The 56,831-nt window shown below is 68.4% G+C and carries 50 protein-coding genes, 1 tRNA gene and 1 pseudogene (1 of these 52 running past the window's edge); 30 read left to right on the top strand and 22 right to left on the bottom strand.

Annotated elements, in window-relative coordinates:
- The 11 genes and pseudogenes from H512_RS23950 to serA all read left to right on the top strand — a co-directional run.
- Nucleotides 1-216 (top strand): annotated as a pseudogene (locus H512_RS23950) (erythrose-4-phosphate dehydrogenase); the annotation flags it as partial.
- A gap of 156 nt (nt 217-372) precedes the next feature.
- Nucleotides 373-1,566, top strand: a complete 1,194-nt coding sequence (locus tag H512_RS0113355) for a phosphoglycerate kinase (protein ID WP_026783886.1) — start codon at nt 373-375, stop codon at nt 1,564-1,566.
- Between the two features lie 150 nt (nt 1,567-1,716).
- Nucleotides 1,717-2,358: a thiamine phosphate synthase gene (locus H512_RS23955; protein WP_036791690.1), complete on the top strand. Its 642-nt coding sequence runs from the start codon at nt 1,717-1,719 to the stop codon at nt 2,356-2,358.
- A 155-nt stretch (nt 2,359-2,513) separates the two neighbouring features.
- Complete coding sequence (locus H512_RS23960; protein ID WP_053239851.1) at nt 2,514-3,506, top strand: tetratricopeptide repeat protein; 993 nt, start codon at nt 2,514-2,516, stop codon at nt 3,504-3,506.
- A gap of 83 nt (nt 3,507-3,589) precedes the next feature.
- The gene (locus H512_RS0113370) at nt 3,590-4,378 is read left to right on the top strand and encodes an inositol monophosphatase family protein (RefSeq protein WP_026783887.1); all 789 of its coding nucleotides are present in this window, start codon (nt 3,590-3,592) and stop codon (nt 4,376-4,378) included.
- 118 nt (nt 4,379-4,496) lie between these two features.
- Entirely contained in the window at nt 4,497-5,498 is a 1,002-nt protein-coding gene (locus tag H512_RS0113375; RefSeq protein WP_026783888.1) for a hypothetical protein, read from the top strand.
- Between the two features lie 26 nt (nt 5,499-5,524).
- Nucleotides 5,525-6,553: a peptidoglycan -binding protein gene (locus tag H512_RS0113380; RefSeq protein ID WP_026783889.1), complete on the top strand. Its 1,029-nt coding sequence runs from the start codon at nt 5,525-5,527 to the stop codon at nt 6,551-6,553.
- 122 nt (nt 6,554-6,675) lie between these two features.
- Nucleotides 6,676-8,022 (top strand): phosphoglucosamine mutase, encoded by a 1,347-nt coding sequence (gene glmM, locus H512_RS0113385; protein ID WP_026783890.1) that lies wholly within the window; start codon nt 6,676-6,678, stop codon nt 8,020-8,022.
- 221 nt (nt 8,023-8,243) lie between these two features.
- Entirely contained in the window at nt 8,244-9,053 is an 810-nt protein-coding gene (locus tag H512_RS23965; RefSeq protein WP_053239852.1) for an outer membrane protein, read from the top strand.
- A 177-nt stretch (nt 9,054-9,230) separates the two neighbouring features.
- On the top strand, nt 9,231-10,406 hold the full coding sequence (locus H512_RS0113395; RefSeq protein WP_026783891.1) for a phosphoserine transaminase: 1,176 nt from the start codon (nt 9,231-9,233) through the stop codon (nt 10,404-10,406).
- A 186-nt stretch (nt 10,407-10,592) separates the two neighbouring features.
- Complete coding sequence (serA, locus tag H512_RS0113400; protein WP_156899488.1) at nt 10,593-12,179, top strand: phosphoglycerate dehydrogenase; 1,587 nt, start codon at nt 10,593-10,595, stop codon at nt 12,177-12,179.
- 101 nt (nt 12,180-12,280) lie between these two features.
- Here serA and H512_RS0113405 read toward each other — a convergent pair whose 3' ends face one another.
- Nucleotides 12,281-12,772 carry an Lrp/AsnC family transcriptional regulator gene (locus H512_RS0113405; RefSeq protein WP_026783893.1) on the bottom strand — a complete coding sequence of 164 codons (492 nt, stop codon included), beginning with the start codon at nt 12,770-12,772 and terminating at the stop codon, nt 12,281-12,283.
- A gap of 129 nt (nt 12,773-12,901) precedes the next feature.
- Between H512_RS0113405 and H512_RS0113410 the strand changes: the two genes are divergently transcribed.
- Nucleotides 12,902-13,543: a LysE family translocator gene (locus H512_RS0113410; RefSeq protein ID WP_026783894.1), complete on the top strand. Its 642-nt coding sequence runs from the start codon at nt 12,902-12,904 to the stop codon at nt 13,541-13,543.
- A gap of 30 nt (nt 13,544-13,573) precedes the next feature.
- Here H512_RS0113410 and H512_RS0113415 read toward each other — a convergent pair whose 3' ends face one another.
- Nucleotides 13,574-14,212: a LysE family translocator gene (locus H512_RS0113415; protein WP_026783895.1), complete on the bottom strand. Its 639-nt coding sequence runs from the start codon at nt 14,210-14,212 to the stop codon at nt 13,574-13,576.
- 198 nt (nt 14,213-14,410) lie between these two features.
- A complete protein-coding gene (galU, locus tag H512_RS0113420; protein ID WP_026783896.1) occupies nt 14,411-15,286 on the bottom strand; it encodes a UTP--glucose-1-phosphate uridylyltransferase GalU in 876 nt (291 codons plus the stop codon).
- Between the two features lie 249 nt (nt 15,287-15,535).
- On the opposite strand from galU, the gene H512_RS0113425 reads away from it, so the two are divergent.
- Together H512_RS0113425 and H512_RS0113430 are read left to right on the top strand one after the other, a co-directional pair.
- On the top strand, nt 15,536-16,804 hold the full coding sequence (locus H512_RS0113425) for a lytic murein transglycosylase (protein ID WP_053239853.1): 1,269 nt from the start codon (nt 15,536-15,538) through the stop codon (nt 16,802-16,804).
- 36 nt (nt 16,805-16,840) lie between these two features.
- Nucleotides 16,841-17,953 carry an SGNH/GDSL hydrolase family protein gene (locus tag H512_RS0113430; protein ID WP_026783898.1) on the top strand — a complete coding sequence of 371 codons (1,113 nt, stop codon included), beginning with the start codon at nt 16,841-16,843 and terminating at the stop codon, nt 17,951-17,953.
- Between the two features lie 75 nt (nt 17,954-18,028).
- Here the strand turns inward: H512_RS0113430 and H512_RS0113435 are convergent, their stop codons facing one another.
- The 5 genes from H512_RS0113435 to H512_RS0113455 all read right to left on the bottom strand — a co-directional run bounded on the left by H512_RS0113435 (nt 18,029) and on the right by H512_RS0113455 (nt 23,930).
- On the bottom strand, nt 18,029-19,228 hold the full coding sequence (locus tag H512_RS0113435) for a cupin domain-containing protein (protein WP_210162695.1): 1,200 nt from the start codon (nt 19,226-19,228) through the stop codon (nt 18,029-18,031).
- 77 nt (nt 19,229-19,305) lie between these two features.
- Nucleotides 19,306-20,298, bottom strand: coding sequence for a LacI family DNA-binding transcriptional regulator (locus tag H512_RS23970; RefSeq protein ID WP_053239854.1), 993 nt, complete (start codon nt 20,296-20,298; stop codon nt 19,306-19,308).
- An 81-nt stretch (nt 20,299-20,379) separates the two neighbouring features.
- Nucleotides 20,380-21,291: an ABC transporter substrate binding protein gene (locus tag H512_RS0113445; protein WP_026783900.1), complete on the bottom strand. Its 912-nt coding sequence runs from the start codon at nt 21,289-21,291 to the stop codon at nt 20,380-20,382.
- A 54-nt stretch (nt 21,292-21,345) separates the two neighbouring features.
- Nucleotides 21,346-22,320, bottom strand: a complete 975-nt coding sequence (locus H512_RS0113450) for an ABC transporter permease (protein WP_053239855.1) — start codon at nt 22,318-22,320, stop codon at nt 21,346-21,348.
- 110 nt (nt 22,321-22,430) lie between these two features.
- The gene (locus H512_RS0113455) at nt 22,431-23,930 is read right to left on the bottom strand and encodes a sugar ABC transporter ATP-binding protein (protein ID WP_026783902.1); all 1,500 of its coding nucleotides are present in this window, start codon (nt 23,928-23,930) and stop codon (nt 22,431-22,433) included.
- Nucleotides 23,931-24,093: 163 nt separating this feature from the next.
- On the opposite strand from H512_RS0113455, the gene fucU reads away from it, so the two are divergent.
- From fucU to H512_RS0113470, 3 genes are all read left to right on the top strand, one after another.
- Nucleotides 24,094-24,678, top strand: coding sequence for an L-fucose mutarotase (gene fucU, locus H512_RS0113460; RefSeq protein WP_245585411.1), 585 nt, complete (start codon nt 24,094-24,096; stop codon nt 24,676-24,678).
- 131 nt (nt 24,679-24,809) lie between these two features.
- On the top strand, nt 24,810-26,294 hold the full coding sequence (locus tag H512_RS0113465; protein ID WP_026783904.1) for an FGGY-family carbohydrate kinase: 1,485 nt from the start codon (nt 24,810-24,812) through the stop codon (nt 26,292-26,294).
- A gap of 27 nt (nt 26,295-26,321) precedes the next feature.
- Complete coding sequence (locus tag H512_RS0113470) at nt 26,322-27,182, top strand: L-ribulose-5-phosphate 3-epimerase (RefSeq protein WP_026783905.1); 861 nt, start codon at nt 26,322-26,324, stop codon at nt 27,180-27,182.
- 84 nt (nt 27,183-27,266) lie between these two features.
- Here H512_RS0113470 and H512_RS0113475 read toward each other — a convergent pair whose 3' ends face one another.
- Together H512_RS0113475 and gltB are read right to left on the bottom strand one after the other, a co-directional pair.
- A complete protein-coding gene (locus H512_RS0113475) occupies nt 27,267-28,685 on the bottom strand; it encodes a glutamate synthase subunit beta (protein WP_026783906.1) in 1,419 nt (472 codons plus the stop codon).
- Between the two features lie 133 nt (nt 28,686-28,818).
- On the bottom strand, nt 28,819-33,525 hold the full coding sequence (gene gltB, locus H512_RS0113480; RefSeq protein ID WP_053239856.1) for a glutamate synthase large subunit: 4,707 nt from the start codon (nt 33,523-33,525) through the stop codon (nt 28,819-28,821).
- A 587-nt stretch (nt 33,526-34,112) separates the two neighbouring features.
- Between gltB and H512_RS0113485 the strand changes: the two genes are divergently transcribed.
- On the top strand, nt 34,113-35,165 hold the full coding sequence (locus H512_RS0113485) for a threonine aldolase family protein (RefSeq protein WP_026783908.1): 1,053 nt from the start codon (nt 34,113-34,115) through the stop codon (nt 35,163-35,165).
- A gap of 72 nt (nt 35,166-35,237) precedes the next feature.
- Here the strand turns inward: H512_RS0113485 and H512_RS0113490 are convergent, their stop codons facing one another.
- Nucleotides 35,238-35,702, bottom strand: coding sequence for an Hsp20 family protein (locus H512_RS0113490; RefSeq protein WP_026783909.1), 465 nt, complete (start codon nt 35,700-35,702; stop codon nt 35,238-35,240).
- Nucleotides 35,703-35,917: 215 nt separating this feature from the next.
- Between H512_RS0113490 and H512_RS0113495 the strand changes: the two genes are divergently transcribed.
- Nucleotides 35,918-36,865, top strand: coding sequence for an alpha/beta fold hydrolase (locus H512_RS0113495; protein ID WP_026783910.1), 948 nt, complete (start codon nt 35,918-35,920; stop codon nt 36,863-36,865).
- Here H512_RS0113495 and hisN read toward each other — a convergent pair.
- Together hisN and H512_RS0113505 are read right to left on the bottom strand one after the other, a co-directional pair.
- Complete coding sequence (hisN, locus tag H512_RS23975) at nt 36,843-37,676, bottom strand: histidinol-phosphatase (RefSeq protein WP_053239858.1); 834 nt, start codon at nt 37,674-37,676, stop codon at nt 36,843-36,845. The two genes, H512_RS0113495 and hisN, sit on opposite strands and share 23 nt — an antisense overlap.
- A 383-nt stretch (nt 37,677-38,059) precedes the next feature.
- A complete protein-coding gene (locus H512_RS0113505; protein WP_026783911.1) occupies nt 38,060-38,956 on the bottom strand; it encodes an N-formylglutamate amidohydrolase in 897 nt (298 codons plus the stop codon).
- A gap of 333 nt (nt 38,957-39,289) precedes the next feature.
- Here H512_RS0113505 and cpdR point away from each other — a divergent pair, with 333 nt between their 5' ends.
- From cpdR to H512_RS0113530, 5 genes are all read left to right on the top strand, one after another.
- Nucleotides 39,290-39,652, top strand: coding sequence for a cell cycle two-component system response regulator CpdR (gene cpdR / locus H512_RS0113510; RefSeq protein WP_026783912.1), 363 nt, complete (start codon nt 39,290-39,292; stop codon nt 39,650-39,652).
- 148 nt (nt 39,653-39,800) lie between these two features.
- Nucleotides 39,801-39,875: transfer RNA gene (locus tag H512_RS0113515), tRNA-Val, on the top strand.
- Nucleotides 39,876-40,495: 620 nt separating this feature from the next.
- Entirely contained in the window at nt 40,496-42,517 is a 2,022-nt protein-coding gene (locus tag H512_RS23980; protein WP_053239859.1) for a methyl-accepting chemotaxis protein, read from the top strand.
- Nucleotides 42,518-42,577: 60 nt separating this feature from the next.
- Complete coding sequence (locus tag H512_RS23985) at nt 42,578-42,838, top strand: type II toxin-antitoxin system ParD family antitoxin (protein WP_036791703.1); 261 nt, start codon at nt 42,578-42,580, stop codon at nt 42,836-42,838.
- Nucleotides 42,835-43,260, top strand: a complete 426-nt coding sequence (locus H512_RS0113530; protein ID WP_026783913.1) for a hypothetical protein — start codon at nt 42,835-42,837, stop codon at nt 43,258-43,260. The genes H512_RS23985 and H512_RS0113530 overlap by 4 nt, the downstream gene beginning before the upstream one ends.
- On the opposite strand, the gene H512_RS0113535 is transcribed toward H512_RS0113530, so the two are convergent.
- Entirely contained in the window at nt 43,149-43,754 is a 606-nt protein-coding gene (locus H512_RS0113535; RefSeq protein WP_026783914.1) for a trimeric intracellular cation channel family protein, read from the bottom strand. The genes H512_RS0113530 and H512_RS0113535 overlap by 112 nt on opposite strands.
- Nucleotides 43,755-43,927: 173 nt before the next feature.
- Here H512_RS0113535 and H512_RS0113540 point away from each other — a divergent pair, with 173 nt between their 5' ends.
- Nucleotides 43,928-45,190: a cellulase family glycosylhydrolase gene (locus tag H512_RS0113540; protein WP_026783915.1), complete on the top strand. Its 1,263-nt coding sequence runs from the start codon at nt 43,928-43,930 to the stop codon at nt 45,188-45,190.
- A gap of 4 nt (nt 45,191-45,194) precedes the next feature.
- Here the strand turns inward: H512_RS0113540 and H512_RS0113545 are convergent, their stop codons facing one another.
- The 3 genes from H512_RS0113545 to H512_RS23990 all read right to left on the bottom strand — a co-directional run bounded on the left by H512_RS0113545 (nt 45,195) and on the right by H512_RS23990 (nt 47,919).
- Nucleotides 45,195-46,382 (bottom strand): MFS transporter, encoded by a 1,188-nt coding sequence (locus H512_RS0113545; protein ID WP_026783916.1) that lies wholly within the window; start codon nt 46,380-46,382, stop codon nt 45,195-45,197.
- Between the two features lie 377 nt (nt 46,383-46,759).
- Nucleotides 46,760-47,014: a DUF2312 domain-containing protein gene (locus tag H512_RS0113550; protein ID WP_053239877.1), complete on the bottom strand. Its 255-nt coding sequence runs from the start codon at nt 47,012-47,014 to the stop codon at nt 46,760-46,762.
- A 95-nt stretch (nt 47,015-47,109) separates the two neighbouring features.
- A complete protein-coding gene (locus tag H512_RS23990; protein ID WP_036791708.1) occupies nt 47,110-47,919 on the bottom strand; it encodes an N-formylglutamate amidohydrolase in 810 nt (269 codons plus the stop codon).
- Nucleotides 47,920-48,042: 123 nt separating this feature from the next.
- Between H512_RS23990 and H512_RS23995 the strand changes: the two genes are divergently transcribed.
- The 3 genes from H512_RS23995 (at nt 48,043) to pyk (ending at nt 51,028) form a co-directional block, all read left to right on the top strand.
- Nucleotides 48,043-48,936: a DMT family transporter gene (locus H512_RS23995; protein ID WP_053239860.1), complete on the top strand. Its 894-nt coding sequence runs from the start codon at nt 48,043-48,045 to the stop codon at nt 48,934-48,936.
- A 197-nt stretch (nt 48,937-49,133) separates the two neighbouring features.
- Complete coding sequence (locus H512_RS0113565; protein WP_036791711.1) at nt 49,134-49,595, top strand: DUF1036 domain-containing protein; 462 nt, start codon at nt 49,134-49,136, stop codon at nt 49,593-49,595.
- Entirely contained in the window at nt 49,592-51,028 is a 1,437-nt protein-coding gene (gene pyk, locus H512_RS0113570; protein WP_026783919.1) for a pyruvate kinase, read from the top strand. Before H512_RS0113565 ends, pyk begins: the two co-directional genes overlap by 4 nt.
- Nucleotides 51,029-51,082: 54 nt before the next feature.
- On the opposite strand, the gene H512_RS0113575 is transcribed toward pyk, so the two are convergent.
- The 3 genes from H512_RS0113575 to H512_RS0113585 form a co-directional block, all read right to left on the bottom strand.
- A complete protein-coding gene (locus H512_RS0113575) occupies nt 51,083-51,682 on the bottom strand; it encodes a tetratricopeptide repeat protein (RefSeq protein WP_156899490.1) in 600 nt (199 codons plus the stop codon).
- A gap of 89 nt (nt 51,683-51,771) precedes the next feature.
- Complete coding sequence (ykgO, locus tag H512_RS0113580; RefSeq protein WP_026783921.1) at nt 51,772-51,897, bottom strand: type B 50S ribosomal protein L36; 126 nt, start codon at nt 51,895-51,897, stop codon at nt 51,772-51,774.
- A 235-nt stretch (nt 51,898-52,132) separates the two neighbouring features.
- A complete protein-coding gene (locus H512_RS0113585) occupies nt 52,133-52,534 on the bottom strand; it encodes a low affinity iron permease family protein (protein WP_026783922.1) in 402 nt (133 codons plus the stop codon).
- Nucleotides 52,535-52,771: 237 nt separating this feature from the next.
- Here H512_RS0113585 and H512_RS24000 point away from each other — a divergent pair, with 237 nt between their 5' ends.
- Nucleotides 52,772-53,701, top strand: a complete 930-nt coding sequence (locus H512_RS24000; protein WP_156899494.1) for an endonuclease/exonuclease/phosphatase family protein — start codon at nt 52,772-52,774, stop codon at nt 53,699-53,701.
- Here H512_RS24000 and lhpI read toward each other — a convergent pair.
- Both lhpI and H512_RS0113600 read right to left on the bottom strand, forming a co-directional pair.
- On the bottom strand, nt 53,606-54,544 hold the full coding sequence (gene lhpI / locus H512_RS0113595) for a bifunctional Delta(1)-pyrroline-2-carboxylate/Delta(1)-piperideine-2-carboxylate reductase (RefSeq protein WP_026783923.1): 939 nt from the start codon (nt 54,542-54,544) through the stop codon (nt 53,606-53,608). The genes H512_RS24000 and lhpI overlap by 96 nt on opposite strands.
- 105 nt (nt 54,545-54,649) lie before the next feature.
- Complete coding sequence (locus H512_RS0113600; protein ID WP_026783924.1) at nt 54,650-55,780, bottom strand: LysR family transcriptional regulator; 1,131 nt, start codon at nt 55,778-55,780, stop codon at nt 54,650-54,652.
- 167 nt (nt 55,781-55,947) lie between these two features.
- Between H512_RS0113600 and H512_RS0113605 the strand changes: the two genes are divergently transcribed.
- Nucleotides 55,948-56,831: the 5' portion of an aromatic amino acid lyase gene (locus H512_RS0113605; RefSeq protein WP_084798483.1), read on the top strand. 727 nt of this gene lie beyond the right edge of the window; 884 of the gene's 1,611 nt are visible here — the first part of the coding sequence; the start codon lies at nt 55,948-55,950; its stop codon lies off the right edge, out of view.

Here is a 56,831-nt window from a genome sequence, read left to right on the forward strand (position 1 = left end):
GCCACCAACGGCCCGCTGAAGGGCGTGCTCGGCTTCACCGACCAGCCGAACGTCTCCAGCGACTTCAACCACGACCCGCGTTCGTCGATCTTCCACCTCGACCAGACCAAGGTGATGAACGGCACCCTCGTCCGTATCCTCTCCTGGTACGACAACGAGTGGGGCTTCTCCAACCGCATGGCCGACACCGCCGTCGCCATCGGCAAGACCCTCTGAGCTAGACCGAACCGCTAAGAGCCCGCTCTCCGGCTGCCCCACGCGGGGCCGCCACCGGAGGGCGGGCTCGACCGCCTCTTACCGCGGCCGACCGCCCCTATGCCGCATGCGCGGACCAGCGCACCCGGCAGGCGGCGCACGAAGCGAGGACCCCCCATGAGCAGCTTCAAGACCATCGATGACGCCGACGTCGCCGGCAAGCGCGCCCTCGTCCGCGTCGACCTCAACGTTCCCATCGAGAACGGCGTCGTCACCGACACCACCCGCATCGACCGCATCGTCCCGACCATCCGCGACCTGTCGGAAAAGGGCGCCAAGGTCGTCCTGCTCGCCCACTTCGGCCGCCCGAAGGGCGAGCGCAAGGCCGAGGACAGCCTGAAGCCGATCGTCGCCCCGCTGGCCAAGGCCATCGGCAAGCCGGTCGCCTTCGCCGACGACTGCATCGGCGAGACGGCCGAGAAGGCCATCGCCGCCCTCTCCAACGGCGACATCCTGCTGCTCGAAAACACCCGCTACTACAAGGGTGAAGAGAAGAACGACCCGGCGCTGGTCGACGCTCTCGCCAAGCTCGGCGACCTCTACGTCAACGACGCCTTCTCGGCCGCCCACCGGGCCCACGCCTCGACCGAGGGCCTCGCCCACAAGCTTCCCGCCTATGCCGGCCGCACCATGCAGGCCGAGCTGACCGCCCTCGGCGCCGCCCTCGGCACGCCCAAGCGGCCGGTGCTGGCCGTGGTCGGCGGCGCCAAGGTGTCGACCAAGATCGACCTCCTCGAAAACCTCGTCGCCAAGGTCGACATCCTGGTGATCGGTGGCGGCATGGCCAACACCTTCCTGGCCGCGCAAGGGGTCAACGTCGGCAAGTCGCTCTGCGAGCACGACCTCGCCGACACCGCCCGCCGCATCCTGGCCAAGGCCAAGGAGACCGGCTGCGAGATCGTGCTGCCGGTCGATGCCGTCATCGCCCGCGAGTTCAAGGCCGGCGCCGCCAACGAGGTGGTCGACGTCAACGCCGTTCCGGCCGACGCCATGATCCTCGACGCCGGCCCGAAGTCGGTCGACGCCGTCAACGCCGCCATCGACAAGGCCAAGACGCTGGTCTGGAACGGCCCGCTCGGCGCCTTCGAGATCGAGCCCTTCGACAAGGCCACCGTTGCCGCCGCCAGGCACGCCGCCGCCGCCACCAAGGCCGGCAAGCTGCTGACGGTCGCCGGCGGCGGCGACACCGTCTCGGCCCTCAACCATGCCGGCGTCGCCGACGACTTCACCTACATCTCGACGGCCGGCGGCGCCTTCCTCGAATGGATGGAAGGCAAGGAACTGCCGGGCGTCAAGGCGCTCGAGGGCTGAGCCTCGGTCGCCAGGCTTCCGCGCTTTCCGCGCGGGCGTCGCTGACGCGGCGTCGCGGAGCCGGACGGGTTGGTTCCTCGTGAACATCTTTGTGCTATGAAGCGCCCCGTGCCCCTTTCGGGCACGGGGTTTCCTTTTCCGGAGGTCAAGTTGCGCGCCCGCCTGTTCCTGATCACGCCCCGCGCCGTCGACGCCGCGACCTTCGCGCCCCGGCTCGAAGCGGCGCTCGCCGCCGGCGACGTCGCCTCGCTGCTGATCGCCCCGGACGTTGCCGGCGGCGCCGAGTTGCAGGCCATCGCCGAGGCGCTGGTGCCGATCGCCCAGCGCCACGACGTCGCCGCGCTGGTCGTCGGCGACAGCCGCGTCATGGGCCGCGCCCACGCCGACGGTCTCCACATCGAGACGGGCAGCGCGGCGCTGAGAGAGGCCGTCGAGGCGTTGCAGCCGAAATCCATCGTCGGCGCCGGCAACCTCCGCGCCCGCCACGAGGCGATGGAGGCCGGCGAGGCCAATGCCGACTACGTCTTCTTCGGCCTTCTCGACCTCGACGAGAGCGACGAGCCGCACCGCAAGACGATCGACCTCGGCGCCTGGTGGGCCGAGCTGTTCGAGCCGCCCTGCGTGCTGCTGGCCGGCCGCTCCATGGCCTCGGTCGAGACCTGCGCCCGCACCGGCGCCGATTTCGTCGCCCTGCGCGCCGCCGTCTGGGAGCACCCGGACGGACCGGCCGTCGCCGTCACCGAGGCCAACGCCATCCTCGACCGCGTCGCCGCCGCCTTTCCGGACGACTAGCCGCACCCGCCCGAAAAGGTGCGGCCGTCTCCGATCGGGCGGATGCGCAAGACAGGTTGGAGCCAAGGCCGGACCAGCCGTTGCTCCGACCGCCGCAATCCCGGCCAACTTGGCCGCTAACCCTCTCCCACGACCCACCAGAGCCGAAGCCCGCGATGCTGATGCCGCCTGAAGTCCGCGCCACCCGTCTCGTTGCCGCGCTTGGCCTCGCCCTCCTCGCCGCGCCGGCCGCGGCGGTCGAATCCGCGCCGGTGCCGCCGGCGCCGCCGGCCGCAGCGCCGGCCGTTCCGGACCTTCTGGCCTCGCTGCCCGACAACGACAAGATCGACTACGCCTTCGGCGCCTTCCAGCGCGGCTTCTACCTCACCGCCTTCGAGATCGCCGTCGAGCGGGCCAAGCTCGGCGACGCCAAGGCGCAGAGCCTGATCGGCTATCTCTATGCCAACGGCCTCGGCCTGCCGCAGAAGCCCGAGGAAGCGGTGATCTGGTACAAGCTGGCCGCCCGCGACGGCGACCCGCAGGCGCTGGTCGAGCTGGCCAACCTTTCCGCCCTCGGCATCGGCGCGCCGGTCGACAAGAAGCAGGCGGCGAGCTACCTCGAAGAGGCGATCGGCAAGGGCGTGGTCGAGGCCAACTACTGGCTCGGCCTCCTCTGCATCGACCCTTCCTCCGGCATCACCGACTTCACCCGCGCCGCTGCCCTGTTCAAGGCGGCCGCCGCCGAGGGCAACGTCGACGCCGTCTACGCGCTCGCCGCCCTCAACCGCGAGGGCCAGGGCGTGCCGAAGAACGACACCGAGGCGGCCCGGCTGATGGGCGAGGCGGCGCGCGCCGGCCATGTTGCCGCCCAGGTCGAATATGCCATCATGATGTTCAACGGCACCGGCGTCGCCCGCGACCAGAAGACCGCCGCCGCCTGGTTCAAGCTGGCGGCCGGCGCCGGCAACCCGGTGGCCGAGAGCCGCCTTGCCCGCCTCTACGCCACCGGCGAGGGCGTGCCGCGCGACCTCGACGCCGCTCGCCGCTGGCACGGCCGCGCCGCCGCCGCCGGCCTCGCCGATCCCTGGCTCGACAAGCTGCTGGCCGACGAGGCGCCGAAGGCCGGCGACAAGCCCCCCAATCTGCCCGGCGTCGACGCCGGCAACTGAGCGGCATAAAAACCGCACTTGCGCTCCGCGGCCGTTTGTGATGGCTACGCGGGCAAGCGCTTTTCCCTGAAGGTATCCCGAAAATGGCTCGTTCCGCCCTCCTCAACGTCATGGTCCAGGCCGTCCGCAAGGCCGGACGCGGCCTCACCCGCGATTTCGGCGAGGTCGAGAACCTGCAGGTGTCGCTGAAGGGGCCGGGCGACTTCGTCTCGGCCGCCGACAAGCGCTCCGAGCAGGTGCTGTTCGACGAGTTGAAGCGCGTCCGCCCCGCCTACGGCTTCCTGATGGAGGAGCGGGGCGAGGTGGCCGGCGACGACGAGCAGCACCGCTGGGTGGTCGACCCGCTCGACGGCACCGCCAACTTCCTGCACGGCATCCCGATCTTCTCGATCTCGGTGTCGCTGGAGAGGAATGGCGTGCCGGTGGCCGCCGTCGTCTTCAACCCGGCCACCGACGAACTCTACACCGCCGAGCGCGGCGCCGGCGCCTTCGTCAACGATCGCCGCCTGCGCGTCTCGGCCCGCCGCGACATGCCCGAATGCGTCATCGGCACCGGCATCCCGCATCTCGGCCGCGGCAACCACCCGCGCTATCTGGCCGAACTGCGGCAGGTGATGGCCAACTGCGCCGGCGTCCGCCGGCTCGGCTCGGCCGCCCTCGACCTCTGCTACGTCGCCGCCGGCAAGTTCGACGGCTTCTGGGAGGACGACCTCAACCCCTGGGACACCTCGGCCGGCTGGCTGATGATCAAGGAGTCCGGCGGCTTCGTCACCGACAAGGCCGGCAAGGACGACATGCACGCCTCGCGCACGCTGGTGGCCGGCAACGAGGCGATCCACGCCCAGCTCCTCGCCGCGCTTCGGAAGGCCTGACCGCCGGTCGGTCCGGCTTCCCCCGAAAAATGCGCGGGATGGGGTCGGGCACCTTGCTCTTTTCGCCTTAAATCGCGTTTACTGTGCGCCGCGACCAGCGAGAGCAAGCGACAGAACCATGGCCAAAGACGCGTCCGGCATCAAGCTCACCAGCCCCCAGGTGTATCTCTGGCGGATGGCGGTGTTCCTGGTCATCGCCGCCTTCGTCGGCCTTCTCCTGTCGCGGCAGCTGAAGACCGCCTTCATGGCCAACCCCGGCCTCAACGGCCTGATCTTCTCGGTGGCGCTGGTCGGCATCCTCCTGATCTTCCGGCAGGTGATCCGCCTGTTCCCCGAGGTGCGCTGGGTCAACACCTATCGCTTCGGCGAACCCGGCCTCGAAGTGCGCAAGCAGCCGGTGCTGCTCGCCCCGATGGCGACGCTGCTCGGCGACCGCCTCGGGACGCGGGCGATCTCCGCCTCGGCCATGCGCTCGCTGCTCGAATCGATCGCCACCCGCCTCGACGAGGCGCGCGACATCTCGCGCTACATGACCGGCCTCCTGGTGTTCCTCGGCTTGCTCGGCACCTTCTACGGCCTGATCTCCACCGTCAATTCGGTGGGCGCCACCATCCAGGGCCTCGACGTCGGCTCGGGCACGGCCAGCGTCATCTTCGAGGACCTGAAAAGCGGCTTGCAGGCGCCGCTCGGCGGCATGGGCACCGCCTTCTCGTCGTCGCTGTTCGGCCTCGCCGGCTCGCTGATCGTCGGCTTCCTCGACCTCCAGGCCGGGCAGGCGCAGAACCGCTTCTACCTCGACCTCGAAGACTGGCTGTCCACCCAGGCCGAACTCGATTCGGCCGGCGACGTCGGCGATTCCATCCGCAACGCCCAGAACATCGACGATCTCCGCGGCGCGCTCGACCGGCTGTCCAAGCAGATCCAGGAGGGCGGCAGCGGCGGCCGCTCCAGCCAGGCGATGGCCAACCTCGCCGAGGGCATCCAGGGCCTCGTGCAGCACATGCGCGCCGAGCAGCAGCTGGTGCGCGCCTGGGCCGAGAGCCAGGGCGAGCAGCAGAAGGAAATCCGCCGGCTGCTCGAACTCCTCACCGGCGCCGTCGAGCGATCCGACCGCTCCTGAGCATCGAACGGAGAGGTTGACCGACCATGGCCCTCGGACGCCGCAGGTTCACCACCCAGCAGGATTACTGGCCGGCCTTCGTCGACATGCTGACCACGCTGGTGCTGTCGATCATCTTCCTGCTGTCGGTGTTCTCGCTGGCCCAGTTCTTCCTCAGCCAGCAGATCACCGACAAGGATACCGTGCTCGGGCGCCTCAACGCCCAGATCGCCGAGCTGACCGAGCTGCTGGCCATGGAGCGCGCCTCCAATCGCGACCTCCAGGACAACGTGGCGCTGCTGGAATCGAACCTCAAGGACGCCCAGGCCGCCCGCGACAATCTGCAGGGCCTGATCGCCAGCCAGTCGGGCGCCACCGACGCCGCCGACACCAAGGTGCAGGCGCTGACCACCCAGCTTTCCGACGAGAAGCGCGCCAGCCAGCGGGCGCTCGCCCAGGTGGAGCTGCTCAACCAGCAGATCGCCGCGCTGCGCCGCCAGATCGCCGCCCTCGAGGACGCCCTCAACGCCTCCGAATCGCGCGACCGCGAAAGCTCGGCCAAGATCGCCGACCTCGGCCGTCGCCTCAACGTGGCGCTGGCCCAGCGCGTGCAGGAACTGGCCCGCTACCGCTCCGACTTCTTCGGACGCCTGAGGGAAATCCTGTCGCAGCGTTCCGACATCCGCGTCGTCGGCGACCGCTTCGTCTTCCAGTCGGAGGTGCTGTTCGACAGCGGCGCCGCCGACGTCAACCCGGCCGGCCAGGGCGAACTCGACAAGCTGGCCGAGGCGCTGTTGCAGCTCGAAGGCCAGATCCCGCCGGAGATCGCCTGGGTGCTGCGCGTCGACGGCCACACCGATGCCCGGCCGCTCAGCGGCTCCGGCCGCTTCCGCGACAACTGGGAGCTTTCGGCCGCCCGCGCCATCTCCGTGGTGAAATACCTGATCGGCAAGGGCATCTCGCCCAACCATCTGGTGGCCGCCGGCTTCGGCGAGTTCCAGCCGCTGGAGCCGGGCGACAGCGACGAGGCCAACGCCAAGAACCGCCGCATCGAGCTGAAGCTGACCGAGCGCTGACCCGGCGTAACAGTCTTTCACAATATTTGACCGGACAGCGTTCACCGGCCGTTTATCATCCTGCCCGCAGAAATGGTCAGGCGCCGGGCGTGCGCCTTTTGAGGAAAGCGCGGACGGACGACATGGCACGCAGATTTTTCGGAACCGACGGCATCCGCGGCACGGCGAACAGCTGGCCGATCACCCCGGAGATCGCCCTCAAGGTCGGCATGGCGGCCGGCCTCGCCTTCCATCGCGGCGACCATCGCCACCGCGTCGTCATCGGCAAGGACACCCGCCTCTCCGGCTACATGATCGAGCCGGCGCTGACCGCCGGCTTCACCGCCGTCGGCGTCGACGTGTTCCTGACCGGCCCGGTGCCGACGCCGGCCGTCGCCATGCTGACGCGCAGCTTGCGCGCCGACCTCGGCGTGATGATCTCCGCCTCTCACAATCCCTTCGCCGACAACGGCATCAAGCTGTTCGGCCCCGACGGCTACAAGCTCTCCGACGAGGTGGAGCTGGCCATCGAGGAGATGCTGGACGGCGATTTCACCGGCCGCCTCGCCGCCCCCGCCGACCTCGGCCGCGCCAAGCGCGTCGACGGCGAGCGCGCCCGCTACGTCGAATCCGCCAAGCGCACCCTCTCCCGCCACATCTCCTTCGAGGGCCTGCGCGTGGTGGTCGACTGCGCCAACGGCGCCGCCTACAAGGTGGCGCCGGAAGTGCTGTGGGAGCTGGGCGCCGAGGTGGTGGCGCTCGGCGTCGAGCCCAACGGCCTCAACATCAACCGCGACTGCGGCTCGACCAGCCTCGCCGCCATCACCGACAAGGTGCGCGAGGTGAGGGCCGACATCGGCATCGCGCTCGACGGCGACGCCGACCGCGTCATCATCATCGACGAGAAGGGCCAGGTGGTGGACGGCGACCAGTTGATGGCCGTTGTCGCCGCCTCCTTCAAGGAGGACGGCCGCCTCGCCCGGCCCGGCCTCGTCGCCACCGTCATGTCCAACCTCGGCCTCGAACGCTATCTCCAGGGCATCGGCCTGGAACTCGTCCGCACCAAGGTCGGCGACCGCTACGTCGTCGAGGCGATGCGGGCCGGCGGCTACAACGTCGGCGGCGAGCAGTCGGGCCACATCGTGCTGTCCGACTACGCCACCACCGGCGACGGCCTGGTCGCCGCCTTGCAGGTGCTGGCCGTCGTCAAGCGCTCCGGCAAGCCGGTGAGCGAGGTCTGCCATCGATTCGAGCCGGTGCCGCAGCTTCTGAAGAACGTCCGCGTCAGGGGCGGCAAGCCGCTGGAGGACGAGGCGGTCAAGGCGTCGATCCTGGCGGCCGAGAGCCGGCTCGGCGCCGGCGGCCGCATCCTGGTCCGCGCGTCGGGCACCGAGCCGCTGATTCGCGTCATGGGCGAAGGCGACGACGCCGACCTCGTCGCCGCGGCGGTCGGCGACATCGTCGAGGCCATCGGCAAGGCCGCCGCCTGAGCAACCGATGCTCCCGCGATGGAAAACGCCCCGGCAGCCAGACGCGGCCGGGGCGTTTCTTTTGCGCCGCCGCGCCACCGATGGTCGTTTTCATCTTCCGTCAAGGTTAAGCAACGTAGTTAAGTCTGGATTAACCGACTTGCCCTAAAGATCGATCCGACAGTGATGAAGACCGGCGGCCCGCCGCCTCGCGATCATGCTTCTCGCGGAAGGATCGAACCATGCGCAGTCTCACAACGAACCTCTCCCTGGCCATGGCTGCGACTTTCGGCCTCGCGGCCCTCTCCGGCGCAGTCCGTGCCGCCGACATGCCGGTGGAATATCCGCCGATCATCGAGGCGCCCGAGCCGATGCCGCTGCCGGCCATTGGCGGCTGGTATCTCCGTGGCGATATCGGCTACAAGTATTATCAGGCACCCAAGGGGTCGGTGGGCAATGTGAACTTCGGTGGCGGCCAATACGCTACCGGCGGTCATGATCAGATGATCAAGGAAAAGATGCTGGGCGCAGCCGATTTCGGTGTCGGCGCCGGCTACAAGTTCAACGACTATCTCCGCACCGACCTAACGCTCGACTATGAGACACCCGCCAAGTTCAGGGGCTCGTTGTGGTGCCAGACATCTTGTGGCAGCGGTAACTATTACGATACCGAGCGTGTCAAGATCAGTGCCTGGAGCGCCCTCGCCAACGTCTACGCCGATCTCGGCAACTTCCACGGAATCGTCCCCTATGTCGGCGCCGGCGCCGGCGCGTCCTATCTCAGGACGAGCAGCGTCGAAACGAGCAACAAGGACGCAAGCGGCCCCAATCCCAAGGGCGACGGCAAGTGGAACTTTGCCTGGGCGCTGATGGCCGGTGTCGAATATCCGATCAACGACCAGCTCAGCCTCGACCTCGGCTACCGCTACCTCAACCTCGGCGACGCCAGGACGGGGTATGTGGACGACGGCGCTGGCAACAGCACCCACATGAATTACAAGGATATCACCGCCCACGAGGTGCGTGTCGGCCTGCGCTACTATCTCAACTGAGACATCTCCAGGCGATCATCCGGCGGCGGGAGGACCTTGTCCTTCCGCCGCTTGCTTTTCAGCAACACCTTCGCCTCGCCGCGCTCAACCCGGCTTGACGACGCACTACCTTTCCGATAGCTCAGGCGGCGGGACACTCCTCCCCACCGAGGAGCACCTATCTGAGAGGATAGTTACATGACTGACGCCCCCGCCGCGCCGGCTCTGAAGCCGGCTAATCCTCGTTTTTCCTCCGGCCCCTGCGCCAAGCGCCCTGGGTGGACCGTCGAGGCCTTGTCGGGAGCGCCAGTCGGCCGCTCCCATCGCGCCAAGATCGGCAAGACCAAGCTCGCGGAAGCCATCGACCTGACGCGCAAGGTGCTGCGCGTGCCGGCCGATTACCGCATCGGCATCGTGCCGGCCTCCGACACCGGCGCCGTCGAGATGGCGCTGTGGTCGCTCCTGGGCGCCCGTCCCGCCGACATGCTGGCCTGGGAATCCTTCGGCGCCGGCTGGGTGACCGACGTCGTCAAGCAGCTCAAGATCGACGCCCGCGTCCTTGAGGCGCCCTACGGCGACATCGTCGACTTCGCCAAGGTCGATTTCGACCGCGACGTGGTGTTCACCTGGAACGGCACCACCTCCGGCGTGCGCGTGCCGAACGGCGACCTGATCCCGGCGGACCGCCAGGGCCTCACCATCTGCGACGCCACCTCCGCCGCCTTCGCGCAGTCGCTCCCCTTCGACAAGCTCGACGTCGTCACCTTCTCCTGGCAGAAGGTGCTGGGCGGCGAGGGCGGCCACGGCATGCTGATCCTCTCCCCGCGCGCCGTCGCCCGCCTCGAAAGCTACAAGCCGGCCTGGCCGCTGCCGAAGATCTTCCGCCTGACCTCCGGCGGCAAGCTGATCGAGGGCATCTTCAAGGGCGACACCATCAACACGCCGTCGATGATCGCCGTCGAGGACTATATCGACGCGCTGAAGTGGGCCGACGCCATCGGCGGCCTCGACGCGCTGGTCGCCCGCGCCGACGCCAACACCAAGGTCATCGCCGACTGGGTGGCGAGGACGCCGTCGGTCGCCTTCCTGGCGAAGACCGAGGCGATCCGCTCCAACACCTCGGTCTGCCTGTCCTTCGTCCACCCGCAAGTCGCCGCGCTCGACGTCGAGGGCCAGCAGGCTTTCGTCAAGTCGCTGACCGGGCTTCTGGAGAAGGAAGGCGTCGCCTTCGACATCGCCTCCTACCGCGACGCCCCTCCCGGCCTGCGCATCTGGTGCGGCGCCACCGTCGAGACCGCCGACGTCGCCGCCCTGACGCCGTGGATCGACTGGGCGTTCGACAAGGCGCTGGCCGGCCTCGCCAAGGCCGCCTGACCCGACGCGTCCGGAGACGGGCGAGCCTCCGGCTCCGCCCGCTCCCTCTCCCTTCCCCGAAGCGGGAAGCCAACCTTCAGCCGCAGCGACATTCCATCCGGCGCCACCGGTCTCTTTCCGCATCTCCTCTCCTTGAGGGGCGGGAAACGGGCAAGGTTGAGGCGCCAGCCAACCAGGATGACTCCCATGGCTCCTCGCGTTCTCATTTCCGACAAGCTGTCCGCCACCGCCGTCCAGATCTTCAAGGACCACGGCGTCGAGGTCGACTACCAGCCCGATCTCGGCAAGGACAAGGACAAGCTGGCCGAGATCATCGGCAACTACGACGGCCTCGCCATCCGCTCGACCACCAAGGTCACCGAGAAGCTCTTGGCCAACGCCAGGAATCTCAAGGTGATCGGCCGCGCCGGCATCGGCGTCGACAACGTCGACGTGCCCGCCGCCACGGCGCGCGGCGTCATCGTCATGAACACGCCGTTCGGCAACTCGATCACTACCGCCGAGCACGCCATCGCCCTGATGTTCGCGCTGGCCCGCGACATTCCCGAGGCCAACGCCTCGACGCACGCCGGCAAGTGGGAGAAGAACCGCTTCATGGGCGTCGAGCTGACCAGCAAGACGCTCGGCATCATCGGCTGCGGCAACATCGGCTCGATCGTCGCCGACCGCGCCGTCGCCCTGAAGATGCGCGTCATCGTCTACGATCCGTTCCTGTCCAACGAGCGCGCCGTCGAACTGGGCGTCGAGAAGGTGGAGCTGGACGACCTGTTCCGCCGCGCCGACTTCATCACGCTGCACGTGCCGCTGATCGAGAAGACGCGCAACATCATCGACATCTCGGCCATCCTGAAGATGAAGAAGGGCGTCCGGATCATCAACTGCGCCCGCGGCGGCCTGATCGTCGAGGCCGACCTGAAGGCGGCCCTCGATTCCGGCCACGTCGCCGGCGCCGCCCTCGACGTGTTCGAGACCGAGCCGGCCAGCGCCCATCCGCTGTTCGGCCACCCGAAGGTGGTCTGCACGCCGCATCTCGGCGCCTCCACCACCGAGGCGCAGGAGAACGTGGCGCTCCAGGTGGCCGAGCAGATGTCGGACTATCTGATGAAGGGCGCCGTCTCCAACGCCCTCAACATGCCCTCGATCACCGCCGAGGAGGCGCCGCGCCTCACCCCGTTCGTCAAGCTCGCCGAACTGCTCGGCTCGTTCGCCGGCCAGCTCACCGAAACCGGCCTCAAGGCGATCCGCATCGAATACGAGGGCGAGGTGGCCGGCATGAACACCCGCGCCCTCTCCGCCGCGGCGATCACCGGCGTCCTGAAGCCGCTCCTGCAGTCGGTCAACATGGTGTCGGCGCCGGTGATGGCCAAGGAGCGCGGCATCGCCGTCGCCGAGGTGCGCAACAACGCGTCCGCCAACTTCGAGAGCCTGATCCGCCTGACGCTGACCACCGACCGCCAGGAGCGGTCGATCGCCGGCACCGTGTTCGCCGACGGCCATCCGCGCATTGTCGAGATCAAGGGCATCAAGATGGACGCCGAGTTCGCGCCGTCGATGATCTACGTCACCAACGAGGACAAGCCGGGCTTCATCGGCAAGTTCGCCGGCCTGCTCGGCGACGCCGGCATCAACATCGCCACCTTCGCCCTCGGCCGCCTCGAACAGGGCGCCGACGCCATCTGCCTCGTCGAGGTCGACGGCGACGTGCCGGCCGAGGTGCTGGACAAGGTGAAGGCCATCCCGGTGGTGCGCCAGGTGAAGGCGCTGAAGTTCTGATCGGCACCGCCAAGGCAGAACCGTGAGGAAGGGGCGCCCCGAAGCGCCCCTTTTTCGTTTCTGGCCTCCGCATCGCGTGAGGCCGTTCCGTGTTCGGGCCCCTAGGTGCCTTCCGCCGGCAAATGATCGAGCGGCAGCGGCGCCTGCGCCTTCACGGTCTGGATGGCGAAGTTGCTGCGTATATCGCTGACCCCCGGCAGCTTGAGAAGCGTGCCGAGCAGGAAGCGCTCGTAAGCGGCGAGATTGGGCAGGACGACCTGCAACAGGAAATCGGACTCTCCGGAGACCAGATGGCAGGAAACGACCTCGGGCAACGCGCGTACGGCTTCCGTGAAGGCCGCCGCCGAGTCGTCGTGATGGCGCTCGACCTTGACCCCGACGAAGACGGTCAGGTCGAGGCCGAGACCGCCGCGATCCAGGGCGGCGTGATAGCCGCCGATCACCCCGGCCTTCTCCAGAATCCGAACCCGGCGCAGGCACGGCGACGGCGACAGTCCGACCTCATCCGCCAGTTGCACGTTGGTAAGGCGGGCATCCCGTTGCAGCGCGCCCAGAATCCGGCGGTCGATGGCATCAAGCTTCACGATTGGCATATTTGGGAGATCTCAGAGCCTCTTTTTGGCATGACATGCTAATCCAGTGCCGGCTTGAAGCGCAACACGCAAGGACATGCCCCGGCTTCAAGCGCTAGCTTTCAGGCGAAAAGGCGCGAGGAGAAGCACATGGGGCTCGTCGATTTCTGGATGTTTGCCGGCGCGCTCGCCGTCGCCTATCTCGTCCCCGGACCGGACATGGTGCTGATCCTGCAAACCAGCCTGCTCAAGGGGCGGACGCAAGCCCTCGCCGTCGCGGCCGGGCTCGCCATTGCTCGCGCGACCCACGTGTTGCTCGCGGCCGCCGGACTGGCGGCACTCCTCAGGACGATGCCGGCCGCTTTCGATGTGGTGCGGGTTGTCGGGGCTGCCTATCTCATGTGGCTCGGCGTAGGCATCCTCCGCTCTTCGTCGCCCTCCTCGGGCCTCTCCGGACCGGAGGCCCGCGATGAGGGCCGATCCTGGCTGCGCGCCGCGCTGCGTGGCCTCCTGACCAATCTTCTCAATCCCAAGGCGCTGCTGTTCTGCTCGGTTCTCCTGCCGCAGTTCGTCCGGCCGGAAAACGGAAGCGTGTCGGGGCAGTTTGCGATGCTTGGGACGATCCTCGTCGCCATCGGCCTCCTGTTCGATATCGCTTACGCCGGCGCGGGCGCGACGCTCGACCGATGGACAGGCCGGCGTCCGCTCGCGCAGGGTCTCCAGCGATGGGCATTCGCAACGCTGCTGGTCGGCTTCGGCCTGCGCCTTGCCCTGTCGCAACGGCCGTTGTGAAGGCAACCGGCCGACTCCGGGCTGTCGGGATCAGGCCGCGGCGCGCTTCCAGCCGGCCGCGAGCAGGCCGGCGCCGATCATCAGCGAGCCGCCGGTCCGATTGACCAGCCTCTGGACCCGCGGCTTGCGGATCGTCTTGCGCGCCATCGCGGCCAGAAGGCCGTAGACGGTGGCGTTGGTGGCGGCCAGCCCGAGGAACGTCGCCTCGAACACCGCCATCTGAACCATGAGCGGCTCGGCGTGGTTCAGGAACTGCGGCAGGAAGGCCACGAAGAAGATGATGCTCTTGGGGTTCAGCGCCGTGACGACATAGGCATGCAGGAAGATGCGCAGCGGCCGCTCCCCGGCAGGCGAACCGGTCCCCTCGGCTGCCTCGTGGCGCGTCACCGGCGCGCGCCAGAGCCTGATGCCGAGATAGATGAGATAGGCGGCGCCAACCCACTTCAGCACGGCAAACAGCGCGGCGGAGGTGGCGAGCAGGGCTCCGAGACCAAGCATCGAAGCCGTCATCGCCGTGAAGTCGCCCAGGGCAACGCCCGCCACGGTCGCCATGCCGGCGCGCTTTCCGTGACTGAGCGCGTAGGAGATGACCAGAAGAACGGTCGGCCCGGGAATGGCCAACAAGATGGCGGATGCCGCGACGAAAGCCAGCCAGAGTTCGATGGACATGATCGCCTCCACGTTTGCGAGGAGAGAGCAATCCATGAGAACGGCCGCAAGGCAAGCGGAACCCTGAAGACCGGTCGGCGCCTGAGGTCAAAGGCAGAAGCCGCCCTCAGGCGGCTTCCGGCGCCGGGCGGCGCGGCATTCGAGGCAGGAACCGCCTCGAATGCGTCTGGCGAAACGGAGCCCCGTCGGCGACCGGGGTCAGCCCAGGGCCGCCCTCAGCTCGCCGGCGATATCCGGATGGATGTCCATCCGCTCGCGGCCGTAGGCGATGTTGGCCTTCAGGAAGCCGAGCTTGGTGCCGGTGTCGAAGGTGGTGCCGCGGAAGCGAACGCCGTAGAAGGCCTCTTCCTCGGCCAGCCGCAGCATGGAATCGGTGAGCTGGATCTCGCCGCCGGCGCCGGCGGCCTGCGTGCCCAGCAGTTCGAAGATGCGCGGTTGCAGGATGTAGCGGCCGGAGATGTAGAAGTTGGACGGCGCCTCGGCCGGCTTGGGCTTCTCCACCATGCCGGTGATCTCGTGCACGTCGGGGCCGAGCGTCTTGCCGAGGGCGACGATGCCGTAGGACGACGTCTGGGCCGGATCGCATTCCTCGAGGCTGACGATGTTGCCGCCGCTCGCCTCATAGGCGTCGACCATGCTCTTCAGGCAGGGCACCGTGTGCTTCATCAGCATGTCCGGCAGCAGCACGGCGAACGGCTCGTCGCCGACGATGTCGCGGGCGCACCAGACGGCGTGGCCGAGCCCGAGCGGCTCCTGCTGCCGGGTGAACGAGGTGGTGCCGGCGGCCGGCCGCTCGGCGCGCAGCTCTTCGAGCGCCGCCGTCTTGTGGCGGGCGGCCAGCGTCGCCTCCAGCTCGTAGGCGAGATCGAAGTGATTCTCGATCACCTCCTTGCCGCGGCCGGTGACGAAGATGAAATGCTCGATGCCGGCCGCCTTGGCCTCGTCGACGACATACTGGAGCGCCGGCCGGTCGACGACGGTCATCATCTCCTTCGGCACGGCCTTGGTGGCGGGAAGAAAGCGCGTGCCGAGGCCGGCGACGGGGAAGACGGCTTTGCGAATGCGTTTTGACATGGAGCACTCCTGGGCGGCAATCTCGATGACGATCCGGACCCTCGGACGTCGGCCGCGTGGGCGGCACCATCAATAGCGCAAAAATGTCTAATTTGGGATTGCGGAAACCGGTGACGGGCTCCGCCGCGTGCAATCGGCGGCGAAGCGATCGGGCCAGCGCGGAGGCCGACAAATCCATGCCCGAATTAACCGGTCGTTTACCAAGAGTCCCGTCTCTGAAGGAGACTGCCAGATGGAAAGGAGCGCGCCATGCGGACCCTGTCACGGATCGGCCGGAGCATCGCCCTCCTGACGCTCGCCGGGCTGATCGCCGGCTGCGCCATCCTCGGCGATTTCGGCCCATCGGGCGAACCCGGCCTGCCGCCGCTCGCCGACGGCCCGATCCCGCCGGAGTTCACCGCCTTCGTCGAGAGCCAGTGGCCGGCCGCCGAGGCGCGCGGCGTCTCTCGCGCCACCTTCGTGCGCGCCTTCCAGGGCGTCGGCCCCGACAACGACGTGCTGGTCAGGGCGACCAGCCAGCCGGAATTCTCGCGCGCCATCTGGGACTATCTCGACGACATGGCGGCCGAAAGCCGCATCGCCACCGGCCGCGACATGCTGGTCCGCCACCGTGACCTGCTCGACCGCATCGAGGCGACCTATGGCGTCGACCGCGCGGTGGTCGTCGCCATCTGGGGCATGGAGAGCAGCTACGGCGCGATCCTGCGCGATCCGACCAAGGTGAAGAACGTGGTGCGGGCACTGGCGACGCTCGGCTGGCGCGGCGGCTCGCGCGCCGCCTACGGCCGGCAGCAGCTCAACGCCGTCCTGCGCATCCTGGAGCACCACGACGTCGACGCCCGCCACATGACCGGCTCCTGGGCCGGCGCCATGGGCCAGACGCAGTTCATTCCCACCACCTATCTCGGCTATGCCGTCGATTTCGACGGCGACGGCCGCCGCGACATCTGGACCTCGGTGCCCGATGCGCTGGCCTCCACCGCCAATTATCTGAAGAAATCCGGCTGGCAGGCCGGCGCCACCTGGGGCTACGAAGTGATCCTGCCGCCCGGCTTCGACACCTCGCTGGAAGGCCGGTCGGCAACGCTCGCCGACTGGACGGCGCGCGGTTTCGCGCGCGCCGCCGGCGGCGCCTTCCCGCGCCCCGGCGATCAGGCGACGCTGCTGCTGCCGGCCGGCCCCGGCGGCCCGGCCTTCCTGACGCTCCGGAACTTCCAGGCGATCAAGCGCTACAACAACGCCAACGCCTACGCGCTGGGCGTCGGCCATCTCGCCGATCGCCTGAAGGGCGGCGGCCCCTTCGTCACGCCCTGGCCGCGCGGCTACACGCCGCTCGACGAAGACGGCCGTGCCGAGTTGCAGTCGCGCCTCCGGGCGATCGGTTTCCCTCTCGACAAGATCGATGGTAAGGTCGGCCCGCAAACCGTCGCCGCCATCCGCGCCTATCAGGCGCAGCGCGGCCTTGCCGTCACCGGCCACGCGTCGCTGGAGCTGTTGACGCTGCTCCGCGGCGGCTGAGGCCGGCGGCCGGTGCGTTCGGCTGGAGGTCCAGGCGTGTTCCGAAACTATGCGAGACTGCTGGCCATCGCCATCCTCGCCGCCGCCGTACCGTTGGCGACGCCAGCGCCGGCGCAGATCTTCAAGCCGCAGCAGCAAGGGCAACCCGACAACCGGCCGTTCCTGATGCGCCTGTTCGGCTTCGGCCAGCCCGAGGTAGTCCGACCGCCGCCGTCCGGCGGCCCACGCATCATCAAGGTACCACCGGACGGTACGCCACAGCGGCGCAAGCCGCCGCCGGCGGTCGCCGCCAAGCCGCCGCCGCCCGTCAAGAAGGACGACGCCCGCGTCGTGCTGGTGATCGGCGACCGGCTGGCCGCCGACCTCGGCCGCGGCCTCGACGTCGCCTTCGCCGACCGGCCGGACGTGGCGATCGAGACCAAGACCCTCGACGACGCCGGCCTCGCCGCCACCGCCGACATCGACTGGAAGGCCTTTCTCGAAACCCGCCTCGCCGCCAGGCCGCGGCCGGCGGCGGTGGTGGCGATGATCGGCCGCGCCGACGGCCGGCCGATCGAACTCAACGACCGCAGCGTGGACTTTCCATCGGCCGACTGGGAAACCATCTACAAGGCGCGCCTCAACGAGCTGATGCGCGTTGCCCGCGAGCACGCCGTGCCCTTTCAGTGGGTCGGCCTGGTGCCGGTCGCCGACCCCGGCGCCACCAACGACATCACTTACATCGACGGCGTCATCCGCGACGAGGCCAGCGAGAAGGGCGCCACCTACATCGACGTCTGGGACCCATTCTCCCAGAACGGCGCCTTCGCGGCGAGCGGTCCCGACCTCGACGGGCAGGTGCGGCAGCTGCGCCTGAAGGACGGCATCGGCTTCACCCGCTCCGGCTCCCGCAAGCTGGCCTTCTATGTCGAGCAGACCTTGCGGCCGGCTCTCGACGTCGCCGCCCCCACGGCCGAGCTGATGCAGAAGGTGTCCGGCGAGGGGCTGGTCATGCTGCTCAACGACCCCGGCGCCACCGGCGAGGACCGGCTGCTCGCCGCCGCCGACCTCAAGCCGCCCAAACCCGGCACCGCCCTCCACCGCCTCACCGTCGAGGGCCTGCCGCTGGAGCCGGTGGCCGGCCGCTACGATTCCGCCGCGCTGCGGTGACAGGAAAGCGGCCGGGCTCCCGAAGGAACCCGGCCGCCGCGTTTCCCGGCCGGCAGGGCCGGCCGCCATCCTGCTTCAGGCGATCTTGGGATCGCCGGCATTGGGGCCGAAGTGCTTGAGCATGACCAGCGGCTCGACCTTGCTGAGGTTGACGATGGTCAGGCCGGCCTTGGCCGCCGGCTCGCTGACGAAATACTCGTCGGCCGACAACTGGCCGTAGCGCAGCATGGTCGCCGTCTCGGCGTCGAAGACGCCGACCTTGCCATGTCCCTGGGTGAGCACGCAGCCATAGGCCGCCGCGTCGCGGATGGTGACGCTGGCGCCCGGATAGACCGTCAGCTCCTTGGCGGCGATGTAGCCGGTGGCATAGACGACCCACTTTTCGACGTGCTGCTCGCTTTCCGAGGCGATCAGCGGCGGCCGGAAATAGGTCTTGCGATAGGACGGATCGACGTTGGCCTCCCAGTCCATCAGGCTCATGACATAGTCGAGGTCTTCCTTGCTTTCCTCGGGGCAGTTCTCGACCAGGAACTCGTACGGATAGACCTCGTGGTTGACGATGTTCTCGTAGACGCTGTTGACGTCGCTGTTCCACTGCGGCTCGTAGGTGAGATAGGAGCCCGGCGCATGGACGACGCCCGGCGGCGTGTACCAGCCGGTGCCGAGCTGGATGCGATAGGCGCGCGACAGCTCGGTGACGCGATTGTCAGTCTGCCGGTAGAGCGCGAGGCGCGCCCGCACCTCGTCGCGGCTCATGTCCGGATCGAAGCCGAAATAGGTATGCGGGAACAGGCCCGGATGGTTGTTGAGCTGGGGCGGGAAGTAATAGGCTTCCGGCTTGCCCTTGCGGCCGACTCGGCGGGCGTCCTCCTCGCGGAGGTGCAGGTGCAGGAACAGCGGCGCGTTGTAGTCGAAGAACTTGGAATACATCGGCCAGGTGCCATACTTGGCCTTCAGTTCGGCGCCGATGATGTCGGCGCCCAGCTCGGCGATGGCGTCGCGGAACAGGAACTTGTCCTCGATCCGGCCGGTCGGGTCGACGTAGCTCATGCCCTCGTCGGCCGGCGCCAGCGGGCCGTTCATGGCGGCGATCACCGAGGAGAACCAGCGCTCCTTGATCGAGCCGCGCGCCGTGCCGAGCGCGTAATAGTCGTCGGGATGCAGGCGCAGGCGCTGGCCGGCCGACGAGAAGCGGCGCGGAACGAACACGGGCGCGAGACGCAGCACCCCCTCGCCTTCCTCGAAAGCGTCTCTGATTTTGGACAAAGCAGTCACGTCGACCTCCTTGGATCGTTGTTCAGTCGGTTCGATTCTGGATTGGGGTGGCCCCGGCGCGGGGTGTCAGCCTGTCGTCATCTGTGACAAACCGAGTCGCGCACGACGAGTTCGGGCCGCACGACGACGCGCGTCGGCCTGGCATGCCCGTGCTCGATACGCTCGATCAGCAGGCGCACGGCGTGCTGGCAGATCTCGCGGAACGGCTGGCGTATGGTGGTCAGCGTCGGCCGCACCATCTCGCCGAGCTGGATGCCGTCCATGCCCATGATCGACACGTCCTCGGGGATGCGCATGCCGAGCCGGGCCAGTTCCTGCATGGCGCCGATGGCCAGGAGATCGCTATGGGCCCAGATCGCCGTGAACTCGCAGCCCTGCCCGAGCAGCTTGCGCACCATGGCGATGCCGGTCTCGAATTCGAAGTCGGGGCCCGAGACGTGCTGCACCTCGATGCCCTTTTCGGTCAGGAAGCTGCGGAAGCCGTCGAGCCGCTCCCGCGACAGGCTGACCGTCTCCGGACCGCCGATGCAGGCGACCTTGCGGTGCCCCATCGAGTAGAGATAGCGGGCGGCGATCTCGCCGGCCTCGCGGTTGAACACCACCACCCGGTCGGCGTCCTCGTCGTCGGGCGCCCGGTCGATGCCGACCACCGGAATGCCGAGCCGGTTGAGGCTCTTGACCACGGCGCTCTCGTCGGAGACCTGCGACACGATGACGCCGTCGACGCTCATGCCGATGAAGTTCTTCAGCACCCGCTCCTCGGCCTCGGCGTCGGCCTGGGTGTTGCCGAGCAGCATGGTGAAGCCTTGGCTGACGCAGGCTTCCTCGACGAAGTAGATGAAGTTGGCGAAGGTCTCGTGCAGGATGCTCGGAACCATCAGGCCGATGCTCTTGCGGGACTTGTTCCGGAGGCCGCGCGCCAGAAGATTGGGCCGGTAGTCGAGCGTCCGGATCGCCTCCAGCACCCGCTCCCGCGTTTCCTCGTCGACCGGACGGCTGCCGGTGATGACCCGCGATACCGTCGATGGCGAAACGCCCGCAGCCTTGGAAACATCCTTGAGTGAAGCCAACCTTCAAATCTCCCGTTGCGCGGGGGTATCCCCCGCCGAGCGACCCGGCGGCCAGGCCGCCGGATCGCCGTCAGTTTTACCTTACTTCAAGCTGTCGACGTTTTCCTTGGTGATCAGCTTGAAGGGGATGTTCACAACCTTGGGGACTTCCTCGCCGTTCAGGATCTTGACGGCCATCTCCACCGCCGTCGCGCCCTGGCCGTGCGCATCCTGGAAGACGGTGGCGGCCATCTTGCCGTCCTTGACCGACTTCAGCGCGTCGGCGATGGCGTCGACGCCGATCACCGGGATGTCCTTGGCCTTGCCGGCCGCCTCGACCGCCTTGTAGGCGCCGAGCGCCATCTCGTCGTTCTGGGCGACGATGGCGTTGAGCGGACGGCCAGTCTGCAGCCAGTTCTCGGTGAGGCTCAGCGCCTGGGCGCGGTCCCAGTTGGCGGTCTGCTCGAACAGCACCTTGATGTCCGGGTAGTTCTCAAGGACCTGCTTGTTGCCCTCGGTGCGCTGCACCTCGGCCGAATGGCCGTTGGGGCCGTGGATGATGGCGATGTTGCCTCTGCCCCCGAGGAGATCGGCGATGTACTGCATCTCGATCCGGCCGGCCTCGATGTCGTCGGAGCCGACATAGGTGTTGGCGAGTTCGACGTTGGCGACCTGCGCGTTGAACACCACCAGCGGGATCTTGGCGGCCACCGCCTTCTGCACGGCCGGCGCGCAGCCTTCCTTGTCGAAGGGAATGAGCAGGATGGCGTCGACATGCTGGGCGATGAAATTCTCCACCTGGGAGATCTGCACCTCCGCCTTGCCCTGGCCGTCGCTCTCGATCAGGGTCACGTCGAGCTCCTTGGCCTTCTCCTCCACCGCCTTGGCGATGTTGACGATGAATTCGTTCTGAAGGTTCTGGTAGGTGACGCCGATCCGGTAGCCGGCCGACGCCGGCGACATCAGGCCGCCGACCATGGCGAACGCCGCGCAGAACATGAGAGATTTCTTCATTTACGTCTCCTCCTATACTCGGTCTGTTTGCTGATTGACCGATTCCCAAAGCCGTCAGCGCGAGTTCTTCGTGTACTGGTCAAGAAGAACCGCGGATATGATGATGATTCCCTTGACGATCTGCTGGAAGTACGAAGAGACATTCAGCAGATCGAGGCCGTTGTTCATGGTGCCGATGATCAGCGTGCCGATGACGGTGCCGAGGATGGCGCCGGTGCCGCCGGCAAGGCTGGTGCCGCCGATGACCACCGCCGCGATGGCGTCGAGTTCGTAGCCGGCGCCGGCGGCCGGTGAACCGGTCATGACGCGGGACGACAGGATGATGCCGGCAAAGCCGGCGAACAGCCCGGCCAGCGTGTAGACGCCGATCTTGACGCGGCCGACGTTGAGGCCGGACACGGTGGCCGCCAGCTCGTTGCCGCCGACCGCGTAGACGTGCCGGCCGAACTTGCAGAAATGCAGCAGGAAGGCGCCGATCAGCACCACGGCGATGAACAGGAACACCGGCAGGGGCACGCCCCACAGGTAGCCGCCGCCGATGGTGTTGTACTCGTCGCTGAGGTTGATCACCGGCCGGCCGTCCGACATGACCAGCGAGGCGCCGCGAACGATGGTCATCATGCCCAGGGTGACGATGAACGGCGCGATGCGCCCCTTGGCGATGATGAAGCCGTTGACGCCGCCGCACAGCGCGCCGACCGCCAGGCCGACCAGGATGGGCACGATCACCGGATAGCCGTCGGGATGGGCCATCGACGAGGCCGACACCGCCGCCAGCGCCACGATGGCGCCCACCGACAGGTCGATGCCGCCGGTGATGATCACCAGCGTCGCGCCGACGGCGATGATGCCGTTGATCGAGCACTGGCGCAGGATGTTGAGGATGTTGTCGAAGGTCAGGAACCAGGGCGACCACACCGACAGGAAGACGAACATCACCGCGAAGGCGATGTAGATGCCGTAGCGGGCGGCGACTTGCCTGACCTTGGTTCCGTAGCCGTCGGCGCCGGCCAGAGATGCCATGCTCATTGTTTTCCTCCTGAAGCATCGGCGGCGAAACGGACCGCCGGCAATGCTCTAACCCGTTGTTTTTAGGCAGCCCCCGGCGCAACGCCGCGACGGGCCCTGTCGGTCGCGCGTCAATGGTTGCCGGTGGCGGAGGCCATGACCGCTTCCTGGTTGAAATCGGCCCGCGCGTATTCGCCCGTCACCTCGCCGTCATGCATGACGAGGATGCGGTCGCTCATGCCGAGAACCTCGGGCAGCTCCGATGAGATCATGATGATCGCCTTGCCCTCCCTGGCGAGCGCCACCATGATCTTGTGGATCTCCGACTTGGCGCCGACGTCGATGCCGCGCGTCGGCTCGTCGAGGATGATGATCTCGGGATCGGTGAGGATCCACTTGGCGATCACCACCTTCTGCTGGTTGCCGCCCGACAGCGTGTCGACGATCTGCCGGTAGGACGACACCTTGATCTTGAAGCGATCGATCTGCCGGCGGACGACGTCGACCTCCTGACGGGCGCGGATGACGCCGCCGAGATTGCAGTAGCGGCCGAGATCGATCAGCGACACGTTGTCCTTCACCGAGGCGCGGAGGTTGAGGCCCATCAGCTTGCGGTCCTCGGACACCAGCGCGATGCGGTGGCGGATGGCGTCGCGCGGGCTGGCGATGGCAACCGGCCGGCCGTCGATGCGGACCTGTCCGGCCGACGCCTTGCGGATGCCGAAAATGGTCTCGACCAGTTCGGTCCGGCCGGCGCCCATCAGCCCGGCGATGCCCAGAATCTCGCCGCGCCTCAGCTCGAAGGAGACGTTCCGGACCCGGCCGGCCTGCGTGAGGCCGTCCACCGACAGCACCACCTCGCCGAGCGGCACGTCCTCCTTGGGGAACATCTCGTCGATGCGGCGGCCGACCATCATCGAGATGAGGCTCTGCGGCGTCAGCCTGTCGGTCGGCTGGGTGTCGATGTAGCGGCCGTCGCGCATCACCGTCATCTCGTCGGCGATCTGGAAAAGCTCGTTCATCTTGTGGGAGATGTAGATCACCGCCTTGTTGGCGGCCTTCAGCGTCCGGATGATCTCGAAGAGCTTCTCGACCTCGCGGTCGGTGATGGCCGACGTCGGCTCGTCCATGACGATGATTTCGGAATCGAAGGAGATGGCCTTGGCGATCTCCACCATCTGCATCTCGGCCACCGACAGGCTCGACAGCCTGGCCGACGGGTTCATGTCCAGCCCGAGCGTCTCGAACAGCCGGCGGGCGTCGGCATTCATCTTGCGGCGGTTGACGACGCCGGAGCGGCCGTAGACCGGCTCGCGGCCGATGAAGATGTTCTCGGCGACCGTCATGGCCGGAATGGGATTGAGTTCCTGGTAGATCATCGAGATGCCGAGATCGAGCGCGCCCTTGAGGCCGTTGATCTGCACCGGCTCGCCGCGCAGCCTTATTTCGCCGGCGTCCGGACGGTACATGCCGTTGAGCACCTTCATCAGCGTCGACTTGCCGGCGCCGTTCTCGCCGATCAGCGCGTGGACGCTGCCGGCGCGGACGCGCAGGCAAACGTCGTCCAATGCACGGACGCCAGGAAAGCTTTTTGAGATTCCAACCATCTCGAGAAGCCAGTCTGAAGCCATCTCTCTCCCCTCCCGCTGGCACGTCGTGCAATCGTTGTCCTAAACAGACCAGCAATCGACTTGAACCGGGTTATGATCCGAACTCAAAAGCCTGTCAATCCGCTTCCACGCGAATATGAGGGCACGACCGCAGCCGAAAGCGCCGGCAAAAATCGATTAAGCATTGCATTATTCGATGGTTAGCCAGTCGATTTCGAGCAACTCCAATCAGGCAAACGTTTTCCTCGAACTTGACAAGCCACAATGGCAAGCCGATAGAGGGACAATCAGTTCGCGGGAATTCCGCGCGAGTATGCCCAGGGAGCCCAGGATGCTTATCGGTATTTCTCCTTATATATCTCCGGAGCTGCTCACCGCCATTCACCGAATGGGCCATGGTGATGAAATCGTTCTTTCGGATGCTTTTTTCCCCGGCGACACGTTTTCCCAGCGCGTTATACGCGCCGACGGCATCGGCATCCCGGACTTGCTGGACGGCATCCTGCGGCTGATCAATATCGACGACTTCGTCGACGATCCGGTCATCATGATGGAAGCCGTGCCGGGCGACAGCCTCGACCCCGAGGTCGAGAAGTCCTACCGCGCCGAGATCGACAGGCATTGGCCGGCGACGCCGCCGATCCGCCGCATCGAGCGCTACGCCTTCTACGAGCGGGCCCGCCGGGCCTATGCCGTGGTGGTGACCGGCCAACGCGTCAAATACGGCAACATCATCCTGAAGAAGGGCGTCGTGCCGGTCGCCGGGTAACGCCGCCGCCGCACGGCGGTCGGACGGCGCCGCCCGCCCCGCCCGGCCGCCATCGGCGCCACGGATTTGCGAACCGGCGGCGGGCAGCGCCCGCCGGACAACAACCAGAGCTTTCCCGGAGGAACGCCAGCATGCCCCATTTTCTCGGAATCGACATCGGCGGCAGCGTCATCAAGAGCGGTCTCTACGACGAGACCGGCCATGAGGTGGGCGTGGCGTCGATGAACGACGCGGCCATCGTCGAGCACGTCGGCTGGAGCGAGCGCGACATGGACGCCATGTGGCGCTCGGTATGCGGCACCATCCGCCAGCTTCTCGACCGGACCGGCACGCCGCCGGCCGATATCTCCGGCATCAGCTTCTCCGCCCACGGCAAGGGCCTCTATCTGGTCGACCGCGACGGCAAGCCGTTCCGCAACGGCATCATCTCCTCCGACAACCGGGCCATGCCCGAGGTGCGCGCCCTCAGGGCGGCCGGCGTGCCGGCGAAGATCCATCCCATGAGCTACCAGCAGCTCTGGCCGAGCCATCCGGCCGCCATCCTGCGCTGGTTCAGGGACAACGACGCCGAGGCCTACGGCCGCATCGGCCACGTGCTGATGGCCCACGACTGGATCCGCTACCGGATGACCGGCCACCTCGGCTGCGAGATCACCAACATCTCCGGCAGCAACCTGCTCGACGTCAACACCGGCACCTACGATCCGGCATTGCTGGCGCTGTTCGGCATCGAGGACATCGGCGACCGCCTGCCGGCGCCGGTCGGCTCCACCGAAAGCCCGGCTGGCCTCACCGCCGCCGCGGCGGCCGAAACCGGCCTTCGCGCCGGCACGCCGGTGTTCGGCGGCTTCTTCGACGTCGTCTCGGCCGCCGTCTGCTCGGGGCTCGCCGACGACAGCCGCATCAACGTCACCATGGGCACCTGGACCATCGCCACCTGGACCGCCGACCACATTCCGGCCAGCGACTATCCCTACACCTGGGGCCGCTACTGCATCCCCGGCCGCTATTTCGTCCACGAGGGCAGCCCGACCAACGCCGCCAACCTCGAATGGTTCGTGCGCACCTTCATGTCCGGCCACGACAGGCCCTATGCCGAATGCGACCGGCTGCTCGGCACCGTCCCGCCGGCATCGACGTCCATCCAGTTCCTGCCCTATCTGTTCTCCTCCAACCTCGGCGATAACCTGCAAGGCGGCTTCCACGGCCTTGCCAACGCCTACGGCCTCGGCGAGGTGGTGCAGGCGGTCTACGAAGGCATCTGCTTCTCCCAGCAGGTGCATCTCGACCGCATCCTGGCGCTGTCGGGCCGCGACCGCCGGCTGCGTCTCACCGGCGGGCCGGCGAAATCGCGCCCCTGGATGCAGATGGTCGCCGATATCGCCGCGCTGCCCATCGAGGTCGTGCATGTCGAGCAGTCCGGCTGCCTCGGCGCCGCCGTGGCGGCTGCCGTCGGCTCCGGCGCCTATCCCTCCTTCATCGACGCGATGAACGCCATGTGCCCGGCCGCCAGCCCGATCGAGCCCAACCTCGCCCTCGCCGAGCCCTACCGGCGGAAATACGAGCGCTTCCTGGAGCTTGCCGCCGCCCTCGACCGCCTGCCGGCCGCTGTCTGACGGCCCCGTCATCGAGGAGGATTTTCAATGCGCAAGCATCCGCTCGGCATCTACGAGAAGGCGCTGCCGCCCGGCCTCTCCTGGCCGGAGCGGCTGGCGCTCGCCAAGGCCTGCGGCTTCGACTTCGTCGAGATGAGCGTCGACGAGACCGACGCCCGCCTCGCCCGCCTCGACTGGACCGTCGAGGAGCGGCTGGCGCTGACGCGCGCCACCGTCGAGACCGGCATTTCCGTGCCGTCGATGTGCCTCTCCGGCCACCGCCGCTTTCCCTTCGGCAGCCACGATCCGGCCGTCGCCGGGCAGGCCCGCGACATCATGGACAAGGCGATCCGCCTCGCCCGCGACTGCGGCATCCGCACGATCCAGCTCGCCGGCTACGACGTCTATTACGAGGAGCAGGACGAAGGCACCCGTGGCCGCTTCGAGGCCGGCCTGCAATGGGCCGTCGAGCGGGCGGCGGCGGCACAGGTGATGCTGGCCGTCGAGATCATGGACACGCCGTTCATCAACTCGATTACCAAGTGGAAGGCCTGGGAGGCGCGTATCCGCTCGCCCTGGTTCACCGTCTACCCCGACGTCGGCAACCTCAGCGCCTGGGGCAACGACGTCGCCGCCGAGCTTGCCATCGGTATCGACCGCATCGCCGCCATCCATCTGAAAGACACCAGGGCGGTGACCGCCGACTTTCCCGGCGCCTTCCGCGACGTGCCGTTCGGCGACGGCTGCGTCGACTTCACCGGCATCTTCGGCCGGCTGAAGGCGCTCGGCTATCGCGGCGCCTTCCTCCTGGAGATGTGGACGGAGAAGGCCGAGGAGCCGGTGGCCGAGCTGATCACCGCCCGACGCTTCATCGAGGCACGCATGCGCGACGCCGGCTTCGACGCCTGACTCCGCCAAACGCGACAACGGCCGGATTCCCTCAAGGAATCCGGCCGCCTGCCTGAAAAATCCGCCGCTCCCGGCGGGTGCCGCTCAGCGCGGCAGCACGGAAGCGCCCATCAGGAACTCGTCGATGGCGCGGGCGGCCTGCCGGCCCTCGCGGATCGCCCAGACGACGAGGCTCTGGCCGCGCCGCATGTCGCCGGCCGCGAACACCTTGTCGACCGAGGTGCGGTAGTCCTTCTCGGTGGCCTTGACGTTGCCGCGGCCGTCCTTGTCGACGCCCAGTTCGTCGATCATGCCCTCGTGCACCGGATGCACGAAGCCCATGGCGAACAGCACCAGCTCCGCGTCGATGGTGAATTCCGTGCCGGGGACCGGCTGGAAGCGCGGGTCAACCTTGACGCAATGCACCTTGGAGACGACGCCGTTCTGCCCCTCGAAGGCGGTGGCGGTGACGCCGAACAGCCGCTCCGCCCCTTCCTCGTGGCTCGACGAGGTGCGGAGCTTCAGCGGCCAGTTCGGCCAGGTGGTCAGCTTGTCTTCCTTCTCCGGCGGCTTCGGCATGATCTCCAGCTGGACGACGCCGGCGGCGCCCTGTCGCACCGAGGTGCCGATGCAGTCCGAGCCGGTGTCGCCGCCGCCGATGACCACGACGCGCTTGCCCTCGGCGGTGATCGGCGCCACTTCGCCAAGCGGCTCGCCGCCGACCCGGCGGTTCTGCTGCGGCAGGAACTCCATGGCGAAATGGACGCCCCTCAGCTCGCGGCCGGGCACCGGCAGATCGCGCGACTTCTCCGAGCCGCCGGCCAACAGCACCGCGTCGTGATCCTCCCGGAGATCCTCGACCTTGATGTCGACGCCGACGTTGACGTTGAAGTGGAAGACAACGCCTTCGGCGACCATCTGCTGCACCCGCCGCTCGACGATGTGCTTGTCGAGCTTGAAGTCGGGGATGCCGTAGCGCAGCAGGCCGCCGGCCTTGGCGTTCTTCTCGAAGACGTGCACCTCGTGGCCGACGCGGGCGAGCTGCTGGGCGGCGGCGAGGCCGGCCGGTCCGGAGCCGATGACGGCCACCTTCTTGCCGGTCCTGACCTTGGCGATCTCCGGCTGCACCCGGCCGTCCTTCCAGGCCCGCTCGGCGATGGTGTATTCGATCTGCTTGATCGTCACCGGCGCCTCGAACAGGTTCAGCGTGCAGGCCGCCTCGCAGGGCGCGGGGCAGACGCGGCCGGTGAATTCGGGGAAGTTGTTGGTCGAGTGGAGGTTGCGCGCCGCCCCCTCCCAGTCGCCGTTGTAGACGAGGTCGTTCCAGTCGGGGATCTGGTTGTTGACCGGGCAGCCGCGATGGCAGTAGGGCACGCCGCATTCCATGCAGCGGGCGCCCTGGGTCTGCATGTCGCTTTCCTTGGGCGGCACGGTGAATTCGTTGTAGTGGCGGACGCGGTCCTCCACCTTCTGGTACTTGAGTTCCTGACGCTCGAATTCGAGAAAGCCGGTGGCCTTGCCCATCTTTCACTCCGTCTCGTCTTGTCTGCGGGTCCGCCTCGCCGGCCGCGGGCGCCTTGGCGCCGCGCACGGGGGTTTGCGGGACCCTTCCTTGTGTCGGTCGGGGCGGGACGGCCCTGAGGCCGTCCCCTGAGGATCACTCGGCGGCGATGCGGCTCGCCTCGATGGCTTCCAGCGCCTTGCGGTACTCGGTCGGCATCACCTTGACGAACTTGCCGCGCCAGGCCGCCCAGTCGTCGAGGATGGCTCTCGCGCGCGGCGAGCCGGTCCAGGCGTGGTGCCGCTCGATCAGCGCCTTGAGGCGTTCGCAGTCGTGGCGCGTCATGTCGCCACGGATGTCGACCACGCCGCCCTCGCCGAGCGGCAGCGCCAGCTCGTCCTCGATCATCTCCTCGAACTCGACCATCGCCATGTTGCAGCGCCGGTTGAAGCTGCCGTCCTCGTCGAGCACGTAGGCGATGCCGCCGGACATGCCGGCCGCGAAGTTGCGCCCCGTGCTGCCGAGCACCACGACGATGCCGCCGGTCATGTATTCGCAGCCGTGGTCGCCGACGCCCTCGACCACCGCGATGGCGCCGGAGTTGCGCACCGCGAAGCGCTCGCCGGCCACGCCGCGGAAGTAGCACTCGCCGTCGATGGCGCCGTAGAGCACGGTGTTGCCGACGATGATCGACTTCTCCGGCACGATCCGCGACTTGGGGTTCGGCCGCACCACGAGGCGGGCGCCGCTGAGGCCCTTGCCGACATAGTCGTTGCCGTCGCCGACGAGATCGAGCGTCAGGCCGCGGGCGCCCCAGGCGCCGAACGACTGGCCGGCGGTGCCGGTGAGCCGGACGCGGATGGTGTCGTCCGGCAGGCCGGCGTGGCCGTAGCGCTTGGCGATCTCGCCGGACAGCATGGCGCCCACCGAGCGGTTGACGTTGATCACCTCGCTGTCGATCCGGACCGGCTCGCCCCGTTCGAGGGCCGGCGCCGCCGCGGCGATCAGCTTCCGGTCGAGGATGTCGTCGATCGGATGCTTCTGCACCTGGGTGTGGCGCATCTCGGCCGGGTCCGCCTTCGGCAGGTAGAACAGGCGCGAGAAATCGAGGCCCTTGGCCTTCCAGTGGTCGATGCCGGCCTGCTTGTCGAGGATGTCGGTGCGGCCGGTGATCTCTTCGAGCTTGCGGAAGCCGAGCGCCGCCAGAAGGCGCCGGACTTCCTCGGCGACGAAGAAGAAGTAGTTGATGACGTGCTCCGGCTGGCCGACGAAGCGCTTCCTCAGCACCGGGTCCTGGGTGGCGATGCCAACCGGGCAGGTGTTGAGATGGCACTTGCGCATCATCAGGCATCCGCTCGCGATCAGCGGCGCCGTGGCGAAGCCGAAGCCGTCGGCGCCGAGCAGCGCGCCGACGATGACGTCGCGGCCGGTGCGGACGCCGCCGTCCACCTGCAACTCGACGCGCGAGCGCAGACCGTTGATCACCAGCGTCTGCTGCGTCTCGGCGAGGCCGATCTCCCACGGCGAGCCCGCGTGCTTGATGGAGGTCAGCGGCGAGGCGCCGGTGCCGCCCTCGAAGCCGGAGATGGTGATGTGGTCGGCGCGCGCCTTGGCGACGCCGGCCGCCACCGTGCCGACGCCGACCTCGGACACCAGCTTCACCGACACTTCGCCGGTCGGGTTGACGTTCTTCAGGTCGAAGATGAGCTGCGCCAGATCCTCGATCGAGTAGATGTCGTGGTGCGGCGGCGGCGAGATGAGCTGCACGCCGGGCGTGGCGTGACGCACCTTGCCGATCACCTTGTCGACCTTGTGGCCGGGCAACTGGCCGCCCTCGCCGGGCTTGGCACCCTGCGCCATCTTGATCTGCATCTGGTCGGAGTTGACCAGATATTCGGTGGTGACGCCGAACCGGCCCGAGGCGACCTGCTTGATCGCCGACCGCAGGCTGTCGCCCGACGGCAGCGGCACGAAGCGGTCGGCCTCCTCGCCGCCCTCGCCGGTGTTGGAACGGCCGCCGATGCGGTTCATGGCGATGGCGAGGTTGGTGTGCGCCTCGCGGCTGATCGAGCCGTAGCTCATGGCGCCGGTGGCGAAGCGCCGGACGATGTCCTTGGCCGGCTCCACCTCGTCGAGCGGCACCGGCGCCCGGCCGATCTCCTCGGCGGACTTGATGCGGAACAGGCCGCGGATGGTCATCGCCTGCTCGCTCTGGGCGTTGATCGCCTCCGAGAATTCCTTCTGGAACTGCTCGAAGGAGTTGGTGCGCACCGCGTGCTGCAGGCCGGCGATGACGCCCGCCGTCCAGACGTGCGCCTCGCCGCGCATCCGCTGGGCATACTCGCCGCCGACGTCCAGCATGGAGGCGAGCGTCGGGTCGGCGCCGAAGGCGCGGGCGTGGCGGGCCACCGTCTCCTTGGCGACCTGATCAAGACCGACGCCTTCGATGCGGGTGGCCGTGCCGAAGAAATACTTCTGCACGAAGCGCGACGACAGGCCGACGGCGTCGAAGATCTGGGCGCCGCAGTAGGACTGATAGGTCGAGATGCCCATCTTCGACATGATCTTCAGTAGACCCTTGCCGATCGACTTGATGTAGCTGTAGACGATCTTGTGCTCGTCGAGCCCCTGCGGCAGCTTGTCCTTCATGGCGATCAGCGTGTCGAAGGCGAGATAGGGGTTGATCGCCTCGGCGCCGTAGCCGGCGAGGCAGGCGAAATGATGCACCTCGCGCGGCTCGCCCGATTCCACCACCAGGCCGGCCCGGGTCCTGAGGCCCTTGCGGATCAGGTGATGGTGCACGGCGGCGGTGGCGAGCAGCGCCGGGATGCCGATGCGCTCGCCGCCGACCATGCGGTCGGAGAGGATGATGATGTTGTAGACCTGCCCGGCCGCCGACATGCGCACCGCCGCCTCGGCCTGGATGCAGATCGCTTCCAGCGCCGGCCGCATGCCGGAGGCGCCGTTGGCCGCCGGATAGGTGATGTCGATGGTGATGGTCTTGAAGCCGGAATCTTCCACCGCCTCGATCGAGCGGATCTTTTCCAGGTCCTCGTTGGTGAGGATCGGCTGCCGCACTTCCAGGCGCTTGTGGGCGTCGTCGCCGCGGTCGAACAGGTTCGGGCGCGGGCCGATGAACGAGACGAGGCTCATCACCAGCTCCTCGCGGATCGGGTCGATCGGCGGGTTGGTCACCTGGGCGAAGTTCTGCTTGAAATAGGTGTAGAGCAGCTTCGACTTCGACGACAGCACGGAGATCGGCGTGTCGGTGCCCATCGAGCCGATCGCCTCCTGGCCGGTGACGGCCATCGGCGCCATCAGCACCTTCAGGTCTTCCTGGCTGTAGCCGAAGGCCTGCTGCAGGTCGAGGAGGTTCTCGCCCGTCTTCGGCACGCGGGCGCGCACCGCCGGCAGGTCTTCCAGCACCATCTGGGTGTCTTCGATCCACTTGGCATAGGGCTGCGCCGTCGAGATCGTCTTCTTGATCTCGTCGTCGGAGATGATGCGGCCCTCGACGAGGTCGATCAGCAGCATCTTGCCGGGTTGCAGGCGCCACTTCTGGACGATCTTCTCCTCGGGGATCGGCAGCGTGCCGCTCTCGGAGGCGAGAATCACCCGGTCGTCGTCGGTGACGACATAGCGGGCCGGCCTCAGGCCGTTGCGGTCGAGCGTCGCGCCGATCTGCCGGCCGTCGGTGAAGGCGACGGCGGCCGGCCCGTCCCACGGCTCCATGATGGCGGCGTGATACTCGTAGAAGGCCTTGCGCTCGGCATCCATGCTCTCGTTGCCGGCCCAGGCCTCGGGGATCAGCGTCATCACCGCGTGCGGCAGCGAGTAGCCGCCGCGCAAGAGGAACTCCAGCGCGTTGTCGAAGCAGGCGGTGTCCGACTGGCCCTCGTAGGAGATCGGCCAGATCTTGTCGATGTCCTCGCCGAACGCCGTGGAGGTGGTGGTCGCCTGGCGGGCGTACATCCAGTTGACGTTGCCGCGCAGGGTGTTGATCTCGCCGTTGTGGGCGACCATGCGGTAGGGGTGGGCCAGCTTCCAGGACGGGAAGGTGTTGGTCGAGAAGCGCTGGTGGACGAGCGCCAGCGCCGATTCAAAGCGCGGGTCGGAAAGGTCCGGATAGTAGCGCTTGACCTGATAGCTGAGGAACATGCCCTTGTAGACGATGGTGCGCGAGGAGAAGGACACCACGTAAAAGGCGTCCTGGCTGCGCTTGGTGGCGCCGTTCCAGTCGGCTTCGTAGACCTCGCCGGACACCACCTTGCGGGCGGTGTAAAGGCGGCGTTCCAGCACCTCCTGGTCGGAGATGCCCGGCAGCATGACGAACAGCTGGCGGTGCACCGGCTCGGTGGCCTTGACGCCCTCGGAGAGGCCGGAGTTGTCGACCGGCACCTTGCGCCAGCCGAGGATGGCAAGACCCTCGGCCCTCACCGCCCGCTCGACGATCTCAATGGCGCGGCGGCACTCGGCCTCGTCCTGCGGCAGGAAGAACTGGGCGACGCCGTAGCGGCCGGCGTCCGGCAGCTCGAAGCCGAGCGCCCGACACTCCTCGAAAAAGAAGCGGTGGGGGATCTGCACCAGGATGCCGGCGCCGTCGCCCATCAGCGGGTCGGCGCCGACGGCGCCGCGATGCTCGAGGTTTTCGAGCACGTAGAGCGCGTCGGTGACGGTCTGGTGGCTCTTGCGGCCCTTGATGTCGGCGACGAAGCCGACGCCGCAGGCGTCGTGCTCGTGGGCGGCGCTGTAGAGGCCCTCCGCCCCGGCTTTCGCCCGGACGTCGGCAATCGTATCGGCCGTCGTGCGCGGGGTAGCGTTCGGCGCGGCGGGCACGAGGATCGGTTGGTCGAGCGTCTTCATGGCGAAGTCCTCATCATGGGCGGCGGACGGATGGCCCGCCGTGTGGTCTTTCTCCGGACGGCCACGCTTCGGGGAACGCCTTAGTATACCCGCAAGCAGCGCCGCTATTCATCACTTGTCCGCTTCGGCGGCGCGATCCGGCGGGCGGCCGGACGGCGCGACAGCGACAGCCATCGTCCTCGTGCCGCGCGAAGGCGGAACAAGGCGACAGCTTCGATTGCCGTTTCGCCAAGAGATTCCGGAGCCTGCCCTTCCGCCGCTCTCCTCGGTCCGGCCTCCCCGCCCCTGCCCGAAAGGGCAAGCGGACAGCCGCGGACGATAGAATCGGCAAGATGTGCGGCCGTCCTTTCCTCCGAAAAGCCGACCCGAACCTCCGAAACCGCCCACTCGGAGCCAAACTATCGCGGTCCCGAATGTGCGATGCGTTATTTGCATAACCTTGCGGTCCCGTCAACCATCCTGACCCATTATTTTGGATCGTCATTTCGGATGGAATTCCCCCGTTGACGGCGGCATGAGCGGCCTGCATGGGTGGTGCGCAAACTCGGCGGCTGTCGCGCGGGTTCGACGAGGCTAAACTGCGCTCCATGTATTTTGCCAGCGACAACTGGGCCGGCGCCTCGGCGCAAGTGGCCAACGCCCTTATGAATGCCGGAAACGGCGTTGCCCCGGCCTATGGCGCCGACGACCAGACGCGCGTCGCCGTCGACTGGTTCTCGGAGGTCTTCGAGCACGACGTCTCCGTGTTCTTCGTCGCCACCGGCACGGCCGCCAACTCGCTGTCGCTCGCCTCGGTGATGAAGCCGTCCGGCATCGTGCTCTGCCACGAGGGCGCGCATATCGCCTGCGACGAGGCCGGCGCGCCGGAGTTCCTGTCGGGCGGCCGTCTGGTCACCGTGCCGGGCGCCCGTGGCAAACTGACGCCCGACGCGCTGGAGGCGGCGATCTCCCGCTATTTCCCGGCCGCCGTCCACCACGGCCGGCCAGTCGCCGTGTCGCTCAGCCAGTCGACCGAATGGGGCACCGTCTATACGGTGGAGGAAGTGTCGGCGCTGGCCGCCGTCGCCCACGCCTACGGCCTCAAGGTGCACATGGACGGCGCCCGCCTCGCCAACGCCCTTGCCTCGCTTGGCTGCCAGCCGGCCGACATCACCTGGAAGGCCGGCGTCGACGTGCTGTCCTTCGGCGGCACCAAGAACGGCTGCTGGTGCGCCGAGGCCGTGGTGTTCTTCAACGGCAAGAAAGCCGACGACTTCGGCTATATCAGGAAGCGCGCCGGCCAGCTGTTTTCCAAGAGCCGCTTCGTCGCCGCCCAGTTCCAGGGCTATTTCGACCACGGCCACTGGCTCGACAACGCCTGCCACGCCAACACCATGGCGCGGCGCCTTGCCACCGGCATCAGCCAGCTGTCGACGGCCCGCGTCCTCTGGGAGCCGGAGGCCAACGAGGTGTTCGCCGTCTGGCCGAAGCCGGTCAGCGCCCGCCTCAGGGCAGCCGGCGCCCAGTTCCACGAGTGGGTTCCCGACGGCCTGTCCGATGCCGAGAAGCCGGCCGACGGCGAGGATCTCGTCCGCCTCGTCACGTCGTTTGCCACGGCGGCGCACGAGGTCGACCATTTCCTCAAGGCGCTCGGCAAGTAAGCCCGGCACCAACGACACGCGAAAAGGGCGTCCCTTTCGGGACGCCCTTCGTCATTTGATGGCCTCAGCCGATCAGTTGAGCGTCGCCTCGATCTGCGGCGCGGCCTCGCCCTTGCCGATCGGGATGGTGCGCGACCGCTTGCTCTCGGGGATGTCGCGCACGAGATCGACGTGCAGGAGGCCGTGCTCCAGCGAGGCGCCCTTCACCTCGACATGGTCGGCAAGCTGGAAGCGCCGCTCGAAGGCGCGGGCGGCAATGCCGCGATAGAGCACCTCGCGGCCGCTATCCTCGGCTTCGGGCTTCTTCTCGCCCTTCACCGTCAGCGTCGCCTCGCGGGCCTCGATCGTCAGCTCGTCTTCGGAGAAGCCGGCGACGGCGATGGTGATGCGGTAGGCGTTCTCGCCGGTGCGCTCGATGTTGTAGGGCGGATAGGACTGGGCCGACGCGTCGCTGGTCGACACCTGGTCGAGCAGCGAGAACAGGCGATCGAAGCCGATGGTCGAGCGATAGAGCGGGGAAAGGTCGAAATTACGCATGATGTCCTCCGGTTGAGCGACAGTCTTGGGTTGGCCGGCCGGTCTTCTGTTCCCCTTGGCAAGGCGGAACACCCGGCGGCCACGGACCCCGTCGGGGCGTCCGTGACCATGGATTTAGGGCGGGCGGACGGCTTTTCAAGAGGCCGGCAAGTCGCGTCTTTCTCCGCCTTGCGGCGATGGCGCCGCCGGCGGCCGGCGTGCTAGAGAAGACGCCCATGGACCTCGTCGACCTCGCCAACAACCCGATCCCGGCCGGCTGCCGGCTGGAGATGATCTCCACATCCGACGGCATCCGCCTGCGCACCGCCCGCTGGCCGGCGCCGCCCGGCGCGGCGCGCGGCACCGTCTGCCTGTTCCCCGGCTGGTCGGAGACCATCGAGAAGTATTTCCACGTCGTCGAGCGTCTGAGGCAGCGCGGCTTCGCCGTGGCCATCCTCGAATGGCGCGGCCAGGGCGGATCGAGCCGCCTCGCGGATGACCCGCTGAAGGGCCACGTCCGCTCCTTCCGCCACTATCTGCGCGACATCGAAGCCTTTCGCCGCAAGGTGGTGCTGCCCGACTGCCCTCCCCCCTATTTCGCGCTGGGGCACTCGATGGGCGGCGGCATCCTGCTGTCGGCCGGCCGTTTCCTTGCCCCGACCTTCGAGCGGCTGGTGCTGACGGCGCCGATGCTCGGCCTGCCGCAGCCGGCCGCCGCGCCGGGCTTCCGCCGGTTCTGCCTGCGCCTTGCCGTCTATTGCGGCGCCGGCGGCCGCTATATCCCCGGCCAGCGCCGGCGGACGGCCTCGGCGAGAACCTTCGAGCGCAACCCGCTGACCTCGGACCCCGAGCGCTACCGGATCAACGAGGCGATTTCCGCCGCCCGCCCGGTCTGCCGGCTGGCCGCGCCGACGCTCGGCTGGGTGGCGGCGGCCACGCGCATGTTCGATCGCCTCGCCGCGCCCGGCCTCGCCGAGGCCGTGCCGGCGCCGGTGATGCTGGTCAACTCGGGCGCCGACACGGTGGTGAGCCGCCTTGCCATCGAGACCATGGCCCGACGCCTGCGCAACCCGGCCTACGTGCTGATCCACGGCGCCCGCCACGAGGTGATGATGGAGCGCGAGGTCTACGCCGCCCAGTTCTGGGCGGCCTTCGACGCCTTCATCCCCGGCTCGTCGGAATGAAGCCGGACATCTCCGGGGTTTCCGACGCCCCGAGCGCTAGCTGCTTCAGCACCTCGTCGTGAAGGCGAGGGTCGCCGCTCGCCACCACCTGGCCGCCGTTGGCGGCGCTGCCGCCGGTCCAGCTGGTGACCACGCCGCCGGCACCCTCGATCACCGGGATCAACGCCGTGATGTCGTAGGGTTGCAGGCCGGCCTCGACGACCACGTCGGCCTGTCCCGCCGCCACCATGCAGTAGGCGTAGCAATCGGCGCTGTAGCGGACGAGCCGCGCCCGCTGCTCGACCGACAGGTAGGCCGCCCGCTCGGAATCGGAGAATGGCCTGAGCGAGGTGGTGAACAGCGTCGCCGCCGACAGGTCGGCGCAGCGGCGCGTCCTGAGCGGCCGCTCGCCGCCCGGCCCGCTGTAGACCGCCGCGGCGCCGTCGCCGTAGAAGCGTTCGCCGGTAAACGGTTGCGCCATCATGCCCTGCACCGGCCGGCCGTCCCGGCGGAGGCCGATCAGCGTGCCCCAGAGGGGAATGCCGGCGATGAACGAGCGCGTGCCGTCGACCGGATCGAGCACCCAGACATGCTGGCGGTTAAGCCCGGTCGTGCCCAGCTCCTCGCCGAGGATGCCGTGGTCGGGATAGGTCGCCTCGATCAGCGCCCGCATCGCCGCCTCGCCGGCCCGGTCGGCCACCGTCACCGGATCGAAGGCGTCCTGCAGCTTGTTTTCCACAGCCAGTTCGGTGCGGAAATGCGGCATGACCGCCGCCGCCGCGGCATCGGCCAGCCGGTCGAAAAACGATTTTGAGATGGCTGTGATCTGCATGGCTGATATGTTCCCGACAGGCCGCGGGGCAGGACGCAACGTTACGATCCCACCGTGAGCGGCAGTTCATCCCATTGTTTTTATTTTTGGATTCAAAGAAAAGCAAATCTTCTTTCCGCGACGGCCACTTGCATCGGCGCCGTCATCTCCCATCATGACGCGAAATTGGGCGAATCTGCTACCGCGCAGGGTTGACCAATACGACGAAAGTAGGCATTTTAGAGAGGTACAGCGCGGCTTCCGCGCTGTCCGCCCTCCTTGGGCGTTTCCTCCCTAAGACTTGGGCCGCCGCATTCGCGACGGCCCCTTTTCTTTTCGGAGACGACCGATGGCCGGACGGCACCGGCGGCAGCTATTTCTGAAAACGTTTCAAGTCCTGCCGCTCACTCCGCCGCGAAGCGGCCGGGCGACGGGCAGACCAGCTCGATCGGCAGCCGCGTCAGGCCGTCGATGAAGCCGCCCAACTCGGCGGCGAGGCGGACGAAGCCGGAATGCGGCTCCAGCGTCCGCTCGTCCATGTAGAGCGCCCGGTTGACCTCGATCTGCATGGCGTGCAGCCCCTTGGCCGGCCGGCCGTAATGCTCGGTGATGAAGCCGCCGGCATAGGGCCGGTTGATCGCCACCTTGTAGCCGAGCGCCGTCAGCGCATTGGCGGCGTGGTCGATCAGCGCCCGCGCCGCCGAGGTGCCGTGGCGGTCGCCAAGCACGAAGTCCGCCCGTCCGCGGCCGTCCTGCCCCCGCGCCGACGACGGCATCGAGTGGCAGTCGATCAGCACGGCGCGGCCAAAGCGCACGTGTGTCTGGGCGAGCAGGCGGGTCAGCGCCGCGTGATAGGGCTTGTAGAGCGTCTCGATGCGGTCGAGCGCCACCTCCACCGACAGCGGCCCGGCGTAAATCTCCTCGCTGTCGGAGATGATGCGCGGCACCGTGCCGAGTCCGCCGGCCACCCGGATGGAGCGGACATTGGCAAACGGCGGCAGCCGCCCCTCGAACATGCGCGGATCCAGCTCGTAAGGCTCGCGGTTGACGTCGAGAAAGGCGCGCGGGAAATTCGCCCTGAGGAGCGGCGCCCCGACCGTCACCGCGTGCATGAACAACTTGTCCACATGCGCGTCCTCGGAGAGGCGGATGCGGCGGCTGTCGAGGCGGCTGGCGGCGAGGAAGTCCTCGGGATAGGCGGCGCCGGAATGCGGCGAGTTGAACACCAGGGGATGCGTCTGCTCCGGCGGCGCAATGATCTCGAAGGGCGGTTCCGAGCGGAAATCGGTGACGACGCGCATCCTTCTCCAGTCCGTCAGGGGCCCAATCGGGGCCGCGACCGGCCCGCCGGCGGGCCAAAAACAGGGCTTCGGCACTCCTGATTCTGCAGCCTGCCCTGTTTTGCCGCCCCTGTCCATTGTCAAGGTGGCCTAGAAACCTCCGCTGGCGGACCGGCCGGCCCGATGTCAAATTCGCTCGACTACGGGGTTTGAACGCCCCGGCAAAAAGTTCTAAACAGGGGAAAAGGGCCCGGAACGCCGTCGCGCTTACGGCAAATTTACCGTGATGGGCCTCTTATCGAGATCAATGGACATCCGCGCGGCCGTTGCCGCCCCTTCTGACCGGAACAGCAAATGAACCGTATTCTCCTGGCCGAAGACGACAACGACATGCGCCGCTTCCTCGCCAAGGCGCTCGCCAACGCCGGTTACGATGTCGTCTCCTACGACAACGGCCGGAGCGCCTACGAGCGGCTGCGCGAGGAGCCGTTCACGCTGCTGCTCACCGACATCGTCATGCCGGAGATGGACGGCATCGAACTGGCCCGCCGGGCGACCGAACTCGACCCCGACCTGAAGATCATGTTCATCACCGGCTTCGCCGCCGTCGCCCTCAATCCCGACAGCCAGGCGCCCAAGGACGCCAAGGTGCTGTCCAAGCCCTTCCACCTCAAGGACCTCGTGCGCGAGGTGGAGAAGATGCTGGCCGCCGCCTGAACGACCGGCGGCTTCGGCATGGAAACAGGTTTCCAGCCAAGGACTTGAAGGGGAATTCGGAAAAGCGCTCCGAACCCCTTGCACGGGGCGGGAAAGGACGCTATATCCCCGCCCACGCCGCCGATGAGGCGGCCCCGCAAGGAAAACCGGGCGTGTAGCTCAGCGGGAGAGCACTACGTTGACATCGTAGGGGTCACAGGTTCGATCCCTGTCACGCCCACCATTCCTGAAAAGGGCCTGGCGAGCAATCGCCGGGCCCTTTGCCTTTCCGGCGATGCCGGATCTCCGGCGGTATCGGCAAACCACGGATCGGCCACAACGCCCTTCCTGCCCTCGATCCCGACCGGCGGAGCGCCCCTCGGCGGGCACCGACCCTACCCTCGACGACCGCCGAAGCAATCTCTCCAGACCCGCCCCGCCGCGGCAACGCCTCCTGTGGCAAGGGCGTGAACGTATATAAAAATGACAATCTGATGCAGACTATTACCAATAGAAGAACTTACCATGATAGTTTCAGCGAATCCCGGATGAAAATCCAGTTAACATTTAACTATGAAAATATTCCGGCGGGATCTCGGATGAATGGGCCGCAAGCAGACGGATATCTTCTCAGTATAAAGTATTTCCATATTCTAAACTCATAAATATCGGTTAATATCAAGAAATACTTCGTTTACGGAAATGATTAATTCATAAAGATATCGGAATGTTATTTTGAGTTAACATGTTATTAACTATCATCAAGCAAATTTGAATGAGACCCAGGCAAGACGAATCAGAAGAACCTTACATTTTCTGTATGGCGAAAGACTTGGGCAGGGCCGATCTTAGGAAGCAACGAACATGACAACGCAACTCCAGGCCGCCGGCCTCCGGCGTTCCATGAACATCTCTGTCCGCATCGGGCTGGGCTTTGCCGCCATCCTGCTCATCCTCGCCATCACCGCCGGCCTGTCGCTCAGCAGCCTGTCGAGCACCGGCGGCACCGTGCGGGCGCTCTTCACGCAGATCGACACCATGGACAAGGCCAACGCAGTCGAGGCCGCCTTCCTCGAATACCGGCGGGCGGCGCGCGAGGTCATCTACACCACGCTGGCCGACACCGAGGCCGCCGCCGCCGAACGGGCCGCCACCATGCGCGCCGCCCTCGCCGACGGCCTGAAGGCGACCAGCGACGCCGAGGAACTCGAACATCTGAAGGCCATGCAGGCGGCGTTCGAGACCTATGACGGCCTGCTTGCCGACCTCATCAAGACTCGCGCCGAGGTGAAACGCCTCAACGACGAGCAGCTCGAACCGCTCGGCGCCGCGCTCGGCGGTGATCTCGAGGCGGTGCTGGCCGAAGCCGGACAGGGAACGGCGGCGGCAACCGCCACCGACAAGGCGCTGCGCCTGATTCTCTCCGGCCGCATCTTCGCCGCCAGGGCGACCGCCGGAACCATGGCCGACGCCGAGAAGAACGCGCTCGCCGCCTTCCACGACGCCGACGCGGCGCTGGGCGAGGCCATCGCCACCTCCCCGTCCCTCAGCGCCAGGCTCGGCGCGATCCGCGACAACGCCCGGCACTATGTCCAGGTCTTCACGGACAGCCTCGCCCTCATCCGCGGCATCGAGGAGCAGGCGGTGAGGATGCGCGTCTCCGTCGGCAAGATCGCCGACGAGTTCGCCGCCTTCCAGTCGGCCGCCCATGCCGCCGAGAAGACGCTACGCGAAGGCGCCGAAGCGTCGCAGGCCGCCACCACGACCCGGCTCTGGGGCTTCGCCGGCGGCGGCCTGCTGCTCGGCCTCGTGCTGGCCGCACTGATCGGCCGCGGCCTCTCCCGGCCGATCGTCTCGATCACCCGCGCCATGCAGCGGATTTCCGAGGGCGACCTGACGGTTGCCGTGCCCGGCCTCGGCCGCAGCGACGAGGTCGGCACCATGGCGGCGACGCTCAACGTGTTCAAGGAGAGCCTCGGGGAGAACCTCCGCATGCGCGCCGAGCAGGAGCGCGCCAAGGCCGAAGCCGAGGCGCGCCGCCATGCCGAGATGCAGGGCATGGCCGACGCCTTCGAGACGGCAGTCGGCGGCGTGGTCGAAACCGTGGTCGGCGCCTCGACGCAGCTGCAGTCGGCGGCCCAGTCGATGTCGGCCGCCGCCGAGGAGGTGTCCAACCAGTCGATCACCGTGGCCAGCGCCGCCGAGGAAGCCTCCACCAACGTCGAGACGGTGGCCGCCGCCGCCGAGGAGCTTGCCACCTCGATCGCCGAGATCAAGCGGCAGGCCGACGAGAGCACCGAGGTCGCCTCCCGCGCCACCACGGACGCCCAGACCACGGCGGCGCGGGTGCGCGAGTTGGCCGACAGCGCCAACCGCATCGGCGAGGTGGTCGACCTCATCGACAGCATCGCCGCCCAGACCAACCTCCTCGCCCTCAACGCCACCATCGAGGCGGCGCGGGCCGGCGAGGCCGGCAAGGGCTTCGCGGTGGTCGCGGCGGAAGTGAAGCAGCTCGCCGACCAGACGTCGCGCGCCACGTCGCAGATCTCCAGCCAGATCGGCGAGATCCAGTCGTCGACGCGCTCGTCGGCCGAGGCGATCGTCGGCATCACCGGCGTGATCGAGCATCTGAACCGCATCGCCACCTCGATCGCCTCGGCCGTCGACCAGCAGGGCGCCGCGACCGGCGAGATTGCCCGCAACGTCAACCAGGCGTCGATCGGCACCCACCAGGTATCGCAGAACATCGTCGGCATCACCCAGGCCGCCTCCGAATCGTCGAGCGCCGCCTCGCAGGTGCTCGCCTCGGCCAACGATCTCGCCCGCCAGTCCGACACGCTGCGGCGCGAACTCGACACCTTCCTCTCCGGCTTCCGGGCCGGCTGAGGACAGGCGGCGCGCGCCCCCGCGCCGGGCCTGACAACGACATATCCGTGGGAGAACGTCATGGCGCACAGCGTCGAACTGGGAAATCTCGAGAAGGTGGTCGATCGGCTGGTCAAGAGCGGCCGCTACAACTCCAAGAGCGAGATCCTACGCGAGGGCATCCGCCTCATCGACGAGCGCGAGAAGCGTCTGGCGATGCTCGACGCGGCGCTCTCCCGCAGCCTGGATGAAAAGGCGCGCGGCCGCCTGCGCAGCGCCGATGAGGTGCTCGGCGCCGCCCGGACGCACTACGCGAGGATGCTGCGGGACCCGAAGGAATGAGGCTGCTGGTTACCGAGGAAGGATGCGGCGACATCTGGCGGATCGCCGGGCGGCTGGCCGGAGCCTCGCCGGCCGCCGCGCTCGCCTTCATCGACGAGTTGGAGGCCGGGTTCGCCCTGATCATCCGGCGGCTCAAGGGCGCAGCCGCCAAGCCTCCCTGCGACCTCGACGAGGTCCGCCACGCTGCCCAGGGCCGTTACCTTCTTTTCTACTGCGCCTCGGCGGCCGAACTCGTCCTGCTGCACGTCTCGGAGGAGGCGGCGGAGATCGACCCGCTGCTTGCCGAGGACGGCTGGGGACGGCGGCCGCCTCACTTCGGCGCGACGGGCGGCAAGTTCCAGTCCCAGCGCATGGCGGCAAGGCGCAGCAGGATGGCCACAGCGCTGCCGGCGATCGCCACCAGCACGCTCGGCAGCAGGTAATAGTCGCCATACGCCACTACCAGCGCGCCGAGCAGCGCCGCCAGCGCGTAGATCTCCTTGTGCAGCACCATCGGCGTCTGCGCCGCCAGGATGTCGCGGCCGATGCCGCCGCCGATGGCGTTGACCATGCCGAGCACCGCCGCCATCAGCGGCGACAGGCCGGCGTCCATCGCCTTGCGCGTGCCGACCACCACGTAGAGCCCGAGCCCCAGCGCGTCGAACACCGCCACCGGTGCCGCCACCTTGGCGATCAGGCCGTTGGCGAAGATGCAGGCGAGGCCGGCGGCGCAGGAAATGGCGAAATAGTGCCAGGTATCGAAGGCCACCGGCGGCACGGAGCCGATGATCACGTCGCGGATGATGCCGCCGAAGGTGGCGGCGATGAAGGCCAGGAACATGACGCCGAACGGATCGAGCCGCCGCTCCACGGCGCGCGTGCCGCCGCTCAGGGCAAAGGCGAAGCAGCCGAAGAAATCAACCAGGGTGAGGAACATGGTGCGTCCACCGGTCTGCCGGACGGAGCTAACCTGTCCGGGGGATGATGAGGTTGGCCGACTTCTCGCACGATGGAGCGCCGGACGGAAGAGCAACACGGCAGACCACCCATGCCGTTGCGCCGGCGGCGGCGCCCCGGCATGATCGGCCGCCGCCCCGGAGGAAACCGTCCATGCTTCGCCTTCATCGCATCCTTGGCCTTGCCATGCTCTGCCTTGTCGCCGTCGCCGGCGCTGCCGCTGCCGCTGCGGCGCCGGTGCTGAAGCGCGGCATCAACTTCGAGGTCTGGCAGACCTGGATCGGCCGCGACGCTTTCCTCGCCCCGGATTTCGACCGGGCGAACTTTCCCGACTGGCGCTCCCGCGTCGACGACCGGCAGCTTGCACGCCTGAAGGCCGAGGGCTTCGACTTCGTCCGCCTGAACCTCGACGCCGCCGCCATGCTGTGGGCCGGCGACGACGGCGCCGGGCCGCTGATCGACGGCGCCGTCTCGGCGACGCGGCGCCTGCAAACGGCCGGTTTCGCGGTGATCGTCGACCTGCACCTGCTGCCGGCCGACGAGGAGCGGCCCGGCGGCCTCGAAGACGTCATCGGCACCGGCGGCCACGCGCCGGCGCTCTGGGAGCGCTATCTCGCGCTGGTGACCCGCGTCGCCGGCCGCCTCGCCGGCCTGCCGCTCGACCTGACGCTGCTCGAACCGATCAACGAACCCGACCAGGACTGGAACTCCTATCTCGCCCTGACCGACCGCTGGCCGGACCAGCTTGCCGCACTCCGGGCCGCCGCCCGCGCCGCGGCGCCTGATCTGACGCTGGTGCTGACCGGCAGCCGCTCGGGCGGCATCGCCGGCCTCGAACGCCTGGATCCTGCACCCTTCGCCGACGACCCCAACATCGTCTGGACCTTCCACTATTACGAGCCGATGGCGGTCAGCCACGCCGGCCGGCCGTGGATCGACGATCCCTCGCGCTACCTCACCGGCCTCCCCTACCCGGCCGCCCGCCTCGACGACGCCAAGGGACAGCGGCTGCTGCGCGACGCCCGGCAGCGCATCGCCGGGGATGTCACGGACAACAAGCGGCGCAAGGCGCTGGACGCCGGCGTCGGCAAGGCGCTCGACGCCTATCGCGCCTCGGGCGCCGGCCCGGAGACCGTCGCCGCCGACTTCCGGCGGGTCGGCGACTGGGCGGCGAGGAACGGCATTCCGGCCGGACGGATCCTGCTCGGCGAATTCGGCGTCTACCGCGAGGGCGCCGATCCGGCCGCCCGCCTCGCGCTGATCGACACGACGCGGACCGCCGCCGAGGCGGCCGGCTTTGCCTGGGCGGTTTTCACCGCCGGTCTGACCGCACCCGGCCAGGCCTTCGCGGTGGTCGGCGACGCGTCGACGCTCGCCCTCGACCCCGAGATGAAGGCGGCGCTCGGTCTCCGTTGAGCGATCAGGAACGGACCAGCCGCTCGCCGACAAACAGGCAGCCGACGGCAACGACGATCAGGATCGGCAGCGCCGCCATGGCGGCGGCGAGGCCGGTCTGGTCGGCGAGCGCACCGATCGCCCAGGGGACGATCAGGATGGCGAGGCCGCTGGCCAGCGAGCCGCGCGCCGTCGCCAGTTCGCCGAACGGGCCGGCGGTGACGATCGCCTTGGTCAGCGTCAGCGGATATTGCAGCGCGCAGCCGAGGCCGAGGGCGAACAGCCCGATCACCGCGATCGTCAGGCCGGGAGCGCTCCAGAACAGGAAGAAGGCCGGCACCGTCAGGAGCGCCGACAGGTAGAGCGCCCGCGCCGCCGTCACCCGTTGCAGCACCATCGCCGACGACAGGCGGCCGACCAGCATGCCGACCGAGAAGGCGCCGGCGGCGATCGCCGCCGAGGCCACCGGCACGCCCTTGACGCGGGCCAGGAACTCCGTCGCCCACACCAGCACCGACTGCTCGACGCCGACGAAGGCCATGATGGTCAGCCAGTAAAGCCAGTAGGCGGCCGGCAAGCGGCCGCCGCGTTGACCTTCCTGAGCCACCGGCGCCGGCCTGGGTGCCGCCGGCAGCGGCGTGCCGCGCAGGAAGACGAGCAGCAGGCCGGCGAGGATCACCCCGAGGAGCAGCGCCGACCGCCAGCCGAGGCCGACGGCGACGAACAGCCCGACGGCCATGGCCGCCATCAGCGAGGCGACGTAGGAGATGCCGTTGGCCTCGCCGATCGCCACCGAGCGGTTGGCGCCATGCCATTCGGCGAGCAGATTGGGCACGACGATCAGCACCAGACAACCGACCGCGCCCATCAGGAAACAGCCGAAGATGCTGACCGCCGGGTGCGGCGCCACGACGATCAGCAGCGCTCCGGCGATCAGGCCGACGAGGCCGGCCGCCACCGACCAGCGGCGGCCATACCGGCGGGTCAGCCGCTCACCGAACAGACCGCAGACGATCAGCCCGGCCGCCACCGCCGCCGGATGCAGCGTCACCAGCCGGTAGCTGAGGTCGAACTCGTCCTTGAGGAAGGGAATGATGTTGCCCTGAATATTCAGGAAGAAGGTGAACTGGGCGAGCGCCAGATAGGCGACCCAGGTCACCCGGTCGCGGCTGAGCGGCGTCGGGGCGGACGCGGAACGGGAAGGGGCGGTCATGGGATCCACATGAAGAAGGCGCCCACCGCCACCGGTCATCGACCGACGGCGCGACGCCTTCTTTGAAACGATACAGAAGACTAGGTCCGGCCCACCACGCTGTCAAGCGCAGAGAAGAGGCAGAGCACGGTCAGGCCGCCTTGCGGCAGGGCGTCCGAGGCTGCGCATCCCCTCGGCCGACCGTCACCGGTATCCGGCCAGCGCCGCCTTTGGTGCGGCATGACCGGCCGTCGCGGGTCGCTCGCGAGATTTATGGGGTCGAGAGACTTACCACCCCCGCGGCAGATGGAGGATATCGGGCCGAAGGGGGAGCGCGGCGGACGTCAAGCGTCCGCCACAGGCAAGGCGCCGGTTGCCGCCTTCGGCCGGGGCGCTTGTCACACCATGCCCAGGGCGTTCATGTAGAGTTCGAGGATGGCTTCCGCCTCCTGCCGCTCGTCGGGGTCCTGCTTCCTGAGCTTGAGGATCGCCCTGACCGCCTTGACGTCGTAGCCGCGGCCCTTCAGCTCGGCCATCACGTCCTTGATGTCGTCTTGCAGCGCCGCCTTCTCCTCCTCGAGCCGCTCGACGCGCTCGATGAACTGCCGGAGTTCGCCCGCCGCGACGCCGCCCTGCGATTCCGCCGTTTCCATGCTCATGGGATACCTGTCCTGCCAGTGCTTACGATGCGGTCCGGGCGGGGTCGCCGCCCGTGAGGCCGGCATGAAGTCCGAAGTTGGCGGGGCCGTCAACCGTTTTTAGCACGATCCAGCCCGCCGGCCCGCGAGCCGAAGAAGGCGGCCTGCCGCATCTCCGGCCGCGTCAGAAGCGGCATCACCACCTCGGCGATCGTCTCGGCCCAGCGCTCGGCGCCGGCCGCCTCGGCGATATGGTCCTGCCGCACCTCGATGAGCAGATGCGGCAGGCCGCGCGCCGTGGCGTGACGATAGAGCGTGTCGTTGCGGAGCGCCCCGTCATAGGGCTCGTTGTCGCCGACCGTCAGGCCGCGCGCCCGGAAGGCGGCGAGCGCCGGCCTGACCAGCCGGTCGTCGCTGTCCCAGAGGATCGCCATGTCCCAAGGGCGGGACACGCCCTTCCAGGCCGGCGTGAAGGAGTGGACGGAGAGGATGGCCGGCAGCGTGCCGGTCGCGATCATCCTGTCGATGAGGCCGGCGATCGCCGCGTGATAGGGGCGGTGGAAGCGCTCGATGCGCCGCTGCCGCTCGGCCGCGTCGACACCGGCGTTGCCCGGCACGATCGCCCCGTCGGAGAGGCGCATCACCAGCGTCGGGTCATCCTCGCCGCGATTGGCATCGATGAGGAGGCGCGAGAAACGCGTCACCAACGCCGGCGCGCCGGTCAGCGCGGCGAGGCGCCGCACCAGCGTCTCCACGCCGATGTCGTAGGCGATGTGCCGTTCCAGCTCGGCGGCCGGCAGGCCGAGGTCGCCATAGGGCGGCGGCACCCGGTTGGAGGCGTGGTCGCCGAGGATCAGCAGGCCGCCGGCCTCGTTGCCGGCAAGAAAAGCGAAGGGGGCGTCGTTGGTGGGGTCCTGCATGGCGGACGATCCTAAATGCTGCTATCGGTCGGATAAAGTCGAGATCCGTCCATTGACGACGCCGGCCGGCCGACCGTTGCACATCCGCCGCGGTCGGCAAGCCGCCTCCCTTCAGGTCCGTTCATGTCGCTTGCCAAATCGCCGCCGCTCGCCGCCCGCCCCGCCGAGGTCGTAGCCTTCCTCGCCCTCTGCCTCGGCGCCGTTGCCATGGGCGTGTCGCCGGTGTTCGTCCGCCTCGCCGACGTCGGTCCGTTCGCCAGCGCCTTCTGGCGCGTCGCGCTGGCCGTGCCGGTGCTGGCGCTGTGGGCGATGAGCGAGGGCGGCGGCCGGGCGCTTGCCTCCGCCTTCCGCTCCAGGGCCATCTGGCTGGCCGGCGTCTTCTTCTCGATCGACCTGTTCTTCTGGCACCTGTCGATCCTGCATACGTCGATCGCCAACGCCACCTTCCTGTCGTCGATGGCGCCGATCTGGGTGCTGCTGTTCTCCGGCTTGTTCATCGGCGAGAAGGTCGGCCGCCGCGAGGCGGCGGGCGTCGTGGTCTGCATCCTCGGTGGCGCCGTGCTGCTCGGCGGCTCCTACACGCTCGATGAAAGCAAGCTGATCGGCGACCTCTACGGCATCGGCACCTCCTTCGGCTTCGGCACCTATTTCCTCGCCGTGCGCGCCGCCCGCCGCGAGCACACCACCGGCACCGTCACCTTCGGCGCCACCACGGTGACCGCCCTCTGCCTGTTCGTCGTCGCCCTCGCCTTCGAGCCGAAGCTCTTGCCCTCCTCGCTGGCCGGCGCGGCGACGCTCGCCGCCCTCGCCTATGTCAGCCACATCGGCGGCCAGGGCCTGCTCGCCTTCGCCCTCGGCTATCTTTCCGCCGCCTTCTCCTCGCTGGTCATCTTCATGGAGGTGATCGCCGCCGCCCTGCTCGCCTTCCTGGTGTTCGGCGAGGCGATCGGCTGGAGCCAGGGGCTGGGCGGCCTGATGATCCTCGGAGGCATCTGGATCGCCCGGCCGAGATCATGAATGCTGTCTCAGGACACGACCAAAGACTGGAGCGTAAGCCCTTGACGATGCGTGCTAATGTTTGGACGGCGGTGGACACGGCGGATCGGCGCGGGCCTTTCCGTAATTATACGTTGACATTTTGCCGTAGGTCACGCGATAAGGCGGGGCATTCTCCGATGAGCACCGGACCAGGATCGTTGGCTGACGGTACACCGATGGCGGCACGGAAGGGACCGGCACGACGGACACGTCCGGCGGTTACGGCCGCGGCCCTGTCGCTTCTCCTCCTCGCTGCCGCGACGCCGGCGAAGGCCGATCTCAGGCTCTGCAACAAGACCGACGGCACCATCTCCGTGGCGATCGGCTACAAGGCCGAGGACGGCTGGCGTTCCGAGGGCTGGTGGAACATCGGCGGATCGAAATGCGGAACGCTGCTCTCCGGCGCGCTCGGCTCCCGCTATTACTACCTCTACGCCGTCGACAGTCAGCACGGCGGCGAATGGGGCGGCAAGGCGTACATGTGCACGAGACGCAAGATGTTCACCATCAGCGGCGTCGAGAACTGTGTCGCCCGCGGCTACGAGCGGACGGGCTTCTTCGAGGTCGACACCGCCGAGCAACGCAGCTGGACCGTACACCTCTACCAGCCGACCCAAAAAGGAAACGGGGCGAAATGAGACGAAACCGCAAGGTCAAGATACTTGCAACCCTAGGCCCCTCCTCCTCCGACAAGGACATGATCGCTCGGCTCCACCAGGCGGGTGCGGACTGCTTCCGCATCAACATGAGCCACACCAATCACGAGAAGCTGCGCTACTACGTGTCGACCATCCGCGAGGTCGAGGCCGAGGCCGGCCGGCCGATCGGCATCCTCGCCGACCTGCAAGGCCCCAAGCTGCGCGTCGGCACCTTCGCCAATGGTCCGGTGTTCCTGGAGATCGGCTCCAAGTTCGCCTTCCATCGCGACAAGGTCGACGGCGACGTCACCGGCGTCACGCTGCCGCATCCGGAAATCATCGACGCGCTGGAACCCGGCCACCGCCTGCTGATCGACGACGGCCGCCTCAGGCTGCGCATCGTCGAGAACGACCGCAAGGTGGCGGTCGCCGAGGTGGAGGTCGGCGGCAAGATCTCCGACCGCAAGGGCGTCAGCCTGCCCGACACCATCCTCACCTCCGGGGCGCTGACCGAGAAGGACCGCGCCGACCTCACCGCCGCCCTCGACGCCGACGTCGACTGGATCGCCCTCTCCTTCGTGCAGCAGCCGGAGGACCTGATGGAGGTGCACGAGATCGTCGACGGCAAGTGCGGCGTCATGGCCAAGATCGAGAAGCCGCAGGCCGTCAAGCGCTTCAACGAGATCCTCGAACTCTCCGACGCCATCATGGTGGCGCGCGGCGATCTCGGCGTCGAGCTGCCGCTCGAGCAGGTGCCGAGCGTGCAGAAGAGCATCACCCGCACCACGCGCAAGGCCGGCAAGCCGGTGGTGGTCGCCACCCAGATGCTGGAATCGATGATCCAGTCGCCGGTGCCGACCCGCGCCGAGGTGTCCGACATCGCCAACGCCGTGTTCGAGGGCGCCGACGCCGTCATGCTGTCGGCCGAGTCGGCGGCCGGCGCCTATCCGGTCGAGGCGGTGCAGACCATGAGCCACGTCGCCGAGGAAGTGGAAAGCTCCGAGCACTTCCACTCGATCCTGGCCGGCCAGCGCGGCGAGCCGGACGCGACGCCGGCCGACGCCATCTCCGCCTCGGCCCGCCAGATCGCCGAGACGCTGGGCATCGCCGCCCTGGTCTGCTTCACCGCCTCCGGCGCCACCGGCCTCCGCGCCGCCCGCGAGCGGCCGTCGACGCCGATTCTCGCGCTGTCGCCCAACCGCTCGATGGCCCGCCGCCTGGCGCTGGTCTGGGGCATCCACTCGGTGGTGACCGACGACGCCCGCTCGCTCAACGACCTGGTGCAGCGGGCGAGCCGCATCTCGGCCGAAGAAGGCTTTGCCGCCCCCGGCGACCGCATCATCATTACCGCCGGCGTGCCCTTCGGCTCGGCCGGCGTCACCAACCTCCTGCGCATCGCCACCATCGGCGCCGACGGCAAGTCGGGAATCTGAACGCGCAATCAGCCTGGGAAGAAAGGGCCGGAGCGATCCGGCCCTTTTCTTTTGTCAGATGTCCCGGCCATGGCTGCCGGCGACGATCGCCTCGATGGCGTCGTCGAGGCCGTCGAAATGCGGGTCGACCGCCTGAAGACGCCGAAGCACCGCCAGCGCCCGTTCGTGCTGGTCGAGATCCTCCAGCACCGAGGCAAGCTCCTTCATCGCCAGGAAATGGCGCGGCTCGATGCGCAGCACGGTCTGGAAATCGCCGATGGCCGGCGACAGACGGCCGGCCAGCAGATGCAGCGTGCCGCGCCGATAGTAGGCTTCGGCAAAGGCCGGCAGTCGCACCGTCAGCTCGTCGAGGATGTCGAGCGCGCCGGCGGCGTTGCCGGCCGCCACCGCCTTTGCCGTCCAGGACAGCAGGAGATCGGCCGTGGCGCTGCCGCTCGCCGCCCAGCGGCGACGGATGTCGGCCTCGATGCCGGCCGCCTCGGCGCGGCTGCGGGCGGCGGCAAGGGTGGCGAACAGACGGTCGAGATCGGCGGCGGCATCCGCCGGCACCACAGACACCAGCCGCTCCCGCCCGTCGGCGGGAGGCGGCGGCAGGTCGGGGCCAGCCGCGGCGACCGGGCCGGCGGCGATCAGCAACAGAACAACCAAGGGCACAAAAACACGCATACCCGGGAAGGTACCTTCCCGGGCAGCGATCGTCGAGTGCATCCTGGCGCCGGGGCGGGCCGAAGACCCGCCGGCCGTCAGCCCTGGCGGGCCTTGTAGCGCGGATTCTTCTTGTTGATGATGTAGATGCGGCCCTTGCGGCGGACCATGCGATTGTTGCGATCGCGGGTCATCAGGGCCCGGAGAGAATTCTTGATCTTCATTTGGTCCATCCTTGCCGGCAGGCCGCCGCGGCGTCGGCGCCTTGACGACGCGCCGCCGACGGGACGATGCCCGACGTGGTCAATCCCGATGCCAGAGAAGCTGCCGCCCCCTTGCCCGAATTCGGCGGGACCATACGGACCGACCTCGCCGATGTCAATTGCGCGATGACCGACTTTTCGGGGAAAGCCGGCCGGCCGCGCACGGGAAAGACGCTGTCGCCCGCTCGGTGGCGCCTCAGCGGGATTCGCTCTTCTCCTCGGCCACTTCCTCAAGTTCCTCGGCCTTCTCGGCGAGCGCCTCGCTGACCTGCCGAATCTCCTCCTCGTCGAGCTTTTCGATGCCGATGAACTTGTTCTGCGCCTCTGATGTCAGGATCAGTTCGTCGATCTTGGCCTGCAGCGCCCGGCCGTCGCGATTCTGGGAATTCTGCAGCACGAACACCATCAGGAAGGTGACGATGGTGGTCGCCGTGTTGATGACCAGTTGCCAGGTTTCGGAAAAGCCGAAGATCGGTCCGGTGACCGCCCAGAGAAAGACCAGGCTGACGGCGAGAGCGAAGGTGACGGGCCGCCCGGCCAGTTCGGACATCGTCGAGGCAAAGCGGGAAAACAGATGCGACGCCGAGGACCCCTTCATGATCACCTCATTTCCCCTGCAAGGCGTCGGATGCCGCCCCGATGACAACGGTTTCGGCGGCGGGCGGTTCCGCGTCGGCCAAGGGATCGGGCGCCGAAAAAAGCCAACCCGGCGGCGGCCAGAACGCCCTGATCGTCGGCCTTGCCCTTTTCTTGCCGCCATTCCACTGTTATCGCGAGGGACGCCGAGCCGCGGGGGGTGTCCCCCCGCGTCGCCGGACGATGGGACGCCATGATCATGCCGGGACAGTTCGCCAGCCTTTCCCGCCTTCTTGACGGCGTCGGCCGCCTCGTCCGGCTCGGCCGGGCGCCGGATGCCGTCGCCGCCTCGGCGGCATGCGACGGCTGCGATCTCATCCGCGTCGCCAGCTACAATATCCACAAGGCCATCGGCAACGACGGCACCTACGACCCGGCGCGCACCATCGCGGTGATCGCCGAGATCGACGCCGACATCATCGCGCTGCAGGAGGCCGACCGCCGGCTCGGCGACCGCAAGGGCCGGCTCGACCTCGCCACGCTGGAGCGGGAGACCGGCCTTTCGCTGGTGCCGGTGGCCGCCCGGCCGACCAGCCACGGCTGGCACGGCAACGCCCTGCTCTACCGGCGCGGCAAGGTGATCCGCGCCGAGCGCGTCCACCTGCCGCATGCCGAGCCGCGCGGCGCCGTGCTGGCCGAGTTCGACATCGACGGCCGCCCCTTGCGCGTCGTCGCCGCCCATCTCGGCCTGCTGAGCCGCACCCGTCGCCAGCAGATGGAGCGGCTGCGCGCCTATCTCGAAGCGCGCCAGCCGATGCCGACGCTGCTCTGCGGCGATTTCAACGAATGGCGGCCGGGCCGGGCCAACTCGCCGCTTGAGCGGCTGTCGCCGCTGTTCAGCACCACCGACGCGGTGCCGAGCTTCCCCTCGCGCCGGCCGGTGTTCCCGCTCGACCGCATCTTCGGCTGGCCCGACGGCCTGGTCGCCGATTTCTCCGTCCACGACAGCCCGGTCGCCCGCCGGGCCTCCGACCACCTGCCGGTCAAGGCGGTGATCGACCTCAGGTCGACCGCGGAGCTGCTGGAGGCGCCGTCAGCCGGCCTGTCGCGCCGCGAGCGCGACGCGGGCGGCGGCCAGATCCTCGACGGCGAGGCCGACCGACTTGAACACCGTTATCTCCTCGGCTGAGCGCCGCCCCTCCACCCGGCCGCCGCAGAGATCGTAGAGCGTGCCGGCGATCTCCCTCAGTGCGCCCGAAGCCATCGGACCCTTGATGTCGCCCGATTCGATGGCCGCCGCCGGCCCGTCGAGGAACACCCGGCCGCGTGCCGTCACCACATCGTCGGTCTCGCACATGTGCGGCAGGAAGGAGCCGACAAGGTCGAGATGCTGGCCCGGCTTCAGCCAGTCGCCCCGGATCATCGGTGCGGTGGCGAGCGTGGCGCAGGAGACGATGTCGGCCTCGCCAACCGCCGCTTCGAGATCGGCGCGCCGCTCCGCCGCCACGCCCTGTTGCCGCAGATGCTCGACCAGCCGCTCGGCGCGGGCCGGCGTGCGGTTCCAGACCAGCACCCGGTCGATCGGCAGCACGGCTCGGTAGGCCGCCGGCATCTCCGATCCGACGTGACCGGCGCCGACCACCAGCAGCGTGCGGGCGTCGGCGCGCGCCAGACAGGAGGCGGCGAGCGCCGAGGCCGCCGCCGTGCGCCGGCCGGTCAGCGCCCGGCCGTCGAGCAGCGCCAGATGCGCGCCGGTGGTCTCGTCGAACAGGAGATAGCTCGCCGTCACCGCCGGGAGGCCGCGCGCCGCGTTGCCCGGCACGACGTTGACGATCTTGACGCCGCCGTGGCTGGCCTCGCCCATCCAGGCGGGCATCAAGAGGAGCGCCGCGTCGGGTTCGCCGGCCCGCGGCAGGCTGTGGACGTGGCGGAGCGGCGCCGCGACGCCGGCCGCGAACATCTCGCGGAGGCCGGAGATCAGCGCCGGATAGTCGAGGGCGGCGGCGGTGGCGGCGGCATCGAGAACGAGCATGGCCGGCTCCCCGGAGGCGGTATCGGAGAGGCAGCATAGTCCTCAGGTCGCCGATTGAAAGCCTCGTCTGGCGCCATCCGCCCGCCGAACGGGCAGGCGCGGAGCCTACGAGCCGATGTCGCGGACGATCTCGGCGGCGAGCGAAGCGAGGTCGCGGCCCTTCGCCCAGGCGAGGCAGATCGGCAGGTCGAAGGCGGCGGGCAGCGCCACCGCGTCGATGCCGTCGATGACGCCGTCGACCGACAGCTGCGGCAGCACCGAGAGATAGCCGTGCTCGCGCACCAGGTTGACGATGACCGGAATGGAGTCGATCTCGGTGAAGTTGGCCGGCGTCTGGTCGCCGCGCACGCCGGCCGCCTCGAACAGGTCCTTGACGGCGCGGCGCAGGCCGGAACGGGCGCTTGGCACCGCCACCGGCTCGCGGCTGAGCGCCTCGACCGGATCGCCGCAGCGGTCGCGGAAGCCGGCCGGGCCGACCACGGCAAGGCGCGACCGGCCGATCTCGATGCCGTCGAGGCCGGCGCCGGCCGCCGCCATGTCGATCAGCACCAGGTCGAGCCGGCCGGCCTTCAGCTCGGAGATCAGTTCCTCGGCGGTGGCGCTCTTCAGCATCAGATGGCCCGGCCGGGCCGGTCGTCGCCAGGCGGCGACGAGGTCGGCCAGCATGCGGGCGATGCGGCTCTCGTGGCCGAGCGGCACGACGGAGCCCAGCCGGAGCGTGGCGATCCGCCGCCGGAAATCGCGGGCCGCCGTGCCGGTGAGCGCGCTCCAGCCGGCGAGGAGATCGGCGATCAGCACCGCCGCCCGGTCGCCGGCCGGGGTCGGCCGGCAGCCGCCGGCGCCGCGCTCGATCAGCCTCGTCCCGAGCTTCTCCTCAAGGCGCGCGAGCTGGCGCGTGAGCTGCGGCTGGCCGACGCCGATGCGTCGGGCCGCCGTGCGGATGCTGCCGGCGTCGAGCGTGTCGAGGAAGTGACGCAGCGACAAGAGCGACAGCGGCCGGACCGCCGCCCGCCGCCGCTCGTCCTCGGCGCCGCCGGCCAGCGCCGCGGCGAGATCGGCCAGCCGCTGGAGGTCCGGCCCGATGCGCCGCGCCTCGAAGGTGAGGGTGAGGCCGGGGCCGGCGGCGAAGGCCAGATCGACGGCCAGCGCCGCTTCCACCCGGCGGAAGGCCGCCGCCACGCTGACGACCGGCCGGCCGAGCGCCCGCGCCGCGCCCCTGAGCGAGGCTTCGCGCAAAACGCTATCGCAAATGACGAGCGCTGCTGTATCCATATATGAGGCAGATCCGGCGGATTTGACTAAGGCCGAGGCAGAGACGGGAGATCGGCATAGGCTGTACGGATAAAGGGATATCCCTCTACCCGCAACCTTGGCCTATTCTTTCCGGCGAAAGGTGACGAAGCGTGTCCGAATTGTCTCCTCCCGAATTTCCAGGCGGAACGTCGACCGGCCTCGCCGTGCTCGAAGCGGTGGCGGCCGGCGTCGGCGCCGTCGTGCTGGACGGCAAGCCGCTGGGCTTTTCCGCGCTGCGGCGCCTCTCGGCCGGCGTCGACGCCGCGGTGATCGACGAAACCGCGCTCGCCGCCGTGGCCGCCGCCCGCACGGCCTTCGAGGAGGCGCTCGCCTCGGGCGCCCTTGTCTATGGGGCGAACACCGGCGTCGGCGCCATGAAGGACTGGACGCCGTCGCCCGAGGACCTCGCCCGCTTCAACGCCGACCTGGTGCTGGCCCACGCCTTCGGCGTCGGCACGCCGCTCTCCGTGCCGGTCACCCGCCTCGCCCTGGCGATCCGCGCCAATACCATGCTGGCCGGCCACACCGGCTCGACGCCCGATCTCGCCCGCCGGCTGGTCGCCTGGCTCAACGCCGGACTGACGCCGGTGCTGCGGCCGGTCGGCTCGCTCGGCACCGCCGACATCGGCCTGATGGGACAGGTCGGCGCCGCGCTGGCCGGCGACGGCGAGGCGATGCTGGCCGGCGAGACGCTGCCGGCGCTGGAGGCGATGTCCCGGGCCGGTCTCCAACCCTTCGAATGCGGCGTGAAGGACAGCCTGGCGGCGCTGAGTTCCAACGCTGCCGGCGTGGCGCTCAGCACGGCGGCGATCGGTCGTGCCGCCGGCACGCTGCGCACGCTGATGGCCACCGGCCTCGCCGCCGCCGCGGCGGCCGGCTCGCTGCCGGCGCCGGCGCTGGCCGCCACCGTTCTCGGCACGCCGCGCCAGGCGGAGATCGGTCGCTGGATCGACACCGCCCGCACGGACTCGGCCGTTCCGCCCGGCCACCGCCT

The organism is Pleomorphomonas koreensis DSM 23070 (genome assembly GCF_000425185.1).
In the GTDB taxonomy this organism is placed as follows: Bacteria; Pseudomonadota; Alphaproteobacteria; order Rhizobiales; family Pleomorphomonadaceae; genus Pleomorphomonas; species Pleomorphomonas koreensis.

Bases quoted from the DNA above. Each gene is read 5' to 3' on its own strand.
- hisN (WP_053239858.1), bottom strand. From the start codon at position 37,676: ATGCAGATCACAGCCATCTCAAAATCGTTTTTCGACCGGCTGGCCGAT.
- H512_RS0113450 (WP_053239855.1), bottom strand. From the start codon at position 22,320: ATGAGCATGGCATCTCTGGCCGGCGCCGACGGCTACGGAACCAAGGTC.
- H512_RS0113465 (WP_026783904.1), top strand. From the start codon at position 24,810: ATGCCCCATTTTCTCGGAATCGACATCGGCGGCAGCGTCATCAAGAGC.
- H512_RS0113540 (WP_026783915.1), top strand. From the start codon at position 43,928: ATGCTTCGCCTTCATCGCATCCTTGGCCTTGCCATGCTCTGCCTTGTC.
- H512_RS24000 (WP_156899494.1), top strand. From the start codon at position 52,772: ATGCCGGGACAGTTCGCCAGCCTTTCCCGCCTTCTTGACGGCGTCGGC.
- H512_RS0113585 (WP_026783922.1), bottom strand. From the start codon at position 52,534: ATGAAGGGGTCCTCGGCGTCGCATCTGTTTTCCCGCTTTGCCTCGACG.
- H512_RS0113470 (WP_026783905.1), top strand. From the start codon at position 26,322: ATGCGCAAGCATCCGCTCGGCATCTACGAGAAGGCGCTGCCGCCCGGC.
- H512_RS0113355 (WP_026783886.1), top strand. From the start codon at position 373: ATGAGCAGCTTCAAGACCATCGATGACGCCGACGTCGCCGGCAAGCGC.
- H512_RS0113375 (WP_026783888.1), top strand. From the start codon at position 4,497: ATGGCCAAAGACGCGTCCGGCATCAAGCTCACCAGCCCCCAGGTGTAT.
- H512_RS0113490 (WP_026783909.1), bottom strand. From the start codon at position 35,702: ATGCGTAATTTCGACCTTTCCCCGCTCTATCGCTCGACCATCGGCTTC.
- cpdR (WP_026783912.1), top strand. From the start codon at position 39,290: ATGAACCGTATTCTCCTGGCCGAAGACGACAACGACATGCGCCGCTTC.
- H512_RS23990 (WP_036791708.1), bottom strand. From the start codon at position 47,919: ATGCAGGACCCCACCAACGACGCCCCCTTCGCTTTTCTTGCCGGCAAC.
- galU (WP_026783896.1), bottom strand. From the start codon at position 15,286: ATGTCAAAACGCATTCGCAAAGCCGTCTTCCCCGTCGCCGGCCTCGGC.
- H512_RS0113485 (WP_026783908.1), top strand. From the start codon at position 34,113: ATGTATTTTGCCAGCGACAACTGGGCCGGCGCCTCGGCGCAAGTGGCC.
- H512_RS0113415 (WP_026783895.1), bottom strand. From the start codon at position 14,212: ATGTCCATCGAACTCTGGCTGGCTTTCGTCGCGGCATCCGCCATCTTG.
- H512_RS0113565 (WP_036791711.1), top strand. From the start codon at position 49,134: ATGGCGGCACGGAAGGGACCGGCACGACGGACACGTCCGGCGGTTACG.
- H512_RS0113545 (WP_026783916.1), bottom strand. From the start codon at position 46,382: ATGACCGCCCCTTCCCGTTCCGCGTCCGCCCCGACGCCGCTCAGCCGC.
- H512_RS0113445 (WP_026783900.1), bottom strand. From the start codon at position 21,291: ATGAAGAAATCTCTCATGTTCTGCGCGGCGTTCGCCATGGTCGGCGGC.
- H512_RS0113380 (WP_026783889.1), top strand. From the start codon at position 5,525: ATGGCCCTCGGACGCCGCAGGTTCACCACCCAGCAGGATTACTGGCCG.
- H512_RS23985 (WP_036791703.1), top strand. From the start codon at position 42,578: ATGGCGCACAGCGTCGAACTGGGAAATCTCGAGAAGGTGGTCGATCGG.
- ykgO (WP_026783921.1), bottom strand. From the start codon at position 51,897: ATGAAGATCAAGAATTCTCTCCGGGCCCTGATGACCCGCGATCGCAAC.
- H512_RS23960 (WP_053239851.1), top strand. From the start codon at position 2,514: ATGCTGATGCCGCCTGAAGTCCGCGCCACCCGTCTCGTTGCCGCGCTT.
- H512_RS0113425 (WP_053239853.1), top strand. From the start codon at position 15,536: ATGCGGACCCTGTCACGGATCGGCCGGAGCATCGCCCTCCTGACGCTC.
- H512_RS0113455 (WP_026783902.1), bottom strand. From the start codon at position 23,930: ATGGCTTCAGACTGGCTTCTCGAGATGGTTGGAATCTCAAAAAGCTTT.
- H512_RS0113550 (WP_053239877.1), bottom strand. From the start codon at position 47,014: ATGGAAACGGCGGAATCGCAGGGCGGCGTCGCGGCGGGCGAACTCCGG.
- pyk (WP_026783919.1), top strand. From the start codon at position 49,592: ATGAGACGAAACCGCAAGGTCAAGATACTTGCAACCCTAGGCCCCTCC.
- H512_RS0113505 (WP_026783911.1), bottom strand. From the start codon at position 38,956: ATGCGCGTCGTCACCGATTTCCGCTCGGAACCGCCCTTCGAGATCATT.
- H512_RS0113405 (WP_026783893.1), bottom strand. From the start codon at position 12,772: ATGCCAATCGTGAAGCTTGATGCCATCGACCGCCGGATTCTGGGCGCG.
- H512_RS23965 (WP_053239852.1), top strand. From the start codon at position 8,244: ATGCGCAGTCTCACAACGAACCTCTCCCTGGCCATGGCTGCGACTTTC.
- glmM (WP_026783890.1), top strand. From the start codon at position 6,676: ATGGCACGCAGATTTTTCGGAACCGACGGCATCCGCGGCACGGCGAAC.
- H512_RS0113410 (WP_026783894.1), top strand. From the start codon at position 12,902: ATGGGGCTCGTCGATTTCTGGATGTTTGCCGGCGCGCTCGCCGTCGCC.
- lhpI (WP_026783923.1), bottom strand. From the start codon at position 54,544: ATGCTCGTTCTCGATGCCGCCGCCACCGCCGCCGCCCTCGACTATCCG.
- H512_RS0113530 (WP_026783913.1), top strand. From the start codon at position 42,835: ATGAGGCTGCTGGTTACCGAGGAAGGATGCGGCGACATCTGGCGGATC.
- H512_RS0113495 (WP_026783910.1), top strand. From the start codon at position 35,918: ATGGACCTCGTCGACCTCGCCAACAACCCGATCCCGGCCGGCTGCCGG.
- H512_RS23980 (WP_053239859.1), top strand. From the start codon at position 40,496: ATGACAACGCAACTCCAGGCCGCCGGCCTCCGGCGTTCCATGAACATC.
- H512_RS23995 (WP_053239860.1), top strand. From the start codon at position 48,043: ATGTCGCTTGCCAAATCGCCGCCGCTCGCCGCCCGCCCCGCCGAGGTC.
- H512_RS0113535 (WP_026783914.1), bottom strand. From the start codon at position 43,754: ATGTTCCTCACCCTGGTTGATTTCTTCGGCTGCTTCGCCTTTGCCCTG.
- H512_RS0113475 (WP_026783906.1), bottom strand. From the start codon at position 28,685: ATGGGCAAGGCCACCGGCTTTCTCGAATTCGAGCGTCAGGAACTCAAG.
- gltB (WP_053239856.1), bottom strand. From the start codon at position 33,525: ATGAAGACGCTCGACCAACCGATCCTCGTGCCCGCCGCGCCGAACGCT.
- H512_RS0113370 (WP_026783887.1), top strand. From the start codon at position 3,590: ATGGCTCGTTCCGCCCTCCTCAACGTCATGGTCCAGGCCGTCCGCAAG.
- H512_RS0113395 (WP_026783891.1), top strand. From the start codon at position 9,231: ATGACTGACGCCCCCGCCGCGCCGGCTCTGAAGCCGGCTAATCCTCGT.
- serA (WP_156899488.1), top strand. From the start codon at position 10,593: ATGGCTCCTCGCGTTCTCATTTCCGACAAGCTGTCCGCCACCGCCGTC.